The organism is Aquidulcibacter sp. (genome assembly GCF_044346625.1).
GTDB lineage: Bacteria > Pseudomonadota > Alphaproteobacteria > Caulobacterales > Aquidulcibacteraceae > Aquidulcibacter.
This window is the reverse complement of record NZ_JBIIYV010000009.1, coordinates 1-55,044: the sequence shown is the minus strand read 5'-3', so window position 1 is coordinate 55,044 and position 55,044 is coordinate 1. Positions and strand designations below refer to the sequence as shown.

Sequence of the window (55,044 nt, the reverse complement as noted above, 5' to 3'; positions counted from 1 at the left end):
ACCCCCGCATTGTCTGCAAGGATGGTCAATTTGATGGAGCTCTCACGATGAAAGAAGCTGTGCCGGTGGCCCCTGATTGGGGTGGTCGCTACCAATTGCCAGGCGGAGTCTATGCAGACTGGCGCCATGATCCAAAAGCCCAGCTCGCCTATGGCGCTTTTCCGACTCGGCTTGAGGTGACGTTGGTCTGGGTGGCAGCCCTCGCACTTTTCGCATGGACGGCCACAGCGGGTGCTAGCCACAGTTGGAGTTGGTGGCAATGGGCGATTGCCGCATTTCTCGCGATGGACATTGGCGGTGGAGCAGTCGCCAATTGTTTGAACTCCGCTAAGCGTTTTTACCACGCGCCTCCGGCGCTGACAGACGACACCCTTTCAAAATTGGCGCGTCGTCCGTTGGTGTTTGCTGCGATCCATATTCACCCCGTCATTGCAGCCCTTGCCTTTTCCCCCGCTATGCTTGCTGCCAGTATCGGTTGGTTCGTCGCCTTGTTTATCGGTTCAGCGCTTGTGAGGGCGGTGCCCCTTTTCCTCGCGCGACCGGTCGCGGCTTTGGTAGTTACCGGCGCGATTGTTGTATCGTCGCGAACAGGTTTTATTGTTGGCTTGGAGTGGCTGCCCGGCGTTTTATTTCTCAAGATTGTTCTTGGCCATATGGTTCGTGAAGAGCCCTATGGAAGTTGAATCCGTTCATATCCTGTGGCTGCAGGGTGACCTGTGACATGGTGCAGCTAAGGTTTTCCTTGACGATTCCGTATTCCATGGTTGGTATGAGGACCATTGGGCCCGCTGTCTCGCTCGTGTCCAAATTAGTTTTAGGGCAAGGAGCTCAACATGAACTCAAAACACTTGCTGGTTGCAATCGCATGGTGTTTTTGGTTAGGAGCCGGGCCCGCACAGGCTGGTGAGGCCTATGCCATTATCGACATGCATTTTCACGCAGATCGCCCCGATGCCGAAGGACCCCCGGGTGGTAAAATCTGTGCGCCTTATGGGGAGTGGGCACCTCGCGATCCGGGCAAGCCGATTGACGTATATCTCGATTGGTTTACTGGGAATCCTCCCTGCAAAACCGTGCTGACGGCTCCGATGGAGCCAGACGAGCTGCGCGATCGGGGAATTGCGATTCTAAAGCGCTATAAGATTCTCGCGCTTGCGGGTGGAACGCCTGAGACGGTCGAAGATTATCGCAGCCACGCGCCCGATAATATTTGGTCATCGGTCGGGTTTGGCGACCCAGACAAATTCCCCAGTATTGAGTCGCTGAGAAAGCTCCATGCCGAGGGTAAGCTTCAGGCGATTGGTGAGATTACGGCGCAATATGCAGGCATTGCGCCGAACGATCCCCGGCTTGAGCCTTATTTTGCTCTTGCTGAAGAACTCGATATCCCAGTCGGAATTCATCTGGGGCCTGGTCCGCCAGGCACAGCCTATTTTGCCACGCCGGGCTATCGGGCACGTGCGGGCGATCCATTTTTGCTGGAAGAGGTTTTGGTTCGCCATCCACGTTTGCGCGTCTATGCGATGCATGCAGGCTGGCCCATGGGCGAGGCGATGATCGCCATGCTCTATGCGCACCCGCAACTTTATGTCGACATTGGGATTTTGGATTATGCCTATCCCGAAAGCGACTTTTACTCTTACCTCAAGCGCTTTATCGACGCGGGCCTAGAAAAGCGCATCATGTTTGGCTCTGACAATATGGTTTGGCCAGATGCCATACCCATTGCGATAGAGCGAATCCATAAGGCACCATTTTTGACGGCACGGCAAAAGAAACTGATCTTGCACGATAATGCCGCCCGCTTCTTGCGCATTGAGGGATAAAGAACACAGTCGCAATAAGCTGCGCTTTGCCTACCCGCCACATTTGACTAAGTTGAACTGGATTTCATTTTTCAAATCGAAACCTTTATGTGTGCATACTCTCTTTGAAATGTCGTGTGCCATACTTGCGAATTGGCTTGTGTGCACACTTTGGGATTTGAAGGTGATTGCGTGCGCGACATTGACCGAGCGCCAACCAGTGGCGTCACCTCACCCAAATCCATGGCGCATCGCGCGTTAAATCGCCTGCTGGATAAGGCTGAACAAAGTAGCACGCCTAGTTTGCATGCGGTTTTGCTGTTCATCATTGTCCTCAGCAGTTGCATTGTCTCGATGGCGCTCGGGTTTTTATTCATCGGGTTTTTTGATGTTACGCATCAAATTGGGATCATCGCGCTGATTGGGTTGGTGGGCACTGCCGTCCCGCTATTGGTTGGCTTTCCATCGATCTTGTTTGCCTCAGCTATGATCAACAAGACGCGTGGCATGCGCTCGGCCCTAAATGATGCCAAAATTGCTGCAGAGCTTGCTAACCAAGCGAAATCAGAATTTCTCGCAAATATCAGTCATGAAATCCGTACCCCGCTCAATGGTGTGGTTGGCATTGCAAAAGCCATGTCCATGCTCCCCATGCCTGATAAACAACTTGAAATGACGAACCTCATTCAGGCTTCCGGCGAGACCCTTCAAAGGTTGCTCGATGATTTGCTGGATGTCTCCAAGATCGAGGCCGGAAAACTCGACGTACAACATTTGGCCTTCGATCTTGCGAGTGAAGTTGAAGCAGCGGCCTTTTTGATGCGGGAACGCGCCGATGAGAAAGGCCTCCGCTTTGATGTGACAATTGAAGACGATGCGCGGGGCATCTATGTTGGGGATGCGATGCGTCTTCGTCAGATCGTCTCAAATCTTTGCTCCAACGCCGTGAAGTTCACCCATACAGGCAAAGTCTCCGTCAAGGTCATGTCGATTGCGGCATCAGGAAAACTGCCGAATATTCGCATCGAAGTGACGGACACAGGGATCGGGTTCGATCAACTTGCTCATGGACGATTATTTGCCCGATTTGAGCAGGTGGATGGTTCGATCACCCGTCAGTTTGGCGGCACCGGTCTTGGCTTAGCCATTTGTAAGGCGCTGACACACATGATGGGCGGCAGCATTGAGGCTCGCTCCGAGCCCGGGTGCGGCAGCACCTTCACGGTGGACCTCGCGATACCGCGCAGCGATCAGGCCGCTGGCGCGTCGGTTATCATGGGCCCAGCTGCAAGCTCGACACCCAGTCTCAGCCACCTCATTGGCGCATCCATTCTTGTCGCCGAAGATCATCCCGTTAATCGTCGCGTTGTGGCCATGCTGCTTGAACCGCTTCAAGCCCAGATCACCTTTGCCGAAAACGGGCTCGAAGCTGTTCGCGCGTTTGAGGCCCAAGCCTTTGACGCCATTCTGATGGATGTTCATATGCCCGAAATGGACGGGCTTAGCGCGATACAAGCGATCCGCGCGCTGGAACAAAAAACCAGGCTCGAAGAACGCCGATTGCAGTGCTCAGCGCAAATGCCATGGCGCGAGATCTGCAGGCCTCCCTCGAAGCAGGGGCCGACCACCATATTGCAAAGCCCGTGACGCCAGACACATTATTTAACGGCCTGTCCCGAATTCTCGCCCCGCAGGATCAGCCAGAAGCCGAGAGACTTGCAAACTAGGCTAGGCCGCAAGCGGATTTGACGATCTCTTCGCTTGCTTCTCTTTCTCGCTCAACAAAACCAATACATAGCCATTTGAAGTTCTGCTTGACCAAAATGCATTCGAAGGATGGAATGCGCCGCAGAGTTTAATCATCTAAGGCAGACATCATGAGGCTTCTGGCAGGATTTATCGCGCTACTCTTGTTGGTGGCAGCGGGTCTTGCGGCTATGGAATTGGGCTATGGTCGCGACCCTTATATGGCTGGCAAGTTACCAAAGAAGCATCCTGAATTATCTTTTTCTCGCTACGCTATCGGTGACACGCTTGGCAAACCAAGCCGCTGGTCAATCCTGTTTTGGTCGGTGCCAAAGCCAATATCAAAGGCGGCCTGCCAAAAGCTAATCTACGAGTCTTGGGATGACGATTACGACTGCCCTTATACCGATGTGAGCGGGCTTCAGTACCTTGTCTATGAAGACAAGATTACCGGTGTGATTTTGGAACCCAAGGATGGGCGTTGGACGTATGTGCTACCATTTGGCCTGACCTATGATCGTCCATTACCTTTTGATTTGAAATATAAAAATGGTTTGGAATCGATGCGCAAACACTTTCAAACAGCGCAAGTAAAGGTGGAAGATGGTCCCTTTGAAAGACATATGGGGTATGGGCTGTTCTGGGAAGTCGATCCAACGAAAAATCTGTTGGATTCCGATTACGCCCAAGTGGTTCTGGGAAAAGCGGGGGAAGTCTCGCTGATTAAAGTGGGTTATTGGGACATCAACTAAGGCCTTCATATCACCACCCCGCATGCCGCCTCTGTGTTTCACCAAACGGCATAGCACATTGCTAACTTGGCCTTTCTGCCTTTATGAATGACACGAGTGGTTCGCCACAGTGTTCGACGCAAAGGACGTGATGACATGACCAAGCTAAACATCCTCAAAGGTCGGCCAGAGCCGTCGGTTCAAACGGTGTTTGCGGCGGATGTGATTGCGCCGCCTGCGGTTATGCTAAAGGAAAGCCCACCTGAGGGGCTGAGCACGGACGATATTTCGATTGAGCGCTACTTCTCAAAAGATTGGCACAACCAAGAGATTGAGAAAGTTTGGCGCAAGACGTGGCAATTGGCCTGCCGCGTTGAAGAACTGCCCAATGTTGGCGATCATCTCGTCTATGAAATCGTGCATTATAGCTTGATTGTGGTGCGCACAGCGGCAAACGAAATCCGCGCCTATATCAATGCCTGTTTACATCGCGGCACCTTGTTGCGCACCACAGGTGGTTGTGTTCAGCAGTTTCGCTGTCCGTTCCATGGCTTTACGTGGGACTTGCAAGGCAAGCTGACCCACATCCCGCAAGATTGGGATTTCGAGCATGTTGACCGGTCAAAAATGACCCTACCTGAAGCCAAGGTCGGGCTGTGGGGCGGCTTTGTGTTTGTGAATTTTGATCCTGAGTGCGTGCCGCTGGAAACCTATCTCGAGATTCTACCGGAGCATTTTAAAGCCTTCGCACTTGAGGATCGCTATAAGGCGACCCACGTCGCCAAAGTGCTGCCCTGCAATTGGAAGCTTGGCATGGAGGCTTTTATCGAGAGCTACCACGTACCCTTCGCCCATCCTCAAGTTACCGCTTATTACGGCGATTCCAATACCCAATATGACATCTGGCCTGGTGTTCGCCATGTAAGCCGAATGTTGGCGGTACAAGGCGTTCCAAGCCCGGATGCCCAAAACATAACGCCGCAAAAGACGGTCGATCACATTCGCCGCGATGTCCCCTTCTATGGCGGGAAGCCGATTGAGCTGGAAGAAGGCGAGCCCGCTCGCCCCAAGCTAGCGCAACGCGCGCGGGAGAAGATTGGACGTGCAGCCGGTCGCGATATGACAAATCTATCGGATTCTGAAGCGCTGGATTTGATCGAATATCTTCTCTTCCCCAACATGGTGCCTTGGGGCGGGCAGGCCCTGCCGATCTGCTATCGCTTTAGGCCTTATGGCGACGATCCAGAGCGCTGCGTCATGGAGATTATGCTTCTGTTTTCCAAAGCAGAAGACGGCAGCCATCCCCCGCCAGCGCAAATTCAGTGGCTTAGGGAAGACCAAAAATGGGCCGACGCCGAAGGACTGGGTTCAGCGGCTATGGTGGCCGATCAGGATACTAACAATCTGATGCGCATCCAAAAGGGCCTTCGCACAACCCGTAAGCCAGGCATTACCCTCGCCCGCTATCAGGAAAGCCGCATCCGCCACTTTCATAACACCCTTGATGACTACATGGCGAAGTAAACGGGCCCCAAGCAGCCTTTACTGAAGGCTGTTGATGCGCACAGGCATAAGTAGGGGCCTGGCAAAAGCCCCCGCTTTTGCGCGGAGTATGAGGGCGGTATCAAAGGCTAAAACGTTACGACGACGGCAGCATAGCCAAAGAGGGTTCGCCCTTGCTTGGGAGCGTTGGGGGCGGCCTTGGCAAAGCGACCGGGAAATAAGGCTGATGCTCCAGTTTCAGCTCTCACGGTGCCCGGCACCACCCAATAGCGCATCCGACTGTCCCAAGAATGGCCAATAAAGCGGCCTGACAAACCCGATGGGTCTTGCAGTCGCGCATCGCTCCACAGGTCAGTTGCACGCGCCAGATACGCAGCTTTATAGGATAGTCTGAAGTCTAATTTTTGTGATGGTGCAAACTCCACCCGTGCACCTGGCGCATTGAGATTGGCTGGCGTCAGAGGTCCATGAATGCCAGTGTTGCCAAGGTCTGTCCGCCGACCACCAAACAAACGCTCAAATCGGTCAAAGCGCCCATCCGTTGGGCTTTTATCACCGCTGGCAAAGTCGTAATCGAGAGCGGCGCGCCAGTTCCAGTCACTTTTGAAATTCCAAGCCCAATGGGCATGGAGTGTCCAAGCATTGACATCAAGGTCACGAACATCTGTCGTCGCATTTGTGGCACGTCGCGATCCTGTGCGCCACGATGCCTCGACTTCAAAGTCGGATCGCCCTTCCTTCGGTGCACGAAACACACGAAACCCCGGCTGGACGTAATCACGATTGGGCGTTGCAAAGTCCTTGGTGTCGCGCTCTTTGAGGCGGTAGATGAATCCCTCAATCCAAGTGTCGGGAACCAGTGCTTCTAGGGCTTTTGGATGGCGATAATGTGCGCCCCAAAATACGCGCCCCCATTCTTCTTTATCGGCAACGACTTCATTGCTGGCCAATTCGGGGAAGGTCGATGGCAGACGGCCAACAGGCGACACATAGACCACATGCCATTCACGCCCGCGCGCTGAGACGCTGCGCCAATAGGCCCCCGTATAGGAAAAAATGACATTCGCCATCTCCACGCGTTCGAGGACGCGACGGCTGCCGATATCTAACGTTTGCCGTCCTAAAGTCAGGCTTACATCCTTTTGGCCGAGTCTGCCATCAAGATCAAAGCGCACATAGGCCTGCAAGACGTCTAGTGCATTGACATTGCTGGTGGACAAGGGCGTTCCTGCATCATCCAGCTCAACCCGAGAGTCTTGAATTTCCACGCCCAATGCGACGTGCGGCAGCTCCAATCCTGCAAGACTGGCCTCGGCCAATACCAAGGTTCGAAACGCTAAGACCTGATCGCCACCTTTTCCGCCAGCACGAAACTGACCGTCCAATGTCTCATAACGTGCCCTTGCTTCCCCGCGCAACGTTACCCAATCTGGGAGTTCTAATGCTTGATCGAGCTTAAAGTGGGCTGGAGGCATAACTTGCGATGCTGCCAGATCGGGTGCCATTAAAGGCAAACTGAACAACAGCCAGAGCAGGGGTCTATAAGGCATAAAGCGCGGCCTTCTTGACTAAATCCGATAATTCTGGAATTCTAGTAGCATGAAAGATCAAGAAGCCATAGAGGCTTTATCCGCGCTTGCACATCCCACACGTTTGCAGGTGTTCAAGCTATTGGTTCAGGCTGGCGCGCTAGGCGTGCCGGCTGGGGATATTGCGCGCCAAGTGGGCGTTCCTGTCACGACGATGTCCACCCATCTGGGCATTCTAAGCCGCGCTGGTGTGATCCGCCCAAGCCGCGAAAGCCGCACAATCTACTACGCTTTAGATGTTGACGGCACACGCGACCTGTTCGCCTTTCTGATGGCGGATTGTTGTGGTGGACGGCCTGACTTGTGCCAGCCAGTATTTGCGGCCGCCGACCTTGTGTGCTGTGCACCAAACCCAACTGAAGTGGCCGAACATGAACCTGTTTGAGCGCTATCTTACGCTCTGGGTTGGTCTTGCCATCCTTTTGGGGATTGGCTTGGGGCAGGCGTTTCCTGCCGCATTTAGTTCGATTGCATCATTAGAAGTGGCTAAAGTGAACTTGCCAGTCGCCGTATTGGTTTGGGCGATGATCATCCCGATGCTATTGCGGATCGATTTTCGTGCGCTCGGTGGCGTTGCCACCCATTGGCGGGGGATCGGGATTACGCTTTTCATCAATTGGGCGGTGAAGCCGTTTTCGATGGCGGCGCTTGGCGCGATTTTTATTGGCTGGCTGTTTCGCCCGCTTTTGCCGCCCGAGCAAATTGAGAGCTATATCGCAGGCCTTATTTTGTTGGCTGCCGCGCCCTGCACCGCCATGGTATTTGTGTGGAGTAACCTAACCAAGGGCGAACCCCATTTCACGCTCAGCCAAGTGGCGCTGAATGATGCGATTATGATTGTCGCGTTTGCGCCTATCGTGGCGCTATTGCTGGGCTTATCGGCCATCACGGTGCCTTGGGAGACACTTGTTCTTTCCGTAGGCTTATACATCATTGTGCCCGTCGCGGTGGCACAAGTTGTTCGTTGGTTTCTGCTGCAATCTGGAGATCCCTCGCGCTTGGAAGGCGCGCTAAAAGCGCTCGGCCCGGTTTCGATGACAGCCTTGCTCGCGACCCTCGTTTTGCTGTTTGGCTTTCAAGGCGAGCAAATCCTGGCCCAGCCCTTGGTGATCGCGCTTTTGGCGGTACCAATCTTAATCCAAGTCTTCTTTACCTCTGGTTTGGCTTACTATCTCAACCGGGCCAGTGGCGAGGCCCATTGTGTGGCCGGCCCATCTGCCTTGATTGGGGCCAGCAATTTTTTTGAGCTTGCGGTTGCTGCTGCCATCTCGATTTTTGGCGTTAAGAGTGGGGCGGCCTTAGCGACAGTCGTCGGGGTCTTGATTGAGGTTCCGGTCATGCTAGCCGTCGTCGCGATCGTGAACCGAAGCCGCGATTGGTATGAGCGTGGCAAGGCCGTGCAAGCAAGGCTGAAGGCAAACGCGCCATGAGTGATTTCTTTCCCATTGTTATCTTCCACAACCAGGATTGCGGAACTTCGCGTAATGTTCTAGCGATCCTCCAAGCCGCGGGTTATGCGCCGGAAGTCGTTGCCTATCTGCAAGCAGGTTGGACGCGCGGGGGGCTCCTGAGCCTTTTTGCTGCAGCAAACCTTACGCCAAGGGCAGCTTTACGCGAAACAAAATCGCCGGCTCAGGACTTGGGGCTTTTAGAGGATGGTGTAACCGACGAAGCCATCGTCGCCGCCATGCTGGATCACCCGATCCTCGTCAATCGCCCATTGGTTGCCACCCCTAAAGGGACCCGCTTATGTCGGCCAAGTGAGGCGGTTTTAGATCTTTTGGAGCGCCTGCCGAAAGGGCCATTCTACAAAGAAGATGGCGCGGTCTTGATAGATGAGAACGGCCTTCGCGTCGGTTGAGTGGCTGGATCAGGAAACTGCGCCGTTTGTGACCTAACACCAGCGTGAACGCCCCTTAAGCAAAGAAAAATGGTTACTAGCACTTGGGGCGACCTAGCGACCGACCCCGCATGCCTCTATGCCCGCTTGGCTGCTACTACGGCACTCAAACCTTCCAATAGGCTTTGGCTGATGGCTTCTTGGCTTGGCTCTAGCGATGCCAGCAATTGTATGGTCTTGCCATGCACGCCGATGGCCTCCCAATCCCATTTACCGGCACTCATGATTTCATGTACTTCACACAGCGATTGTGCGGCGCGAGAGACCCAATCTGCTTTTACGAAGCTCGCGCTTGAGATGATTTGGGACGACATCTCATAGATTGTGCGAATGGATGCTGGGTCTTTGGCTCGCACGATATCGGTGAGCTCTTCGATCTGGTTGTGCATCACCACTTCGAACTCTTCCTGCATCAAGTCGATATTCAACTGGCTGCGGCCTGCCAGTTCTTCAACTGGCAGTTTCCCGACTTTCGCAAGTTTGCGTTTCAAAGAATTATGATTTGGTTTGGTCGTCATAAAAGGTTTACCCGAACTGGTTTCAGCATATCGTCTATCTTACTTTGATCGAGATTCAGCCCAGCAATCTCACTTACGTTTGCATCCAGATCCGTGGAACGGCGTCCTTGTGTGATCCCGATGGGTAGGCCGCTGGCCCGTACCCGGCGGTCAGGTCCGCGGAACGTTGGCGTATTGACCAAGTCGCGCATATCCTGAGCGAGCCATAAGATCCGCTGTAGCAAAATCCCGGGCGCCACAGGCTTGGCCACCACAAAACTCGCACCAGCATCGCGGTACTGGGCGATTTGAAGCTGGCTGGCATGGCCGGCAACGGCGAGGATTGGCGACTCGGATTTTTCACCCTCAAATTCCATGCGGAACCTGCGGGTGATTTCGATGCCGTTCATTTCGGCGGTTGAGCAGTCGAGTATAATCAGGTCGATGGAATTGACCTTGTGAAAGTCAAAAGCTTCTTCGATCGTGCGCGCCTTTAAGCGCTTGGTCATGCCAAAGCCAGAGGTCACGGCCGAAAGCATATCCATGGTGTGGGGGCCATCGGTCAGTAAAATGGCCGTTAAGCCCGTTTGGGTTGGGGTCGCGGATTTGCAACTCACGCCATCACGCCCCCCTTAGCCTATCTTTGGGTTTGCTAGCTTGACTGTCCGGTGGGCGAAGGCCTCCGGATTGTTCGGCAGCCTGTCGGTAAACCGATCAACCATTTGGGCTAAGGGCAGTTCTGCAACCGCGCGCTCAAACGGTATCTCTTGCGACAGCCCGGTCCTCGGCGTCGTCAAGCCACCGAGAACTGTAGCGCCTTCATCCATCAAGAACTTTTTTGCAAAGGCGGCAATGGTGGCACCCACATCGCAGAGGCCTTGGAACATCTTGCCACTGCCAAACACTTTGGCTTCCAGCCGCGACTTAATCGCGCCTAACGACATCTTATCATTGATCAAAAGCTCTGCCAAATAGGCACCATAGCGGCCATGCGAATCCTGAACGGAATCCGGCTTCTCGGGCAAAAAGAAACGGTTCATCCCGCCCATTTTTGCGGTGGGATCATAGCGACAAATAGATAGGCAACTGCCCAGAATTGCGGTCAGGAACACCTCAGTGTCAACACTGGCGTAGTGTTCGCCCTTGTTCACATGGACGCGCTTTGCAAATCTTAAGACGTCTGCTTTCAAGCTCATGTTAGCTTTCCAAAAACACTTTCAAGCTTGGCTTTGAGCTGAGCAGTGGTGAAGGGCTTTACCAAAAAGTTGTTGACGCCGAATTGCACTGCGCGCTGAACCAGCTCCGCATCCGCACGACCGGTCAGCATTATAAAGGCCGTATTGGCGACAGGTGGGTGGGCCCGGATCGCGCGCAAGAAGGCCAACCCATCAATCTTAGGCATGTTGTAGTCAGAGATCACAAGATGGGCAGGTTTACCAACTAACTCACGTAAGCCCGCCTCTCCATCGGCAGCTTCGCGAATCTCCTTGACCCCAATTTGGTCTAGGCACGTCTTGACTAAGAGCCGCATGGTGCGGCTATCATCGACAACCAAAACGTTCAATGCGCTGGCGGCTGGCATGGTCGGGTTCCCTAGTTAAGATCTTTTTCGATGGAACAGGTTGATAGAATAGCTTCTGCGATCCTGCGCAGTTGTGCTTGCCGCTCCTATAAAAAGTGGTGTCGCTGAGCCCAAAATGCTTTTTCAAGGTCCCAAGTTAGCATCACATTGACGTTGTCTAGATAATAGGGCTTGCCGTCTGCTGCACCTTTATGGGCGGCGACCATCTCGCCGATATATTCAGCTTCAATCAACAGGCTGGTGCCGCGCAGATTATCCAAAGGCTTCTTACCTTCAGCGAGAACGGGTGTGGCGGCCTGAACCAAGGTCAAAAGACCTGCAATGGTCAAGGTTTTTATCTGGCGCTTCATAACCTGCCTCCCCCGCTTTCAAGCGATCGACGCGTCTTCGAGAGGTTCCGCACCTTATTATTTTGTTAGTGGTGGGTCCCAGTGGCCGAAGATCAAAAGTTTGATCGAAGCCACCACGATCACGCGAATTTTTGCTTCCGAAAGTCCCACGATTGCTCAGGATTGAGCCATTGAAATCATGGTGGAAGCTAACTCTAGAATGCTTAATAAATGGATATAACTGGATGGTGTTTGAAATATTGGCGTGGTTGTATTGATTTTTTCAATACATGAGCATCATAAAATCTATCCAATTCAACGTGATAAATGCCAATATCGCTAGGCTGTTTGACTTGTGGTTACCTCATGAAATTACATCCTTGCCAAGCGACCTGATTCGTTTGCGCGACCAGCGGCACACTTGCGGCCTGTTTATTTATAGTTTGAATTTATTGAATTTATTCCTTCAGTAAGTTTGTCTTTACGCGAGCCCGCCCTACATCAAGCTCGTGCTGTTCCATCTGTCGAACAGTCACGGAGAAGAAAATAAAATGTTAACTGTTGGTGATACCCTCCCTGAATTCACCGTAACCGCGTAAGGCCTGGTTTCAAAGCCCATGAAGAAAACGGCGAAAGCGCTTTCTTCGATATCACCCAGAACAGCTTCGAAGGTAAGTGGAAGCTGATCTATTTTTACCCAAAAGACTTCACCTTTGTTTGCCCAACCGAAATCGTTGGCTTTGACAAATTGGTGGGTGAGTTTGGTGACCGCGATTGCGTCGTGCTTGGCGGCTCAACCGACAACGAATTCTGCAAGCTGGCGTGGCGCCGCGAGCACCCAGATTTGGCGAACCTGAAGCAATATGCCTTCGCAGATACCAAGGGTGACTTGGTCGATGGCTTAGGCGTTCGTGAAAAGGATGCAGGCGTTGCTTTGCGCGCAACCTTTTTGGTCGACCCAAACAACATGATCCAGCACGCTTCGGTCAACAATCTGAACGTGGGCCGCAACCCGGACGAAATTCTGCGTTTGCTCGACGGTTTCCAAACCGACGAATTGTGCCCGTGCAACCGCCCAGCTGGCGGCGCTGTGCTCTAAACGAGATGCGTCGGATGGCCGGCGAGCCTGTCGATCCGACGCCCTTTCTTGATCTACCTACCCAAGGATTTCCCCATGACGCTCGAACAATTGCGCGAACTCATTCCCGACTATGCGAAAGACATCCGCTTAAACCTCGGCTCGTTAGCCAATGAGACGACCTTGACCGACCAGCAAAAGTGGGGTGCTTTCTTGGCCTCTGCCATTGCGATTGGTCAGCCCCAAGTCATCAAAGCTTTTGATCAAGAAGCTGCAACGCGCTTAACACCACAAGCTATTGAAGCTGTGCGCGCCGCTGCTGCCATTATGGCAATGAATAATGTCTATTACCGCTCGCTACACTTGTTGAGCAATCATGAGTACCAGACCCTACGTGCGGGCTTGCGCATGAATGTGCTGGCCAATCCGGGCGTTGAGAAAGTCGACTTCGAATTGTGGAGTTTGGCGGGCTCGGCGATCAATGGCTGTGGCATGTGCCTCGATAGCCATGAAGTTGAGCTGAAGAAGCATGGGGTTCCAGCCCTCAACATCCAAGCGGCCTTGCGCATTGCGTCGGTCGTTGCTGCGGCCAGTGCGGTTCTTCGCTCGATCCAGTAACTGATGCTGTATCATCTACCCGTTTAAGGGGTGCACTGGTTTTTGGCTGGTGCGCGCTTTTTTTAAAAGTCGAAGCTGATCTGATCGGTGGACTTCTTGGCGCTCTTTCGCGCTTGTGCCTTGGCCTGTGTTACCTGCTTGATCCCAGACTTGCGACTGCCATGCTGTTCTTGAATGACATGAGCCAGCGCCCTGTGCCCATCGGCCTTGCGGACGCGATGGATTTCTGCGCGCGCGAACGCCCCCGCCGCCACATGGTCGACTAAAGGGGCGGGGTAGGACTGCGGCACATCGTCTGCCAAAGCTTTCCACGGCTCATGGATAAGGGCGGTGGGCAAATGAGCCAGTTCTGGCACCCACAGTCTGGTGAAGGACCCTTCCGGGTCTTGATCAATGGATTGTTTGACCGGATTATAGATGCGCGGAGTGTTGATCCCTGTCGTGCCCGATTGCATCTGCGCTTGGCTATAATGAATGCCGGGCTCAAAGTCGGTGAAACGACAGGCAAGCAGGGTAGCGGGTAAGCGCCAGTCTAGCCAAAGATGATAGCTCGCAAAGCTCATCACCATCGCGCGCATCCGGAAGTTCAGCCAGCCCGTTGCCGCTAGCGACCGCATGCAAGCGTCAACAAAGGGAAAGCCAGTGCGACCTTCGATCCAAGCTTCTGCTAGCGCTCTATCTTCCGGTCGCTGTGGCCGAAGACCTTCATAAGCAGGGTGCATGTTTTTGATCTGAATCTCTGGCTCATCTTCCAATTTCTGGATGAAGTGGCAGTGCCAGTGCAGGCGCGCCAAGAAGGACGCGATGGAAGCAGCATAGACTTTGTCACCTGCCGCTAAGTGGCGCGCTTGGGCGCGGCTGGCAGTCTGATAAGCCTCGCGCATGGAAACGGTGCCAAAGGCCAAATGAGGTGACAGGCGAGAGCACGCCTCGGCGCCTTCAGCGGGATTAGACATGGCCTTCCGGTATTGCCGCCCTCGCACTAACAAGAAGCTTTTCAAAAGCAAAACAGCTTCACGCCTGCCGCCCGTCTGTCGATTTGGGCAAAAATCATTGGCGATGTTGAGGCTTTCGGCGTTGGGCAAAGTGGTGCTTGGCACCGCAGCGAAGCGGATCGCCTCTGGGGCTTCGACAGGCGCAGTCGCCATCATCATGTCCCAGCGTTTCGCCCAACCATTGCGTGTGCTTGGGCCGCGCCAGACACCGTGCTGGCGCGTTTCCAACACGGCCACACCAGACCGCTTGGCCCATGCTCGCACCTCTTTGTCGCGCCGATAGGTCCAGAGAAGGCCCGTTTCCTCATATGCATGAATGGCGCGGATGCCATAGCGAGCATGCAAACGGGCAAAGACTTCACACGCCTCGCCCATTTCCACCACTAAACCTGCCCCCCGCGCCTGCAGAGCCCCATCTAAGTCGGCCAAACATTCCGTAAGAAAGTCAAAATGGCGCCCGGAAAGTTCAGGTTGAACCCACAGATCGGGCTCAAAAAGATAAAGTGGCAGGACCGGATTGCCGCTCTGTTGTGCCGCCAGCAAGGGGGCGTGGTCGTGCACACGCAGATCGCGCTTAAACCAGACGATCTCGATCATAGGTGCCCCAGGTCGCGCACCAAATTGGGCAATTTCTCTTTCAGTTTGAAGAACCCCCGGGTTGCCAAGGGCCACGTCCGGCTATCCCAAGGTCGGCGCAGACGCACTAGCCGGATGCCATGTTCGGCCAAGGCGCGTTTTAAATCTGCCAAATGCCAAGCGATTGGCCCGACTGGCGCATAAGGTGTTGCGATCTCGCGCACGCCCAAACCCTGCGCCCAGTTCAGCGCCTCGTCTAGTGAGGTCATCTGTCGAGCATCTACATTGAATGCGTGTTCGAGGCGGATGCAGGCGTCTTGTTCCGCCCGGCGCAGAAACTTGTTCTTGGCCCCATCTGCAGGGCCAATCTCAGGCACCTGCAACAGGCCAGCGCCCATCACTTTCGCGGCCAACGGCAGCGACTCTGGATGTAGATCGTCACCATGCAGCAAGAGCCCAACGCGTTCTTCAAACAAAATCTCACCGTTGGGCAGGGTACCGGGGCCGGTTTCCAAAAATGGTTCGCCTATGGGCAGCGCGTTTTCGGCCAGTTGGCCAACAGGGTTAAAGCGCGCCGAGGTGTGGGTCTCAATATTGCTGGCGCGTGCGACGTAGTGCTTGCCCTTGGTATGTAGCCCTGCCACCCAGCGCCACGACAGGGTATTGGACGCCACATCGGCGTCGAGAAGATGCTTAAAGAAGAAATCCGCCCCCAATTGCCAGGGCAATTCCAGCGTGAATATCCAGATACTGGCAAACCACATCCGCGCATGATTGTGCAGCCAGCCCAAAGTGGTGAGTTCTCGAACCCACGTATCAAAGCAAGCTATACCGGTCTCGCCCCTCTTGGCGCGCGTAAGTCTTTGCGCGAGTTCATGATTTTCTGAGACCACTTGATTGAGGGCGAGGCGGTCTTGATTAAAGCGCGTCAGCACTTGCGGCCGCATCTCCAGCCAGCCCTTCCAATAACTGCGCCAATAGACTTCTTGGATGAATTTCTCTGCCTTCACATGGCCATGGCACGCCATCACTCGGCTGACGACTTCTTCTTCGGTGATCAATCTGCGCGCGAGCCAAGGTGAAAGGGCGGACACGTTTGATCGGTCATCTGGCCCCAGGTCGCTATTGCGCGCCCGGGCGTAGGCCGTGCCGGCTGCCGGCAAAAACGCCTCTAAGCGCCCTAGGCCAGCCGCTCGCGTCCCCGTCCAATCAACGCGGCTTAAGGGCTGTGGGGTGGGGTCAAACGGAAAAGGCGACATGGGGTTAGATACGCAGTGGGCGAAGCATTGGTTCAAGGATTGGTGTGAAAAGGGGGTGGGCCAGTTCTCCCGTCATTCCCTGCAATGTGGACCGGTTTAAGGGTGCTTTTGGTTCAAGCTATGGCTATGCTCTCCCACGCCAAAGAACGGACCTGACTATGAAAGACTTTATCCTGCTGATGCATGCCGACACCACCAGCCCAGAGCGCGATGAAGACTGGGAACCCTATATCGGTCGGCTGATCGAGATGGAGAGCTTTCAAGGTGGCAGCTCTATCGGGCAGGGGCAGGCGTTTCGCAAACATGGCGATGCGGCCGCTCTGACCCGCCAGCTAACGGGTTATATCAAAATCCAGGCTGAGAGCCTCGAACAAGCTAGTGAAGTCTTGAAGGGCAACCCGACCTATGAAGCAGGTGGTACGGTGGAAATAAGGGAATTGGTTGTTTCTTGAAGTAACCATTTTCCGCCCGTTTACCTGCTCGTATTCAGCTTAAAGTGATCGCTGTTGAAAATATTTGACGGCATCTGACCTTATGGTAGTGCGGAATTATGATGAATTTCACTAAACTTGTCCCCATACTCTCGATTTTCTTGAGCCTTTTGATCCCCGCAATGCCGCTTGCTGCAGAGCCCGCTGCGCAAGCCACTGCACCGGTCGAAAGTCCGGCCGCTGCGCCTGCCGCCAGCATCGCTTCCATCCCGGCTGGCACGCCGATGGATATCGAGATCACCGAACTGCTTTCAACCAAGACCAGCAAGGTCGGTGACAGGTTCGCATTGAAGCTCGCCCAACCCCTCAAAATTGGCGATAAAATTGTTGTCCCTGCTGGCATACTGGGGACAGGTGAAGTGATCGATGTCGGTAAGCCGGGCATTGGTGGTAAGCCAGGTAAGCTTGTTATTGCAGGGCGTTTCTTGACGCTAAACGGAACCACAATCGGCATTCGCGGCCTACAATTGCGGCCCATAGGCGGCGAAGACAGAAGCAATGTTGTCATGGCTACCAGCTTTGTCCCCTATCTGGGCATGGCGAGCTTTCTGATCCAGGGTGGGCATGTTGAAATTCCAGCTGGGGCTTGGGCGACTGCGAAGCTTACGGCCCCATTTGTTCCAGCAGCCGCTGCCACGGCACCGTGATTGATTGACCGCTAGGCCCAGTCAGCTTCGCACTTCCTTTTCCTCATCATAGCTTTTGGAGATTCGCGCTATGAAAACTGCAACGACGAACAAGCCTCAATTTGATATTCGGGGGCTTGTCGCCACCGTCAGTTTAATGGCTTTTTCCATGGCCGGTTCAACCGCCTTTGCTCAAGCGGCAACGGCGACACCGCCTGCTGATCCTGCGCCCGCAGCAGCCCCACCGGCAGCGGAAGCGCCACCAGCACCACCCGCGGCTGAACCCGCTCCGCCGCCCGCCGAAGCCACTCCAGCAGCTGCGCCAGAAGCGCCACCAGCTCCGCCTGCGCCCGCGACAGTCGCCTTCCCCGGTCCTAACCCAATCATGGCTCCCCCCGAAGGCAAGGGCCAAGTGGTCTTCTTCCGCCAATCAAAATTGACTGGTGCTGCCCTTAGTTTCTCCATCCGCGAAGGCGACACGGGCATCGGCAAGCTGCAAAATGGCAGCTACTTCGTATACGTGGTTGACCCTGGCCCACGCGAATTCAACATTCAATCGGAAGTGACCGATACACTTCGGTTGGAAATCGAACCCGGCGAAACCTATTTCGTAGTCCAGTCCATCACGATGGGTATCATGATTGGCCGTCCGATTTTGACGCCATCAGATGCTTTGACTTTCCAAAACAAGAAGATGAAGGTCACGACTGCGGTTGCGACAGATCGCAAGCCAAAGAAATAAGTCCAACGCTCAATTGATTCTTGGCCGAACAGATATGGGGGTGCATTCCGAATAGTGGATGCGCCCCTTGTGGGTTCTGTAGGTGGCACATGGCTTCATTCAATTTCGTAGGTTGAGTTGCATGTGTTTGCGTTTCTCCCTTTTTACACCCCGCCCAAACCCCCATGCCACAAGGGCTGTCGCCTGACCGACGGGCGGTGGTAGGGCGGGCTTCATAAAATTGTCGCTTGCATTCTCGGGCGACATCGTGTCTTTGCGCCGTGGGCCACCCGCTCCCACCGGCGGGCGCTCATCTGAAAGGATGGGAGTAACATGAACGCGAATACCCCTAAGCCGCACATGCGGCCCGCTGACCCTCGGTTTTCTTCGGGTCCCACCAAAAAACGCCCAAATTGGAGCCTCGACGCTTTGTCGGGTGCCGTCCTTGGTCGTTCCCACCGTTCCAAACCCGGTAAAGCCCGCCTGAAACTCGCGATCGATCTGACGCGCGAAGTACTACAGGTGCCAGACGGCTATCGCATCGGCATTGTTGCAGGCTCGGACACGGGTGCTGTTGAAATGGCCATGTGGTCCATGCTGGGGCCAAAGCCTGTGGCGACCTTGGCTTGGGAAAGCTTTGGCGAGGATTGGGTGACCGATGCCGTCAAGCAATTGAAATTGGACCCTGTGGTGATCAAGGCCGACTATGGCCAATTGCCAGACCTCGCCGCCGTGCCTGCCAAAACTCATGATGTGATCTTCACGTGGAATGGCACTACCTCTGGCACCCGCGTACCAAACGCGGACTGGATCCCGGCTGACCGCGAAGGCATCACCATTTGTGACGCCACGTCCGCAGCCTTTGCCCAAGCTCTGGATTGGGACAAGCTCGATGTCGTCACCTTCTCTTGGCAGAAAGTGCTGGGGAGTGAAGGTGCGCACGGCATGCTGATCCTCGGCCCCCGCGCTGTGGAGCGGCTTGAAAGCTACACACCTGCTTGGCCTATGCCAAAATTGTTCCGCATGACCAAAGGCGGAAAATTGGTCGAAGGCATTTTCGAGGGTGAGACGATCAATACCCCTTCGATGCTGGCCACAGAAGACTATATTGACGCGCTCACTTGGGCGAAAAGCGTCGGCGGTCTGGCTGGCTTGCATGGCCGTGCGGATGCCAATTTAGGCGCGATTGCCGAATGGGTTGAGAAAACCGCTTGGGTCGACTTTTTGGCTGCAACGCCTGAAAGCCGCTCCAACACGTCGGTCTGCTTGAAAGTCGTCGATCCCCGCGTGACGCGCCTTACGGAAGAAGGCCAAGCCGATTTTGCCAAAAAGCTCGCAGGCCTCTTGGACAAAGAAGGTGTTGCCTTGGATGCTGCAGCCTATCGTGCGGCCCCTCCGGGTCTGCGCCTCTGGTGTGGGGCGACCATCGATACAGACGATGTGATCGCCTTGACGCCTTGGCTCGACTGGGCGTTTGGGACGCTGGTGGCCGAGCTTTAAGCTTAATCGCTATGTCCATCATATTGCGTGAAGCGACCAAAGCTGACCTCGCGTTGTTGAAGCGCTGGGATAGCTATGAGCATACGCCTCCTGATCCGGAAGAAGGTTGGAATTGGGAGGAAGAACTCGGTGCGCCTTCGCCAGGAAGAAGACAAATCATTGCGGAGCTATACGGACGTCCATTGGGCTTCATCCAGTTACTTGACCTCAGGCTCGATGGGTCAGGATACTGGGGACATTTGGAACGTCCTGCTGGCCATGCATCAATCGATATTTGGATCGGCGAAGTGGAAGACCTCAATAAAGGCTTTGGGCGCGAGATGATGCGTCAGGCCATTGCGGACTTATTTGCCGATCCCGCCATCCACACAATCCTAATTGACCCGCAAATCGATAACGAAGGCGCAATTCGTTTCTACCGTCGACTTGGATTTCAATTCATTGAGGAACGCGAGATTTGGGACGAGGACGTTCTAATTCATGCGCTCACCCGCCAAACTTACGAAAAAGGACCAAACCCATGACCGAACCTCGCGTTTTGATCTCTGATAAGATCAGCCAAGCCGCCATTGATATCTTCAAGAACCGCAATGTCGCTGTCGATTATAAGCCCGGCATGACCAAGGATGAGTTGATTGCCTGCATTGGCGATTATGATGGTTTGGCCATCCGCTCGGCCACCAAAGTCGATGCTGACGTTTTGGCGGCGGCCACCAAGTTGAAAGTGATTGGCCGGGCTGGCATCGGGGTCGACAATGTTGACATTCCAGCCGCGACCGCCCGCGGCGTCATCGTCATGAACACGCCTTTCGGCAATGCGATCACCACGGCAGAACATGCGATTGCCATGTTGTTTGCAGCCTCCCGTCAGATTGGTGCAGCCGATGCTTCCACTCAAGCCGGTAAATGGGAGAAGAACCGCTTCAATGGGGTAGAGCTCTATGCCAAGACCTTGGGCGTGATTGGCTGTGGTAATATCGGCTCCATCGTGGCCGACCGCGCCTTGGGCCTTAAGATGAAAGTCGTCGCCTATGACCCATTCCTCAGCCACGAGCGTGCTGTCGAAATCGGTGTGGAAAAGGTAGAGCTGGACGAACTTCTGGCCCGCGCCGACGCCATCACCATGCACGTGCCTTTGACGCCAACGACCCGCAATGTCTTATCGGCTGAAAACCTCGCCAAAACCAAAAAGGGCGTCATCATCGTCAATTGTGCCCGCGGTGGCTTGGTCGATGAAGCAGCCTTGGCTGAGCATTTGAAGACCGGCCGCGTCGGTGCAGCAGCCTTTGACGTGTTCGCTGAAGAACCTGCGACCAGCAACGTTTTGTTTGGCTGCCCAAACTTTACCGCTACCCCGCACTTGGGTGCCTCGACCACCGAAGCGCAGGAAAATGTTGCCTTGCAAGTTGCCGAGCAGATTGCGGATTATGTGCTGACCGGGGCAGTCACGAACGCCCTCAACACCGCCTCGGTCACCGCCGAAGAAGCGCCAAAGCTCAAGCCCTTCATCACCTTGTGCGAAAAGCTCGGCGCCTTTGCCGGTCAGATTGTTGACGATGGTCTTGAAGCAATCGAAGTCGAATATGAGGGCGAGGTCACAGGCCTGAACATCAAGCCATTGACCGCTTCATTGTTAGCCGGAATCTTGAAGCCGCTGCTAGCCGACATCAATATGGTCAGTGCACCGACGATCCTGAAAGATCGTGGCACGCCGTTCAGCGAATCTAAGCGCGACCTCTCGCCCACCTATGACAGCCTGATCCGTGTGAAGGTACAAACCGGCGGTAAATGGCGCACGGTTGCAGGCGCGGTAATCGGCGGTCAGCCCCGCATCACGGAAGTTAAAGGCATGGCTTTTGAAGCCGCGTTCCACACCCGTATGCTGTTTATCAATAACTCTGACACGCCAGGCTTTATCGGTGCTTTGGGCACGATGCTCGGCACTGCTGGCATTAATATTGCGACCTTTAATTTGGGCCGCGTCGCCGAAGGTGAAGACGCGATTGCGCTTGTGGGTATCGACCAGTCGGTGCCAGCCGCCCTGCAGGCAGAGCTGAAAGCCCTGCCACAAGTGCGCTATGTGAAAGTGCTAGAGTTCGTCTAATCGATTTGGATATGGACGCTGCCGGAGCCCCGTTGGCGTCCAGTCCGTTAACAGATTATGAATCAAAAGCTTAGTTTAGGGCATTTTGGGCCCAATTAACCTGAAATCGTCGCGTGATCGTCATGGTACGGACACGGGACTGTCGCCAAATCGCTTTATCGCCCCGGAGCATCGCAACCGGGGTGTTGGCAAATGAGCGAAGCAAGTGCATGGAAGCGGTCACTGGAGGTTACCATGGCCCTTACCCGTCGAGCTGCCCTAACATCAGGCGCATTTGTCGCCGCTGCCTGCACCGCGTCTGCGGCCGCAGCTGAACAAGCGCTCTTCGCCCATGGTGTCGCCAGCGGCGACCCGCTAACCACCCAAGTGATTATCTGGACGCGCGTCAGCCCGCGTATTGCCGGCAGTGACGTCACCGTTACATGGAAAGTGGCGACGGACTCTGCGCTCACACAAGTCATCAAGCGCGGCAGCCTGAAGACCGGTCCCAGCCGCGACCATACGGTGAAAGTGGACGTCACAGGCCTAAAGCCTGGCACCATTTATTATTATGGCTTCTCGGTTGGTACCGAGACTTCCACCATTGGCCGTACTCAGACAGCACCTGCGACCGGTGGTGAGCGGTTGAATATCGCCCTGGTTTCCTGCTCCAACTTCCCAGCGGGTTGGTTCAATGCTTATCAAGCCATTGCCCGTCGCGGCGATGTTGACTTGGTTCTCCACGTTGGCGATTATATCTATGAGTATGGCCCCGGCGAATATGCGACTGAATGGGGCAAGACCGTTGGTCGCGTCCCGGAGCCGCCTAAAGAAATCATTACGCTGTCGGACTATCGCTTGCGGTACGCCCAGTATCGAACGGATCCTGATCTTCAGGCCGCGCATGCGTGTGCGCCTTGGATGGTGACATGGGACGATCATGAGACGTCTAATGACGCCTATAAGGATGGCGCCGAGAATAATAATCCGTCGACAGAAGGCCCATGGAACCTGCGTAAAGCGGCGGCCCTTCAGGCCTATTATGAGTGGATGCCGTTGCGCAATCCAGCCCCAGGCAAGTCGTTTGAGGCAATCAACCGCACATTTGAGTGGGGCGATTTGGCGACGATCGTCATGCTTGAAACCCGCGTTTTGGCCCGCACCTTCCAGCTGGATTATGCAACCGACCTTGAACCCGCCCTGTTTGATGTAACTTCTGGCAAGCCGGTGAAAATTACGGATCCTGCGCGCCTTGCAGGGCTCGACCCCCGCAATTTGCCCCAAGGCGTAATAGCTCTGCCAGATATTGCAGGCTTTAAAGAGAAAAAGCTGAATGACCCAAGCCGCGAGATGTTGGGTGAAAGCCAGCAGGCTTGGTTGGCAGAGGCGCTAATCAAGTCTGTGAAGTCCGGCAAGAAGTGGCAAGTGCTGGGCAATCAAGTCATTATGGGCCGCGTTACCTCGCCCAACTTTAATGCAGGCCTGCCGCCCAGCGTGCTTGAGGCGATTGCCAAAGCCCGCCCTCAAACCAAGGCCTTTTTTGAGCTTTCGCAATTCAATGTCCCGTTCAATTTGGACGCCTGGGACGGTTATCCAGCAGCACGCGAACGCCTCTATGCATCTGCCAAAGCAGCTGGTGCACGCCTCATCGTCTGCACGGGTGATACACATGCGGCATGGGCAAATACGCTGAAGGATGCCGAAGGCGAAGTACGCGGCGTTGAGTTTGGCGGCACGTCGGTGACCAGCCCTAGCATCGCCGATACGTTCGCGAATTTTGGTTTGGAAGGGGCAGCTCTCAACGAGCTCATCACCCGCGCCAATCCAGAAGTGGAATGGCATGAAGAGACCAAGCGCGGCTATACTTTGGTGACCATCACGCCAGAGAGCGTGCGGGGAGACTTCATGGAATTGGACACCGTAAAGTCCAAGACCTTCCTTGTCACGAAGGCCACCAGCTGGGAAACCACTTATGGGCCAAAGCCGCAGGGATTGGTGGCGGTCTAAACCGCCGTTATGTTAACTTGAAGCAACCACTTGTCAGCGGCTTCAAACCGGGCCTAGATTAGGCCATGAGCTTAGATACATCTGCCCAGTCATTACCGCGTCGCGCGCCAAAAATTTGGTTCGAGCGGCGCGAGTTTGATGTGATCTTAAACCTCTATGGGCGCGGGCAAATGGCGGGCGAATGGCGCGACTATGCCATTGATGATGGTCCCGATGCCGTCACCTTTTCTATTTTCCGCCGCGCCAGCGAAAATCCGCTTTATCGCATTGAGAAACGCCCTGCCTTGGCATCCAAACAAGGCCAGTGGAGCGTGATAGGCTCCGCAGGCCAAGTATTAAAGCGCGGCCATGAACTGGCCGCGACTTTGGATGTGCTCGAGCGTAAATTGCTGAAAGTCGTGCGGTAGTCGCGCTTTTCCTCAACGCTTCCGGCGCGCCGTCCAAGCCATGAGGAAGTTTCGGCCGTCGGACAGGGTTTGGCCTTGGATAACCGAATTGGCGCGCATCCGTGCAGAGTGCCAGTAGGCGCCCGAAAGATCGGCAGTACGGCCCGCAAACACGATCTCATTACCCTTAATCGTATAGCGGCCATTTAGGATCTCGCTGCCGTAGAAGGTGCCTTTGAAGGTGCCTGCGGTAACTTCGGTGACAACAAATTCGGTCTTGCTGGGCTCGGCATTTGGGTCGCTATAGAGGGAGACATCCCAAGTGCCGATTAGAGCCGATGGCATGGGGGCCACGTCCACCTTTTCGTCGGCTTCATTGACATTAATGCTCACACAGCCGCCCAAAGCGCTCGCCAGCGCCAGCGCTGCTGCCGCACCCAATTTGAAGTTCATGATGATTTCCCCAGATGAAAGTCGTCCCGCGCCTGTCCTGCCAGAACCTATTATGACGAGCCAGTTAAATGCTTGTAAGGTTCCGGGTGGGCTAAACCCGCTTCCAGAAGATGGTCGTGGCGGCCAGCACGCCGTCTGGCGTCAGCGCATAATCCGGCAAAGGTGGCAGCGGGCTATAGCCGGCTTTCCGGTAAAGGTGTTCGGCGGCAGAACCGGTCTGGGTGTCGAGCACCAAGAGCGATTTCCCGGCTAGCTGGGCCCGGTCTTCCGCCGCGCCTAGAAGCCGCATTCCAAGGCCCAATTGGCGGACTTTGGTGTGAACAATCATCTTGGAGATTTCGCCGCGGTGGGGTTGGTTCTGTGGCATATCCAGAACGACTTGGACGGTGCCTAAGATCGCCCCTTCGATCTCAGCCACCAATAAGGCCTTGTCACCGGCCTGAACGGACTGCGACACGTTTTGCCAATAGGCCCGCGCGCGCTCTAGCTCCATCGGTTTGAGAAAGCCCAAGGAGGCACCACCCTCAACCGCATCGATTAGAAGCGCACACAAATCTTCCAATTGGCGCAGGTCTAGGGCCTCTGTTAGCGCTCTGATCTGCATTAGGAAAACCCTGTCCCGCCCGTCGCAAGCCCACGGGCTGCAACATCGGCCAAGGTTTGGTCCCAACAATGTTCGCGGTAGTGACCCGCAATCTCAACGGCGGTGGTAAACCACACCTCATCCTTATGCGAGGTGATATAGCTCAACGCCCGCTCAAACGCTTTGATCCGATGGCTTTGGCTGACCAGATAGGCATGGAGCGGGATACACATAACAGTGCCACTCTCGCCACCTTCTTCCAGCAATTGGTCAAAATGGCGCATCAATACGTCTGCATAGCGCTCTGCACTCATCGCCAGCGCGCCATAGGTGATGACGTCATTGACCTCTAGCGAATAAGGCATGCTCATCAGCTTGCCCGCTTTGGTCTTGATCGGCTGGGGCTGATCATCTTGGAAGAGATCGCACGTGTACCAGAAGTCATATTCAGCGATGAGGTCGAGCGTGCGTTCCGTATGGGTCAGGGCAGGGGCCAGATAGCCGCGAATGCGCTGGCCAGTAGCGGCTTGAACCGTCGCGATGGAATCTTCCAACACGGCGCGCTCTTGGGCTTCGTCCATTTCATAGGAATAACGCGTGTTATAAATGCCGTGGGAGAAAAACTCCCACTTTCGTTCCGCGCAAGCTTCGATGATCTCCGGGCAATGCTGGCACATAGCGACATTGAGCGAGATGGAGCCGCGTAACTCATGCCGATCCAGCATCTCCATCAGTCGTTGATGGCCGACCCGATTGCCCCAGTCGCGCTGGGAATAGCCGACAACATCGGGTGAAGGCTTGGGCCAACCCGGCCGTTTTGGGTTCACCGGTGGCATGAACTCATAATATTCAATATTGGGCGCAATCCAGAAGGCCAGCTTCTTATTGCCGGGCCAGATGATTTTCGGCCGGTTCAGATAGGGCCAGTCGTCGTAGAGATTGGGTTCAGCACGCATGGGTAAAGTTTGCGCGAGCTATTGGGTGAAGGCAAGGGGGGCTTTGATTAACGTGCTCAGCCATGAGGTCGACTAAACTTGCAAACCGAGGGAAATTAAGTATTGTGGTTACATGTGACTACTTTTTGTGAGCCGGTGATGCAGACGATCAATCTTAAAGATGCCAAGGCAGGTTTTTCGAGTTTAGTCGACGATGCCATGAAAGGCGACTTCGTGACCATTACCCGCCACGGCAAGCCTGTTGCCACGCTAGTCTCCATTGAGGCAGGCGAAATCGCTCGTAAGGCATTGGAACGTAAGCGTTCTGGCTTGATTGCCTATCTGCAGGCAATGCCGGCCGATCTTCCTGACAGAAACCCCAGCCCATCGCGAGATGTGGTCCTTTGAGCGGTTATCTGCTTGATACAAATATCATTTCGATGCTTTCACCGTCGCGGCGGAATGCATCGCCTCAGGTCTTGGCTTGGCTCGACCAAATGGACGCCGATGGCAAGCTCTTTCTGTCCGTGGTGACGATCCACGAGATCGAGAAAGGAATAGCGCTCCTTGAACATAAGGGAGCAGACGTAAAGGCCGCCGAACTCAGACGCTGGCTCATGGGCCTTGTGGCCAATTATGAAGACCGGATTCTCACGATCGATGTGGCGGCAGCAGCTATTGGCGGGCAACTTGAGGCAAGGGCCTCAGCGTCTGGGCATAATTCGGGCATGGCGGATGCAGCGATTGCAGGTATCGCCAAAGTCCATGATCTGACGATTATCACCCAAAATACCAAGCACTTTGTTCCCTTCGGGGTGGCTGTGCGCGCCCCAGATGATGCGCGTTAGGCTACTTGCACGCATTCTTGTGGGGATGACAGCCGACCTAACGGCCCTATAGTGCTTATCGAATAGCAAGCTGGGAGACTAAAGCATGCCCCAATCAAGTCAGAACTCGCGCCGCACAGTTTTAGGGGCTTTGGGGGCGAGTGCGGCGGTGCCGTTCCTGCCCAGTGTTTTATGGGCGAAGGGACAAACGGGCCCGGATGCCAGTTTTGCAAAGATAGCGGCAGACTGGCTTGACCAATCGATGCGCTTAAGCCCGGTTTCGGCAACTTGGACCGGGGATCACCGGTTCGACCATTTGTTGAATGATTATACGCCTGCAGGCCGCACCGCCTCGCTGAACTTTGCCAAGTCCATCCTAACGCGTCTGAATGCACTTGCACCCAGCACCCTTTCGCGCGCCAATCAGGTCGATCGGGCGATGCTGGTCAACGCACTTGAGGCGCAAATCTGGACAACCGAAGCGCTAGAAGATTGGGCGTGGAACCCCTTGCTCTGGCAAGATGCGGCAGGTAGCGCCCTCTACACTTTAATGGCCCGCGATTTTGCGCCTTTGCCCCAGCGGTTGAACAATGTGACCGCCCGTCTCAAGCTTCTGCCGGTCTTTCTCGCCACCGCGCGCGCAAACCTTGCGCCCGCGCGCGTGCCGACCCCGCATGCCGTGACCTATGCGGCGCAAAATCCGGGCCTGAAGTCTATCATTACCGACATGATTGAGCCTGCGAAGGGTGCGCTTGAAGGTGCGGAGCTCGAAGCGCTAAATGCCGCGATTGCCGGGTTCTTGCGTGCCGTTGATACGCACCAAAACTGGATCGATCAGACTTTGGTGCCCGCTGCCAAGGCAGACTTCCGGGCTGGCGCTACCCGGTTCGATAAGCAACTGACTTACACCCTCCTGTCGCCCCTTTCACGGCAAGAGATTCGCCGCCGGGCAGAACAAGCGGTGCGCGACGTGCGGGCTGACATGTATGCGGTTTCCGTCAAGGCCTTGTCTGGCCGCACCGATGCCCCGCCATTACCAGCAACGCCAACGCCAGCCGAACAGCAAAAGGCCATTCGTACTGCCCTTGATCTGGCGGCAGCGGATCGGCCCGCACGGGATAAATTGGTGGAAGTGTCGACAGAGGCGACCGAAATCGCCCGCAAATTTGTCGTGCAAAAGGATTTAATCACCCTACCGAACGGCCCCGTCCGCATCATCCTGATGCCGGAATTCCAACGCGGCTTCTCAGTTGCCTATTGCGACAGCCCAGGGCCGCTTGAGAAGCACTTGGACACCTTCTATGCCGTCTCGCCCATTCCGGATGATTGGACCGAAGAACAGGCGATCTCCTTCACCCGCGAATATAATCGCCGCGGCATTCAAGACATTGCCGTGCATGAAGCCATGCCCGGCCATTATGTCCAGATTTTTCACGCTAGTTCCTATCCATCCATCCTGCGGGCCGTTTTAAGCTCGGGCAGCTTTGTGGAGGGTTGGGCGGTCTATGCTGAGACGGTGATGGTGGAAGAAGGCTTTATGGCCGATGATCCGCTCTATCGCTTGACCCAATTGAAGGTCCTTCTTCGCACCATCACCAATGCCATCATCGACCAGGGCATTCATGTCGACGGGTGGAGTGAAGCCCAAGTCATGACCTTCTTGACCGAAACCGCCTTCCAAGAAGAACGAGAAGCCGCCGGCAAATGGCGTCGCGCGCAATTATCCGTCACCCAACTTTCCACCTATTTCGTCGGCTTCTCCGAACATATGGAAGCGCGCGCCGCGGCCAAAGCCAAACAAGGCTCGGCCTTCAAGCTGAAGGCCTATCACGATGGGATTTTAGGCTTTGGCTCACCGCCCGTGCGTTATGCGCGTGCGTTATTGTTGGATGAGGCGATTGGGTGAGGGGGTGATCAGGCAGGATAGGTCCATGGACCGCGCAGCACGAGCGCGCCTGTCTTCGCGTACTGATGCGCAGCTCGTGCTGCGCAGTCCTCTTAGCGCGCGCGCCCAGCAAACCAGGCATCAATCTCGGCCACGCCCACCACATCGGCATATTTCAACAGAAGGTCCGTTAAATTGGCGAAGTGATAGCTTTCGTGCTTATCGGCGACGCATTCTTCTGGCACGATGGTGCGATAGCCGTGGCTGAGGCTGTCGACGGCTGTGGCGCGGACGCAGCCTGATGTCGAGCCACCGGTGATGACGAGCGTATCGACCTTGTGCCAGACCAGGTAGCTGGCAAGCTGGGTCTCAAACAAGGCCGATGGCATGCGCTTGGTGTAGGTAAGGTCAACGCCATGATCGATCTCGCAGCGAGGGTCGAACTGGTGGCGATCGCTGTCATATTTGATGTTCTGCAAACTGTCGGGCGTGTTGGTGCGCGTGCCCCAAACGCCTGCATCGCCCGCGTCAGGCTTATAGGCCACACGGGTCCAGATAACGGGCATGCCAGCGGCCCGCGCCAAACCGCTGATGCGATTGGTGTGTTCAATCTGGCGAGGATCGGTTACGTAAGATGTGTTGGGGAACAGGTCCGGCCGGGTATAGGCCTGTTGAAAGTCGATATTGACGATGGCGAGCTTGTTGCCAATGCCAAACCTGGCGCGGTTGGGATTGGCTTTAACGCGGGCATAGATTTGCCGCGCCGTTAGATCCTCGCACACCATGGTCGGTTCGAAGGAAGGCGGGGGCTGGGCCATTGAATGCTCCTCTCGTTCAGGTCAGACGTTTTTGACCGCGCGCGCGACTGAAGGCTGCGGGAAGCCAGCATCGCCAAAGGTCGCGGCAATGACTTTGTGGGTATCATACACGACCTGCCAATAATGATCATTATGGCAGAAGGGGCGAACCAAAAGCTTGGGGCCAGATTCAGTAAACTCAATGATCTCAATGACAGGGGCCGGGTCGGCAATGACATTGGGGATGGCTGATACGGCCTTGAGCAGCATCGCCCTGGCGTCATCCGGGCTGACGCTGGCGGCCAATTGCACGCGCAGATCCACCGCCCGATAGGGATTGGCGGAATAATTCTGAATAATGGCCGTGGAGACCGCATTATTACCAATGATGGTGCGAACATTCTCCAGCGTGTTGATCGCGGTCGCAAACATGCCGATCTCGGTGACGGTGCCAGTCACCCCTGCGGCTGTGATGAAGTCGCCGACTTTGAACGGCTTGAACAGGATCAAGAACACACCGGCGGCGAAATTGGACAATAGGCCCGACCAAGCCGCGCCAACCGCCAGGCCAGCGGCTGCCACCAGTGCCGCCAAGCTGGTCGTCTCAATACCAAAGACATTGAGGATGGTGATGACCAGAAAGATGTTCAGGCCGATGGTGACGATGGAGCCGATCCACGTCTTGATCGTGCGGTCCATCGTATTGTGGAGCAGGGCGCGCGTGATGGCACGAGCGATCAAGCTGATCACCCAGCGCCCGATAAACCACAGAGCGATCGCGCCCAGCGCCTTTAAACCGAGATTAACGGCGGTTTCCATGCCAGTTGCGATGAGAGTCGGCAAAATGTCGGTTTCAAACTGGGTCATGAGGGCAGGGTCCTAGCCATTTCGCCGATCTAGTGAAAGTCCTAGACCAATTTCGGGGTTTTGGCTGGAGGGTCAAGCAGGCGCAACAGAGACCTGTCGCGCCCACCTGTGTAGACTATTTCTTCGACCCGAACAGGCCACCCAAAGCATTCTTGGCCATATCGGTCAGGTCGTTGACAGGATTGCCATCGCCGTCCTTGTCAAGGCTGGCGACCATGCCCGACAGCGGGGTGTCTTTCAGCTTGCCCAGCATGTCGCCGACGAAGGTTTGAGCTGCACCGGTCAGTTCAGCGGCTTTTTCGCCCAAGCTGGTTGAAAGGCCAGCGGCGACGCCTTGCACTTGCTCGAGCGGCAGGCCGGTCTTTTCTGCGATGATCTGGGCCGAACCCATGATGTCGCCACCGCTTTCTTTGGCATGGGCCAAGAGGTCAGCAGCCAAGGTTTGCGCGCGCTCAGCTTCAAGGCCGACTTTGTCGCCGAGGGTTTTGAGGAAGTCGGCACCGCCGACTTTGGTGAGTAATTCTTGGACATTAAACGACATCTGGCTTCTCCTCAAAGTGAAAGCCCCATTAGTTTACGGGCAAAACCGCCTTAAGGCCATGGCACGACGGGTTGATGACACAGGCAGAACTTTGCGCAAATGCCCCCTTACTTGTGGGCATCCACATAAGCTTTGAGGACTTGCTGCATTTTCTTGATATGTCCCTTGCCACCACTTTGCGTGACGAAGAAGTCGTAGACCTCCGCTCGCAAGCGCAAATGGACCGATTTGCGGCTTTGAGGTTCTACGGGGACGGCATCTGCCCAGAAGCCAGGACCCAAGGTAGAGCCAATTGGGGCATCTTTGCGCGTACGGGTCTCGCCGCGATCACGCTTGGCTCGCGCTTCTTCGAGAGACATACCCACGATAGAGTTCACGCTCATCTGTTCCACCTTTGCAAGCGATGATTATGCGCACCGAGCTCCCTCTTTGGGTATGGACGACAACAAAACAATCACTGTCAACGATGCCAATCGAGCGAACGCGTCGCTCACCATAATCGTGTCTGCGATCCCCCGCTGACAGGACAAAAGTATCGAAGATCAGCATGGCGTCTACGAAATCCACGCCGTGCTTCAGGATATTCGCCTTATTCTTCTCATCATCCCACTCAAATTCCATAGGCGTAACCGTGAAAGCCAGTCTCTTCGCCAAGATAGCGAAGAGACCTTAGTGTGTCCGCACAATGGGCTACGCTGGCCCATAGACTTGGCCATTGCCTGACGGGTTACAGAATTTGTGTATCGAGATACTTGCGTACACGTTTTGTGTACACATACCAGCCCGGGCCTTACCCCGCGCCGCCCACCGTCAGGCCGCCAATGCGCAAGGTGGGTTGGCCGACGCCAACGGGGACGGATTGGCCGGCTTTGCCGCAGGTGCCAACGCCTTTGTCGAGTTCCGCATCATTGCCAATCATTGAGATTTTGGTGAGCGAGGTTGGCCCATCGCCAATCAGGCTGGCACCTTTGACGGGGGCGATAATCTTGCCATTCTCAACCAAATAGGCCTCGGTGCATTGGAACACGAATTTGCCAGACGTGATATCGACCGAGCCGCCGCCGAAATTGGTGGCGTAAATGCCGCGCTTTAGGCTGGCGACAATTTCAGCCGGATCCATCGAGCCTGATTCCATCGTCGTATTGGTCATGCGGGGCATGGGGCTATGGGCATAGCTTTCGCGCCGGCCATTGCCGGTTGGGGCAACGCCCATGAGGCGCGCATTCATCCGGTCTTGTAGATAGCCGACCAGAATGCCGTCCTCGATCAGAACGGTGCGCTGGGTCGGTGTGCCTTCATCATCAATCGTCAAAGAACCGCGGCGATCGGCCATAGTACCATCATCGATAACGGTAACGCCGGGCGAGGCCACACGCTGTCCGATCATCCCAGCAAAGGCCGAGGTGCCTTTCCGGTTGAAGTCACCCTCAAGGCCATGACCGACGGCTTCATGCAATAAAATGCCGGGCCAGCCGGGCCCCAAAACCACATCCATTTCGCCCGCAGGGGCGGGTATGGCGTCTAGATTGACCAAAGCAACGCGCAGCGCTTCATCGGCGAGGGCCTTAAGATGACCTTCTTCGATCCACTGCGCATAGTCGGCCCGGCCACCCGCGCCCGCGGAGCCACTTTCACGGCGACCATCTTTTTCGGCCGTTACCGAGACATTGACCCGCACCAGAGGCCGCGTGTCCGTGCGCACATCGCCATCAAGGCGCACAATCGCGATTTCTTTGCGCGATGCCGCCAGCGACACGGAAACTTGAACAACCCGTGAGTCCTTCGCCCGGACATAGGCGTCAATCTCGCCAAGGGTTGCAATCTTGGCTTCAAAACTTGGTGCGGAAAGAGGGTCGCTGTCGCTATAAAGCTTCGCATTGGTGCGGGCAGGGGCTTCTGCCAGTGTGCCCGAATGGCCACGCTTGGCGATGCTGGCCGCAGCGGAGGCGCGCTTGAGGGAGGCTTGTGACAACTCATTGGCATGGGCATAGCCTGCGGCTTCCCCAGCAACCACGCGCAGACCAAAACCCTCATCAGAATCATAAGATGCTGACTTCAAACGCCCATCATCCCAGACAAAGCTTTCGCCACGGGCACGTTCTAAGAATAATTCCCCATCATCGGCATGATAAAGAGCCTCTTTGAGTACCGCTTCAGAGCCTGCCGCCAGGGCCAATTCCGAGAGGGGGGCGAGGGTTTGTTCGGTCATCTGCTCAGTCATGGGTATTCCTTCCAACACAGATGCAGACTTAAGCAGTGTTGGCGGCAATGCAAATGAGGGATACAGCCAGCCGTAATGGCAGGCGTGGCATTGATTTTTAGCGAAATCCTATGCCTTCGGCCCAATTTGCCGAATTTCCGGGATGGTACCGGTCAGGTGAACCTAAGGGAAAGGCGTGTGAGCGGGCAGCGGCTCGTCCGGGATTACTGAAAAGCGTGGTGTTTCCAATGTGTCGCCCCACTTTCCCCGCGCCGCCTAGGCGTGTTATGGCCTTGTTTGATTAGGGCGACTCTTTGTTGCCCTGCGACAATTTGTACACATCGACGCACGTGACAAATGGTCTCAGAGAGCTATTTCGGTTCGATGAGGCCACGTCATGGGTTTGACGTGGTTAAGGGGAGCATCATATGCGTCGTTGGCAATCGGCAGGATTGGCTGGATTGATCACTGCGGCATCGGCCGCTGGATTTGCTTGGGCAGATCAGCCCGTTGATAAGGGCTATGCACTTCAGGCTCCAGTGACGGAAGTCGCGCGGGACATCACCTTCTTTCATGATGTGATCCTGTTGCCGATCATCGTCGTGATCTCGCTGTTTGTGGCAGGTTTGTTGGCTTATTGTGTAATCCGCTTCAACAAGCAGGCCAATCCAGTGCCTGCGAAATTCACCCATAACACCACAATCGAAATTGTGTGGACCTTGATCCCCGTTTTGATCTTGGTCGGTATTTCGGCCTTCTCGTTCCCACTTTTGTACAAAGAAGACCAAACACCAGCCAAATACGACATGACGCTGAAGGTTACCGGGCACCAATGGTATTGGAGCTATGAGTATGCCGATGCAGAAGGCGTAGGCTTTGATGCCAACATGTTGCCGCAGGACGAGGCGAAAGCCGCTGGCAAACCTTATCTTTTGGGTACTGACAATGCTGTCGTCGTTCCCGTTGGCAAAGTAGTTCGCGTGCAGATCACGGCCTCTGACGTGATCCACTCTTGGGCCATGCCATCCTTCGGTGTGAAGATGGACGCTGTGCCAGGTCGTTTGAACGAAGCTTGGTTCCGGGTTGACAAGCCAGGCCTATACTATGGCCAGTGCTCGGAAATCTGCGGCGTGAAACATGCGTACATGCCGATCGAAATCAAAGCGGTGCCACAAGCTGAGTTTGATGCTTGGATTGCCTCGCAGAAGTCGGCTGACGCTGGCTCGACCAATCCCGCAGCGGCCCAATTTGCTGCTACCCAAACCTCCACGGCCGCTCCGGCCCAAGCCAATTAAATCTCAGGGACATACTGAACATGGCAAGCACTGCTGCTCATCTTGAAGCCCCCGCGATGGCGGATTTGAGCGACCGCCCATCGGTCTTCAATCCCATGCGTTGGCTGTTGTCGACCAACCACAAAGACATTGGCACCATGTATCTGGTCTTCGCGATTTTCGCGGGGATTTTTGGTGGCGCGCTGTCCGGCATGATCCGGATGGAATTGATGGAACCTGGCCTGCAATATTTTGGTGTCAATGGCGACCCAACTGCGCAAGGCCCTTGGGGCAATGCCCATAATTACAACGTGGTTGTCACCATGCACGGCCTGATCATGATATTCTTCATGGTTATGCCGGCGATGATTGGTGGTTTTGGCAACTGGTTCGTGCCTTTGCAAATTGGCGCGCCAGACATGGCCTTCCCACGCATGAACAACATCTCCTTCTGGCTGTTGCCATTCTCCTTTGCTCTGGGTGCACTTTCCATGGTTGTCCCCGGTCAAGGTGCAGATCCTGGCTTTGGCGGTGGTTGGGTGCTGTATCCACCGTTGTCGACCTCGGGCCATAATGGTCCGTCGATGGACTTGTTGATCCTGTCGCTTCACATTGCGGGTATCAGCTCGATCTTGGGCGCGATCAACTTCATCACCACCATCTTCAACATGCGCGCTCCTGGCATGACTTTGCACAAGATGCCGCTGTTTGTTTGGTCGGTTCTGGTGACCGTTTGGTTGTTGTTGTTGTCCTTGCCAGTCCTCGCAGGTGCCATCACCATGTTGTTGACCGACCGTAACTTTGGCACGGGCTTCTTTGATCCTGCCCAAGGCGGGGACCCAATCATGTACCAGCACTTATTCTGGTTCTTCGGTCACCCAGAAGTGTACATCCTGATTTTGCCAGGATTTGGCATCATCAGCCACGTCGTCTCCACCTTCTCAAACAAGCCTGTCTTCGGCTATCTCGCAATGGCTTACGCCATGGTGGCTATCGGTTTCATTGGCTTTATCGTGTGGGCGCACCACATGTATACGGTCGGTATGGACGTTGATTTGAAAGCCTATTTCGTGGCCGCAACCATGATTATCGCGGTGCCAACTGGTATCAAGATCTTCTCCTGGATTGCCACCATGTGGGGCGGCTCGATCGACTTCAAGACCCCGATGCTTTGGGCGATTGGCTTCATCTTCTTGTTCACCGTCGGTGGTGTGACTGGGGTTGTTCTGGCCAACGCAGGCGTAGATACCGTCCTGCACGACACCTATTATGTGGTGGCACACTTCCACTACGTGTTGTCCTTGGGTGCGGTGTTTGCGATCTTTGCAGGCTTCTACTACTGGATCCCGAAGATGAGCGGTCTCAAATATTCCGAAGTGCTAGGTAATTTGCACTTCTGGGTGATGTTTATTGGCGTAAACCTAATCTTCTTCCCGCAGCACTTCTTGGGTCTGCAAGGGATGCCACGCCGCTATGTGGACTATCCAGAAGCGTTTGCTTACTTCAACTTAATCTCGTCCTACGGCTATTTCATCACAATTGCCGCTATGGGGATCTTCTTCATCATGCTGTTGGACATGTTCGTCCTGCGTCGTCGTCCTGCGGGTGCAAACCCTTGGGGTCCTGCGGCCACCACATTGGAGTGGACCTTGTCGTCGCCTCCTCCGTTCCACCAATTCTCGGAACTTCCAAAGATTGAGGCCAAGGATCACCACTGATCTGAACCTCGGTACTTAACCGGACTTTACACGCTCCCGAAGGTCCACTTCGGGGGCGTGTTTCGTAGAAAGCCATCATGACCGAAATCCCCGCTCAAAATCTGCCCGGCGAAACTGCTGGTGACGCTCAGCCCAAGCGGCGTATTGCCGATTGGAAGGATTATCTCGACTTGATGAAGCCGCGCGTGATGTCCTTGGTGATTTTCACGGCGGTTGTGGGCTATTTGTGCGCGCCCAGTGACCATAACCCAATCTTGGGCGCTCTTGCGATTTTCGCTATTGCCATGGGGGCCGGGGCGGCAGGCGCGCTCAACATGTGGTACGATGCCGATATTGACGGCCTGATGAAGCGCACGCGCATGCGCCCTGTTCCGGCGGGGCTAGTCCATAAGGAAGAAGCCTTGGCGATGGGCATTGTGATGAGCATTTTGTCGGTCTTGTTGCTGGCATTGACCGCGAAAGACTATCTGGCAGCAAGCCTCTTGGCCTTCACCATCTTCTTCTATGCCGTGGTTTATTCCATGTGGCTCAAACGCTCGACCCCACAGAATATTGTGATTGGCGGGCTTGCTGGCGCTTTGCCGCCGCTGGTGGCTTGGGCGGCTGCAACTGGGGATATGCCTTTGGATGCTTGGCTCTTGGTTGGCATCATCTTCTTATGGACCCCACCACATTCTTGGGCTTTGGCTTTGTACAAAGCGGGCGATTATGCGTCGGCCAATGTGCCAATGATGCCCGTTGCAAAGGGCCCAGCGTCAACCCGCTTACAGATTTTCCTCTATTCAATCGCCTTGGTGATCGTTGGTGTTTTGCCGGTTTGGACAGGGCTAGGCGGACAAATCTATGCGTGGGTATCGGTATCGACCGGCCTTGTTTTCTTGTTGTTGGCTTGGCGTGTCTTCCGCTCTCGCGCTGGCGATGCGGACGGCCGTGAAGAAGGCCGCGCGCTTTACTCCGATAAGCAGATCGACAATCGCCCTGCGCGCGACCTGTTCGCCTTTTCGTTACTTTACTTGACTGCGCTGTTTGCCGCATTGCTAGTTGAACATGGGTTCGGCCTGCATACGCCCCTTTTCGGCTAGGGCTTTGGCCTTAGATTAAGAAAGAGCGGGTTCTGAGACTGAGACAATTTTACACGTTTGCAAGGCGAAGATAATGACCGATAAAGCGCCCCTCGACCCGATCGCTGCCCGCAATCGTCGCAGTTTGGCTATTGCCCTTTGCCTCTTCGGCTTTGTCGCGATTGTGTTTTTGGTGACCATGGTCCGTCTACAGGGCCATGCCCTGAACAAGCCGTTTTAGGAGCAGCCGATGGCAATGACCAAGACATCACGTTTCGGCTTGATCGCAGGCTTGGTGCCTTTGACCATGCTGGGTGCATCTTATGCCGCCGTGCCGCTCTATCAGCTGTTTTGCCAAATCACGGGCTATGGCGGCACCACGCAAGTCGCCACAGAGGCCGCCAGCCAAGTTCTGAGCCGCACCATTCAAGTCCGCTTTGATGCCAATGTTGCCCCCGGCGTCCCTTGGTCGTTTAAGCCCGAGAAGCCAGTGGTTTCGTTAAAGCTCGGCGAAAATGGCTTGGCCTTCTATACCGTCAAAAATGAGTCCAACCGACCCGTTACAGCCGTGGCGACCTACAATGTCACGCCACACAAGGTCGGTCCTTATTTTCAGAAGCTAGAGTGCTTCTGCTTCCAAGATCGCACGCTGCAACCGGGCGAAAGCATGGAATTGCCGGTGATCTTTTATGTCGATCCATCGCTGGCTACCGACCGCAATGTCGATGAAGTCACAGAAGTGACCCTGTCTTACACGTTTTTTGAAGCAGGCGATAAGGCGATTGCGCAAGCGCAAGCCAGTGGGGCCGAGCCCACGGTGTCAACACAGTGAAGGAAGCTGAAGTAAAACGGCTTTCGGTGGTTGCCTCGTTCGACAAGAACGCGCTAAACGACTAGTAGAACTTGGGGATTCCAACGTCTACAGCGTTGGGACATAGTACAGGGCCAAAACATGGGTCACGCCGCCGTAAAACATGACTACCACCTCGTCGATCCCAGCCCTTGGCCGGTTGTATCGTCACTGGCACTTTTCATTCTGGCCATTGGTGCCGTTATCTTCATGAAGGGCTTTGTTGATGATCCTTTGTCGGTCATCCAAGGCTATTTCGCCAATGAAGAGGCAGCTAAAGCCGCTTTGGCTGGCGGCTGGAAAGCCGTTGAAGCAGGTCTTCAGGCCAATGCTGGCTTCCAAGGCCTCGATCCTGCATTGCAGGCCAAAACAATCGCAGACTTCAAGACGTCCCAGCAATGGTATTGGCTCTTGGGCAAAGGCGACCCAATTGTTTTGGTCGGTGGCTTCTTGTTCACCCTTTATTGCATGGCCTCTTGGTGGGGCGATGTGATTAAGGAAAGCCATAAGGGCGATCACACCCCTGTCGTCGGCATTGGCCTGCGTTATGGCATGATCTTGTTCATCGCTTCGGAAGTCATGTTCTTCGTGGCTTGGTTCTGGATGTTCTTTGAAGTCGGCTTGTATGCGGATGAGCGTACGCTCTCCACTATTCCAGAAGTCGCTTCGGCTTGGGCAACTTGGCCGCCAGAAGGGGTTGAAACCCTTGATGCGTTCCACCTGCCACTCATGAACACGCTTGTTCTTTTGCTGTCGGGCACCACGGTCACCTGGGCGCACCATGCGTTACAAGAAGGCAACCGCAAAGGCGCGCAATTGGGCTTGATCATTACGGTTCTGTTGGGCTTGGGCTTCACGGGACTGCAGGTTCTGGAATATGAGCATGCACTGCACGAAAAATATTTCGGCTTTGGTGGTGAAACTGTTGGCGTTTATGGCTCGTCCTTCTTTATGGCGACAGGCTTCCACGGCGCACACGTCATCATCGGCACCATCTTCTTGGCGGTCTGCTTATTCCGCCTGATGGCTGGCCACTTCACCGAAAAGAAGCACTTTGGCTTTGAAGCGGCTGCTTGGTACTGGCACTTCGTGGACGTGGTGTGGCTGTTCTTGTTTGCCTTCATCTACGTAGCCTTCTCGTAAGGTAGCGCTACATCACAGACTGAGTGGGCGGGAGGCAACTCCCGCCCCTTGTCGTTTCAAGCCCTTGTTTCTGCAAAACCTGTCCGCGCGCTGCATCGTTTGTGCTAATGGGAGCGCTCGAACTCTAAAATGGCAGACCAGATCGATTGGACAAACAGCCGATGGCGGTAAATGTGTGGAAAGCAGGGTTGCTCAGCTTGTGCCCTAATTGCGGGCAAGCACCCTTGTTTGACGGCTTGTTGACGATCAAGCCCAGCTGCCAATCCTGCAAAGCCGACTTTTCCATCGAAGATGCCGGTGACGGCCCTGCCGTTTTTGTCATTCTGGTAGCAGGTGCCATTTGCGTGCCCTTTATCCTGATCGCTGAATTAGCCTTTCGCCCGCCGATTTGGCTCCTCATTCTGATCGCTTTGCCGTTCACCGCAGCGGTATGCATCGGCTTGTTGCGCCCCTTCAAGGCCATGATGTTTGCCATGCAATGGCGGTATCGGGCAGGCGAAGGTCAGCAGGCTCGAAAGAATTCCCATGACTAAGCCGCCTCTAGTCGAAACCCCTGAAGGCTGGGTCCCCTCGGGCCTAAAAGTGCGCGGCAAAGCTGGCGCGAAGCCAACGCCTTCCCCTGTCGTGGCCCAACCCGCCGTAAGGCCAACCGCCACACCTAGCATGCCTGTACCGATGCCCGTAGAGTCCGCCGCCGAAGTAACTGAAGCCAAGGCTGCCACAGACTCTCAAGCCAGCTTTCGCCCAATGCCGGTGCTGACCATCCTGTCGATCATCTGCTTAGGCATTTTGTACATGCTGGGTGATTGGCAATGGGCCAAGTATGTTGAGAAGTCGCGCGCGCCCGCAATTAGTGCCGCTACCGCACCCGTTTCCGTTGCAGCGGCCTTACAATCATCCCAGCCTGAATATCGCCCGGTTGAGCTGACTGGCTTGGTTGACCCGCGTAGCGTCAAATTGCGCGCCCTACGCGACGGCATCAGCGGCTATCGCATCTTCACTCCAGTTGTCTTGGAAGATGGTTGGATTTTTGTTGATCGCGGCTTTGTCGCCGAAGCCGATGCTAACAAAGTGCCGGCCTTGTCGGGGCAGGTTAGTTATCGTGGCGTGCTGCGCAAGGGGGCCAAAGCCAATAGCTTTACGCCAGATAATGATCCCATCCTGAAGGATTGGTTCTGGCCAGACTTACCTGCCATGGGGGCCAGTTTGAAACTAACAGGTGGCTCGCCTGCTTATTATGTTGCCCTCAACCTAGTCGACCCGTTGGCGACCGGTCAGACGCAAATCAACCCGTGGGCCGATAGCAAGGGCGCTAATCAAATCCCCCCCGAAAGACACTTAGGCTATGCCTTAACATGGTGGGGGTTTGGCTTCGCGCTCATCGGGGTCTATACGGGCCTGCATATCCGTACCGGCCGACTGCGATTTGGACGCTCCCCCTCCTAAACTTCAACACGATAAAGCAAAATCATGCGCTATATTTCGACCCGTGGCGGGTCCCCTTCGGTTTCCTTCCTTGACGCTCTCTTGACTGGCCTCGCGCCAGATGGCGGCCTCTATGTGCCTGAGAGCTGGCCGCGCTTGAGTGCGGAGCAAATCCGCGCGGCCGCGACCGCACCCTATGCGGACACTGCTGCGGCGGTCCTGTCCTTGTTTGCTGGCAAAGACCTCAGCATGCAGGAAGCCATCGGCCTGACCGAAGAAGCCTATGGCGGCCAGTGGGCCAATCCGGGCATCACGCCGGTGCAGCAAGTTGGGCCGGGGGACTATATTTTGGAATTGTTCCATGGGCCTTCTTTGGCCTTCAAGGACATTGCGATGCAATTGTTGGCCGGGCTTTACAGCCTTGCACTGGAACGCCGCGATGCGCGCTTGGCCATTGTTTGCGCCACCTCGGGTGATACTGGCGGGGCAGCGGTAGAAGCGTTGAAAGAAACGGATCGCGTGGACCTGTTTGTCCTGATGCCCAAGGGCCGGGTTTCAGATGTGCAGCGCCGCTTTATGACTGCTTCGGGCGGCGACAACGTGCACGCACTTAATATCGAGGGTGACTTCGATACGGCGCAAGCCCTTGTGAAAGCAATGTTTGCTGACAAGAATTTTGCCCAAGAAGTCGCGCTTTCGCCGGTTAATTCGATCAACTGGGCCCGCATCATGGCGCAGTCGGTCTATTTTGTTGCGGCTTCTACCGCATTGTCGGCCGCGGGCCCTGTGAACTTCACCGTGCCATCAGGCAATTTCGGCGATGCTTTGGCAGGCTATGTCGCCAAGATGATCGGGGCACCGATTGGCCGCGTCATGATTGCGACCAATGCCAATGACGGGATCGCCCAAGCCTTTGAAACCGGCACCTATGCCAAGTCCCAAGCAAGCCTTGCGACCTTAAGCCCGGCGATGGACATTAGTGTCGCCAGCAATTTTGAGCGCATCATTTTTGAGGCCGTTGGCCGCGATGCTGCCGTTCTGAAAAAGCTCTATGACCAGTTTGGTCAAGGCGGTTCGTTTGATATTCCAGCACCCGCTCTCGCTATGTTGAAGCAGCATTTTGACGCGTTTGGCGTCGACGACCAAGAAACACGTTGGGCCTTGGCCGACTGCTTTGAACAGACCGGCGAAGTTTTGTGCCCCCACACGGCTGTGGGCTGGCGCGCCCGCTTTGGTGAGGATGAGATTAAGGGCGCGCGTGTCCTATTGGCGACCGCCCATCCGGCAAAATTCCCAGAAACGGTTGAGGCCATCTTGGGCCAAGCACCGGGCCTGCCGCGCCATTGCGCCGATCTTCTCGACCGCAAAGAAGTCATGGTGGACATGCCGGCCGATGTCGCTGCCGTCAAAGCCTATATCCGCGCCCATATCGGCACCACAGCATGAGCGCTGCGAGCTTAAAGACCCTCTCCAATGGTGTCCGTCTCTTGATGGACCCGATCCCGGGCCTCGCCAGCACCTGCGTTGGTGTCTGGATCAAGGCAGGCACGCGGTCTGAGATGATGCGTGAAAATGGTATCGCCCATCTTTTAGAGCATTTGGTGTTCAAGGGTGCTGGTGGGCGCGATGCGCGCACCTTGGCGGAAGAAGCCGAAGGCCGTGGGATCTATCTCAATGCTGCAACGGGTTATGAGCGCACAGGCTTTTTCGCCCGCTGCCTTGCCGATGATGCGTCATTTGCGCTCGGTTTGACGACAGACCTCGTGCTGAAGCCCCATCTGCGGGCCGAAGATCTGGCGCTTGAAAAAGGGGTGGTGCTGCAGGAGATCGGTGAAGCCTTTGACGATCCAGAAGATCGCTGTGGGGTGCTCCACCAGTTCGCAGCCTTCCCAGATCATGCTTTGGGTCGCCCCATTTTGGGGGATGAGGCCAGCCTTGCAGGGATTGATCAAGCGGCAATCCATGCTTTCCGTGGCCGCGCCTATGCCCCGTCGACCATGCTGGTCGCCGTGTCAGGGGCCTTGAATGAGGTAGAGATCGAAGATCAAGTTGAACGCGCCTTTGGTGACTTAGCCCCATTTGATCCCGCCGCGACTGAGCCCGCCAAAGTCGGTGGTCGGGCTTTGAGCGAGGTGCGCGATGCAGAACAAGTCCATCTGACCTTCTCCTTACCCGGACCGCGTATGGGCGGCGAAGAGGCGATTGCAGCGCGGGTCATGTGTGAGATTTTGGGCGGTGGCATGGCGTCGCGTTTGTTCCAAGACCTGCGCGAGACCCGGGGCCTCGTCTATTCGGTTGAGGCCTTCTGCGACCTCTATGAGGATTCTGGCCGTATTTGCGTCTCCGTCGGCTGTGGTCCTTCGGACGCTGGCGATGTCGCACGCCGCACGGCAGATCATTTGGTGCAAATGGCCGAGCATGGCCCAACACCCTTAGAACTTAAACGCGCTGTGCGCATTCTCGAAGCCAGCATGATGATGGCCGCTGAAAGCCCCGCCGCCCGCTGTGAAGCTGCCGTCAGCCAGACCCTGCTCTATGGTCGGCCCTTGCCGCTTAAAGACGTTTCAGCAAGGATCAGGCGCGTTGAGGCACAAGCCGTGCAACAGGCGGCCCGTGCGGCTGTTGCTGCTGCTGAACAGGGATTAGCTGCCGCAGCAGCGATTGGACCCGCCTCAGGGCTTGCCGCGGCAGCCCTTTTCAAGGCAAGCTTCGCCTAAACCGCAAAAAAGGACCCAAACGGGGTGTTTCTCAATCTGGTCAACCCAAGCGAAAGCAAATTGCGCCTCGAGGGTGAGGGTGTCTATTTGCGCGAAGCGACCAAGGGCGACTATCAGGCTTGGGCAGATTTGCGGGCGGCGAGCGAGACTTGGCTGGTGCCGTGGGAGCCTGAATGGCGTTTCGATGAATTGTCACGCGCTTGCTATCTGTGGCGTCTGCAAGGCTGGCGGCATGACGTTAAATTGGGCTTGGCTTCGCCGTTCCTTGTGTTTCGGATCAGCGATGATGCGCTGGTCGGGGGTGTGAACATCTCCAACATCCGCCGCGGCGTAGCCCAAGATTGCACGATTGGCTATTGGGTCGGTCAGCCGTTTGCGCGGCAGGGCTTTACCCGTGCTGCCGTCCGCGCCGTAGTCTCCTACGCATTTGGACCGCTCGGTCTACACCGCGTCCAAGCGGCCTGCGTGCCAACAAACTTCCGCTCCCGCGGGCTACTGGAAAGCATCGGCTTTCAAGAAGAGGGACTGGCCAGACAGTATCTAAAGATCAATGGCGAATGGAAGGACCACGTCCTTTATGCCATTTTGGTCAATGAGTTTCATGAAGGCCTGTTGAAGGTTTAGGGCGCTTTGCGCGCCAAAACTCGAGCACGACCTTTGCCAAAACAGAGCCCTTGCACTTGCAAAAAGTAGGAAACTTGCCTACCGTGGTGCCTCCATCGTGGAGCATACGACCGTGTCAAATGTCGAGAAAATCAGCGTTGCGGTAACGGCCGAAATGGCCATCATGCTAAAAGAAGCTGTTAGTTCTGGTGCTTATGCATCGTCGAGTGAATTGATGCGCGAAGCATTGCGCGAATGGCGTGAGCGCAGAGAGTATCGTGCCAAGGCCAGCGAACGGTTGGGTCAACTCTGGGACGTGGGCATTGCGAGCGGCGAGGCCGTGGACGGCCCGGACGCTATGGCCCAAATCCAAGCCAAATTAGCCAAAACGACGGCTAGCAAGACCGCCGCGTGACCTATCGTCTGCTGCCGCAAGCGATAAGCGATATCGACAGCATCGTCCTAACAATAGCCGCTGATAATCCCGTCGCCGCGCAACATTGGTTTGATCGTCTCCACAAGACATTTGCGACCTTAGGGACCATGCCAGAAATGGGGTCGCCACGTTTTGATGTACGACCGGACATGCGCCTGCTACCGATTGGCAGTTACTTGATCTTGTACCGCGCAACGGACTTTGTCGCCGAGATTGTGCGCGTTGTGCATGGCGCACGAGAATGGGAGGATTTGGTTTAGTAACACGCTTCGCGTGGTAGGGTGCGTTCCGCAGGGAATGCACGAGGGTCAAGCAAATCCAGAGATCACTTTAGTCGGATGTCAGTCAAAGCACTTGGAATGGCTCAATGCGTCGCTCCGCTTGCCTTGACGCCGCCCGACAATTCTTATTGCGCAAGTTGTGGAGTCAAGAGGTGAAATCGACTTCGCCGACACGCGAAGCGCGCCTCTTGACGCCATATCTTGCGCGCTCAAACTCGAGAACGGCCTTTGCCTAGGCAGAGCCTGCGGCAAAGGCTGTCTGAGTGGACAAGCACCAAAACGATGTCATCCCGGACGGGGCAGCCGATCCGGGACCTCCTGCCACAAAGTCCCACAAGGTCCCCGCTCTTCGCTTGCGCTCCGGCGGGGATGACATTGTGGGGCAAAACACCCAAACAATGCGCTGCATTCCTAGCGGAATGGCACCCTACGCCCGTCCAGCATTCTGCGAAATCTGCCACGGTTCCAGCCCAAAGCGGCTGATGGCGTCTTCCCATTTGTCGTCCAGATTGGCGGTGGCAAAGACTGCGTCAATATCGCCTTCGGTGACGAGCCAGGCATTGTCCATGATTTCGGCTTCGAGCTGCCCTGCATCCCAGCCCGAATAGCCCAAAGCCAAGGTGGCGCGGCTGGGTTTTACGCCTTGGGCGATGGCTTGCAAGACATCGCGCGTGGCCGTCATGCGCAAGCCACCCATGATGGGGCTGGTGGTCTCGTCACTTGACCAATCATCAGTGTGGAGCACAAAGCCCCGGTCGCGCTGACAGGGCCCGCCATCCAATACCGGGATCGCTGGGACCCTTATGGCACAATCGATACCCAATTGGTCGAGCAAGTCTGGCAGCATCAGGCGCGGCATTGCCCGATTGATCACAATGCCCATGGCGTGGGTTTCATCATGGTCGCACACCAATATCACCGAGCGTTTAAAACGACGGTCTGCCATCGAAGGGGTGGCAATCAGGAAGCGTCCGACCAGCGAGTTTCTCATGAACGTGATCGTGTTGCTAAAATCTCTCGATGTCTAGTCTGAATTTTTAGTTTTGCGTTGTTCGGATGAGCTAAATTGTCGCAACCTGCAGATGGAGCAGGCAAAAGCTGGAAAGTTTGGGTGGATAAATTACGCCCAGATTTGAGCATGGTCATATCTTTGAATCACGAAGGGGATAGCTTATCTAGAATGTATGCGGCTAGCCCTGACGCCCTTTGGCAGAAGGATGGTTTAGCCGCCATGATGGAGAACGACAGATGACAATCAAAGTAGGCGACAGCCTTCCCGAAGCAACCTTCATGGTCCCTACGGCTGATGGTCCAGCGCCACGCACCACGGCAGACATTTTCGGCGGCAAAAAGGTCGCTTTGTTCGCCGTCCCCGGAGCTTATACGCCAACCTGCTCGGCCAAGCATTTGCCTTCCTATAAGGAAAAGGCCGCTGAATTGGCCGCTAAGGGTGTTGACGCGATTGCTTGTTTGTCGGTGAACGATGTGTTCGTCATGGGCGCTTGGGCAAAGGATCAAGGCGTCAGCGACGAAATCACCATGCTGGCCGATGGCAGCGGCAGTTTCGCGAAGGCGATCGGCCTTGAGATGGATGCGTCGAAGTTTGGCATGGGCGTGCGCTCACAGCGCTTCTCGCTGGTCGCCGACAATGGCGTCGTGACACATTTGTTCGTGGAAGCGCCTGCAGAATATAAGGTTTCTGGCGCTGAATATATGCTGGAGCATATGTAAGCTTCGCCCTGATCGCTGCGGCGATTAGGACCAGTGAATTGGCCCCGCCTTCGTAGAGCACGAAGGCGGGGTTTTTCGTTTTAGGAGGCAGGCGTCCAAGTTTGGCCAACACAGATCGGGCCAACGCAGCCTTTGACTTCTAGTTTGCCATCGCGCTTTCGGCGAAATTCGCTGCGATAAACCTTGCCCTCGGTCGGATCATAAATCTGCCCGCCCGTGAACTTCCCATCGGGCTGAGCGGTGAACCCGGTCAAAATCGCCATGCCGACAATCGAGCGCGTCCGCAACTTTGGGTCAGGATTTTTAGCGTCGGTGGTGGCGGCGTTTTTGTCAGCCTTTGGGCCAGGGCCAACAATGCGGCCGCACGTCTGTTTGCCACAAGCTTCAATGCGGATGATCCCGCTGCCATTGGCGGTCAACCAGCGGGTGCCATGTAACTCGCTGGCGAAGCTGGGGGTGGCGACCATGAAGGCCAGTAGGGCGGGAGCAATCAGCTGGGTCGAAAACTTCATGAGTCTAAGCCTATCATAGCGGGAGGATCGTGGCAGATAATCTGCCTCTAGCTGTCCTCAAAAAGCAGTTCAAGCCCAATTGAGACAGGTTGGCGAAATTCGCCTTTCCCGCGATGGGCTGCGGGCTTGATGATTCGGGTTTGAAGCCCCATTGTCGCATTCAATGTCCCGCTTTGACCGCCCCTTTATAGACGAAGTGCTGACGCGCGCCTCCATATTGGATGTGGTCGGTCGCAAAGTGACGTGGGATAAGCGCAAGTCTAATCTCGCACGCGGCGATATGTGGGCCTGCTGTCCCTTCCATAATGAGGCGACGCCCAGCTTTCATGCCTTAGATTCCAAAGGCACCTATCATTGCTTTGGCTGTGGCCAGCACGGCAATGCGCTCGACTTTATTATGGCGACAGAAAATGTGCCGTTCCCCGAGGCGGTGGAACGTTTGGCGCGGGATCTGGGCATCCCGCTGCCTGCGCGTGATCCAGAAGCCGTCACCAAGGATGACCAAGCCAAGCGCTTAACGACGGCACTTGATGCTGCGCGCGCAGCTTTTGCCCAAGCTCTGCGCAGCCCGGAAGGGACCAAAGCGCGGGCCTATCTGACCAAGCGTGGCTTGAATGAAGCCGACTGGGACCGCTTTGGCCTAGGCTTCAGCCCAAATAGCCGGACGTGGTTAAAGGATCGGTTGACCCAAGGTGGGCATCAATTGGCCGATCTGGTGGAAGCGGGCCTATTGAAACTGCCTGATGATGGTGGTGCGCCGTTTGATTTTTACCGGGGTCGGGTGATGTTCACCATCGCCGATACGCGCGACCGCACCGTCTCCTTCGGCGCACGCACGCTCGACCCGGATGGCCAGCCCAAATACCTCAATGGTCCCGATAGCCCGGTCTTTAACAAAAGCGGAAACCTCTACCGCTATGCGCAGGCGCGGGCGGCAGCCAAGGATAAGCCTATTCTGGTGGCTGAAGGCTATATGGATGTCATCGCGTTAGAGCGCGCTGGCTTTGCCGCTGTGGCCCCCTTGGGGACAGCCCTTACGGAAGATCAATTGGGCCTGATCTGGAAAGCGTCGAAGCGGCCTATTATGTGCTTTGATGGCGATAAGGCGGGCCTGAAAGCAGCCGAACGCGCCTTAGATCGCGCTTTGCCACTGGTATCGGCTGACAAAACCCTCGCCTTCGGCTTTTTGCCCGAAGGCCAAGACCCAGATGATATGATCAAGGCCAAAGGCGCGGCTGGCATTGAGGGGGTTCTGGAGAGCGCTTTGGCGCTCGGCAGCTTCTTATTCCAGCGCGAACAAGAGCGTGAACCCTTGGTGACGGCAGAAGCCCGCGCGGGCCTGCGCAAGCGCCTGCGCCAGCTGACAGGCCAGGTCACAGACCCTGATTTACAGCGCGAACTCAACGAGGACATGCGTCGCAGTCTCGACACCTTGTTTGCCCCCGCTGCCCGGCCAGCCTTTGTGCCCAAGGCCCGCGGTAAGGGCGGCGACGCCGGCCCTATTGGCAGCGCGACGGCGGAATTACGCTTAAAAATCAAAGCAGGAACGGTTCGGCCGAAGCGGACTTTGGTAGACCTCGTCACCGCCCCCTTGCTGCGTTCTGAACTTCTAGAGGGCCACGAGGAGGCGTTTGCAGGCCTTGTGCTGGATCATCAAGGCCTGAATTTACTGCGTCACGGCCTTTTAGACCTGCATCATGCGGGAACGACTATTGATTTTGACAGCGTTCGTCTCCATCTGAACCAATTAGGTCAAAGCGAAGCCGTACGCGTTCTCGATGAAGCGCGGCGGTCGCCGGTCAACCCTCATGCGCGGCCCGAGCTGAGTGTGGAGGAGGCCAAGCGCGCTTGGCTGATCGCGCTTCAACGTTTGGAGACCCACCGGGCTCTGGCGTCGGACGCGGCCGAGGCCGTATCTGCGGCAGGCAGTGGCGATGAAGCAGCGTTTGAGCGGCTGAAGCGTCTGGTTGGCGAGCGCCGTGCGCTGCGGGCCGACGAGACCAGCTCTGCTGGGGCATCCATCGTCGGGGGAGAGGGTTTCTCTCTACCGGCAGAAGATTAGAAAGTCGGCGCGTGCTTCAATCAGCACGGGCGGGCTGTGCCGTTGTTTCTAGCGGCAGACAGGACAGGCACCACTAGCTGACCTTTTAAAAAAGTTCAGCTATAGGGGCAGAGAATTCGGGTCCGTGGCAGATTGTCTTACCAAGACAGTTTGGCAGGGATTTATCCTAGCAATCCGGTGCGCTGTGTGACGACATGGCGGAACCAAGAGGCGGCACATTCATGGTAGAAAAAGTTGAAGAAGCGCAATCCGCAGAGACGCCTGATGCGCCACTTCTGGACTTGAACAATGCCTCGGTGAAGAAATTCATCAAGGCAGGGAAAGTACGCGGCTGGGTCACGGTCGACGAACTCAACAAAATTCTACCGTCGGAAGATTTCACGTCTGAGCAAATTGAAGACGTCATGGCTCAATTGAGCGAAATGGGCGTCAATCTGATTGAAGCTGAAGAAGATGGACAAGAAGAAGGTGGCGAAGTCGCTACCGTCTCGTCGTCGAGCTCTGCGGTCGTCATCCAAACCGGCAATACCAAAGAAGGCCAAGACCGCACCGACGATCCCGTCCGCATGTATTTGCGTGAGATGGGCGCGGTAGAGCTTTTGTCGCGCGAAGGCGAAATCGCGATTGCAAAGCGCATTGAGGCGGGTCGCGACGCAATGATCCGCGGTTTGTGCGAAAGCCCGCTGACGTTTGAAGCCATCATGGTTTGGCGCGACGAATTGCAGACTGGCCGCGTCCTCTTGCGCGAAATCATCGACCTTGAAGCGACTTATGGGGCAGAAAATGCACCTCCCGTGGTCGAAGAAGAGGAAGAGGAGGAAGAAGAAGTCCTCGCCAGCAACGATGATGAAGATGATGAAGAAGGGGCTCGCGCTGCGCGTGCGGCCCGCGCCGAAGCGGAAGAAGATGAGGGTGCAGCTCTTTCCATGTCAGCCATGGAAGGCGAGCTTCGCGACGGTATCATGGGCATCCTTGATACGGTGGCTGCCCATTTTGACGCCTTCCGCACCCTAAAGGATCGCTCGCTCGACGCCCGTATTCGCGGTGTGTCGATCACTGATGATGATATGGCCGCGATGGATGCGCTGCAAAACAGCATCATCGACGAGCTGAAGAGCCTGAAGCTGAATAATGCTCGGATCGAGGCTCTCGTTGAACAGCTCTATACCATCAACAAGCGCTCCATCGGGTTGGAAGGCAAGTTGATGCGTCTGGCCGAAACCTGTGGCATTGGCCGTCCTGATTTCGCCAAGGCCTATCAAGGCCACGAAATGGACCCAAACTGGCTCGACACCGTCAAGGATAAGACCAAGTCTTGGACCCGCTTTGCTGGTGACCAACGCGACCGTGCTGACGAAATCCGTCAGGAAATTTTCACCCTCGCTCAAGAAACCGGCGTGCCGATCGACGAGTTCCGTCGCATCGTGCAAACCGTGCAAAAGGGTGAGCGCGAAGCCCGACAAGCCAAGAAAGAAATGGTGGAGGCCAACCTTCGCTTGGTGATCTCGATTGCGAAGAAATACACCAATCGCGGCCTGCAATTCCTCGACCTCATTCAAGAGGGCAATATTGGCCTGATGAAGGCAGTCGATAAGTTTGAATATCGTCGCGGCTATAAGTTCTCCACCTATGCAACTTGGTGGATCCGTCAGGCGATTACGCGCTCCATCGCCGACCAAGCGCGCACCATTCGTATTCCGGTCCACATGATCGAGACGATCAACAAGTTGGTGCGCACCTCGCGCCAGATGCTGCACGAGATCGGTCGCGAACCAACGCCAGAGGAATTGGCCGAAAAGCTCGGCCTGCCGTTGGAAAAAGTCCGCAAAGTCATGAAGATCGCCAAAGAGCCGATCAGTCTTGAAACCCCAATCGGGGACGAGGAAGACAGCCATCTGGGCGATTTCATCGAAGACAAGAATGCGATCCTGCCAGTTGAAGCCGCCATTCAGTCGAACCTGCGCGAAACCACCACGCGGGTTCTGGCCAGTCTGACGCCACGCGAAGAACGCGTCTTGCGCATGCGCTTTGGCATCGGCATGAACACCGACCACACGCTGGAAGAAGTCGGCCAGCAGTTCAGCGTGACCCGCGAACGCATCCGCCAAATCGAAGCCAAAGCCCTCCGCAAGCTGAAGCACCCATCTCGGTCGCGTAAGTTGCGCAGCTTCTTGGATAATTAAAGCCAAGGAAATTGTCATCCCGGACGGCGTCAGCCAATCGGGGATCTCGTGCCGCAAAGTCCAATGAGGTCCCCGCTCTGCGCTTCGCTTCGGCGGGAATGTTGGAGCGCGCAGCACGAGCTGCGCATCTGGACGCGCTGCCATGCGCACCTAGTGGTGCGCGGTCCTTTGGGGCACAGATAAAAACTTATCCCCCTCCCACCAAACCCCGCATAACCTAAGCCCATCTCCGACGAGAGGGCGTTGTTGCTGCAGCGGCGACACCGGTTGGGGATGGGTAAGCGGGGTTAATCGGGGCAGACGTGGCTGCCTCGTGTTTTCATGAGGATTAGCTCGTCCTCATGCCCGGTGTGCTCAAGACCGACTGCCGTGTGAAGCCGGAGGTCAAGTCTTTCAATAGGCTTGAATCAAAACTCGCGGGATCTCCTTGAATGAGTTCCAAACCCACTCTTTAAAAGGTCTTCATGTACAGGCGGGGGAAATGTCACCACCGAGGAGGGCTCATGATCCTCCCTTGGGCACACAGCCTTATTTCAGCCGGGGCGCATGGTTTGCGTCGTATTCCGGGCCAGTCCGTTAATCTGGCCCACCTCATCTGGCGCAACCCACGCGCCCCGGCCCCTCTACAGGTGCACCCCCGGTGGTTTTCCGCGCGGGGCTATGGGTGCGGGCGGGGAAGCCCCATCACAGTCACGTCAACGTAATCCTAGGATTTGCATGATAGCGGTCTCGTCAAATTCAGCACGCGTTCTTTTTTGAAAGACTGAGTCTCCCGTGAAAGTCACCACGATCTCTGCTGACGCCCTGACCGAAGGTCAGATTGACCGTTGGGCTGCGCTGCAGCGCGCGACGCCAGAGTTTGGTTCGCCCTTGGTTGGGCCTTATTTTGCGCAATTGGTTCAGCGCCATCGCGGCGATGTGCATGTGGTAATTGCCACCGAGGCAGGGCATGACGTGGCATTCTTTGCGTTTCATAAGGCCAGCCACGGCCATGCACGCCCTGTTGGTGCACCGTTCTCGGACTATCAAGCCATCGTAAGTGAACCTGGTCTCAAGTGCGACGGCACAGCGTTTTTGGCCGAAGCTGGTATTGAGCGTATGGCTGTCTCGGGCCTAATAGATCCGTATGGCTGGTTTCAAAGCGTCCAGTTAGAGCCGACCTTGGGCTATCGTCTCAGTGTGAAAGATGGTGGGGCGGTCAAGTTGGAGAGTCTGCGGCAGGCCAATCCAAAATGGGCGAAAAATTTACGGCGTTTGACCAATAAGATGGACCGGGAATTGGGCCCAATCCGCTTTATAACCGGCGATCAAAACCCTTCGGCACTAGAGGTCGTTCTGCAGCTTAAAATAGATCAGTATCATGAGTCCGGTCTAACCGATGTCCTGCGCCCCTACTGGGTGAAAGCGATGATGCAGGATTTGTTTAGCCGCACCAACCCAGAGTTTGGTGGCTGTTTGATTACGCTGTACGCTGGCGATTACCTGGTTTCCGGGCAATTTGGCGTGCGTCAAGGCGGGTGGTTTCATCCTTGGATCGCCTCTACCTGCCCAAAGGCACACCCCTTTTCGCCGGGGATTGTCTTCTTAGCCCAGATGGTCCGCCATGCCGAAGATATTGGCATTGAAACCATTGATTTGGCGCAAGGGCACAGCCATTATAAATCGCAGTTTGCACGCAATCCAGTAACTGTTCAGGCTGGCCAAGTCGGGCGACTGGCGACCGCTGTCTCAACGGCCCAGACAGGTCCAATCGGCTTGATCCAAAAACGACTAGACTTGATTGCAAGCGTGGAGCCTGACTTGGCAGGGCGTTTGCATGCGGGTTGGGCTGCAGTAACCTCTGCACCGCGTCGCCTCATCGCGCGCGGTAAAGCGCAAACAGTTGATAGAGTGTCTTCCCATGACTAAACCAGCTTCGATCGTTTCTTGGCCAGCTGATGTGTCTCAGCGCTTTGGTCGTGAGACCATTGTGGCACAGCATGACTTGCACACACGGCCGATGTTTTCAGACGCAGGCCTAGCGGCACTCTTGGACTCTTATCCGCGCCACAAGTTGGGCGTCTTTACCATGGGCCATGATCCGGTGGATTGGCAGTCCTGGCGCATCGGCAAGGCCGGGGATATGAGCGGTGCTGAGCTGATGCAGGCCGTTGAAGACGGTCGGATTTGGCTGAACTTGCGCGCCGCCAATGCCCATCTGCCTGAGTATGCTGCGTTGTGCGACGACATTTTCCGCGACAAGGAAGCCAATGTTTCCGGCCTAAAGACGATGAAGCGCGACCTCGGTGTGCTGATTTCATCGCCGAATGCACAGGTCTTTTATCATCTGGATTCGCCTTTGGTTTCGCTCTGGCAAGTTCGCGGCACCAAGCATGTGCGCGTCTATCCCGCCAAGGCCCCGTTTGCACGCCCTGAACAGATTGAAGCCGTCGTGTTGCGCGAAACAGATGAGCAAATTCCGTTTGAACTCGCTTGGGACCAAGAGGCACAAGATGTGACGCTGGAACCTGGCATGATGGTGACGTGGGCGCAAAATGCCCCCCATCGCATCGTCAATGGGCCGATGGTCAATGTCTCGCTGTCGGTTGAGTTCATGACGCCAGCGGCTCTTCTGCGGGCTAACGTCATTTACGCCAATGGCGTGCTGCGCCGCCGTCTCAACATGGCACCAGAGATCCAAGCAGGTCTTGACCCGCGTGCACTAGGCAAGCTTGCACTGGCGCGGGCTTTTAAGGCCATCCAGATCCAAAAAGCGCATGAGCATGAACTCACGCCCAGCTTTGACCTTCGCGAAGCAATTCCCGGTGTCCGTGAAAAAATTGACGCTTAAAGTCCGTCAGGTGGTCAGGAAGCGGTAGGCCCCCTCAAACTCGCTTGCCCAAAAGGCTTCAGTGTGGGTCCCATCATCGACAATGCGCGAGCGAACGTCCCGTTCAGGCTTATAGCCGACTCCAATGAGCGCCTCGACCATAGCGGGCTGATCCTTGGCGAAAATGCCTTTGGGTTCGTTGCCTACCCGCTCGTCCCGGCCACTGACCAGAAAGACACGGGCACCGCGCCGATAGGGTCTTCTTGTGCGCGCGAGTTGGTCCAAACGGGGATTAAGCCAGAGGGGCGTGGAGAAGGCACCGACGCGTCCGAAGATATCTGGCCGCATGATACCGGCATAGAGCGCAAGAGTAGCACCCGAACTTGCGCCCATAATGAGTGTCTGGACGCGATCACTTTTGGTCCGAAAGCGGCGATCAATTAGGGGCTTAAGGGTATCGGTTAGAAAGCGTACATAGGCATTGGCTTGGCCGGGTGTTCCAGACCACGGCAACACAGGATGATATTCTGCCGTGCGGCTTTCACCACCATTGTCGATCCCCACCACAATCGCGCCGGGATCCCCTGCCGCAGCGAGCCGATCAAGCGTCTCATCGACTTGCCATTCTCCGGCATAGGAAGTCGCGCGATCAAACAGGTTCTGGCCATCCTGCATATAGATCACCGGATAGCGTCGGCGTGAGCTTTGATAATCCGGCGGCAAATAAAGCCAGATCCGCCGGGTGCGCCCCAAGCTGGGCATGGCCATAGCCTCATCTAAGATTGTTACCGTGGCGCCGCGAGAGCTATTTTTAGCTTGCCCAAGTGCAATCGATGGCATGGCGACTAAGGCTGTAAGACCACCTCCGATAAACTTCCGTCTACGAAGCTTATCAACGTAAGTTGATCCACACGTTCTGTGTTTCATTTGTTAGATCGCCATTCCTGTGCTAGTTACTCGCCTGATCGACGAAACTGGTACTGCCGTCGCATGGTCTTTTTTGCCCGCTTTTGCAAGATAGACCCTGCCAGCTTCCATTCTTCTAAGACGCCGAATGCTGTGCCGGATATCGCACGGTTACTGTGGCTGTAAGCATGCGAAGCGGCCAAACTATGAGAAAGGGTCCCAC

At 55.6% G+C, this 55,044-nt stretch carries 58 protein-coding genes and 1 pseudogene; 39 read left to right on the top strand and 20 right to left on the bottom strand.

From position 1 onward, the window contains the following. The first annotated feature begins 47 nt into the window (after positions 1–47). From ACIQ20_RS04485 to ACIQ20_RS04465, 5 genes are all read left to right on the top strand, one after another. Positions 48–683, top strand: coding sequence for a hypothetical protein (locus ACIQ20_RS04485; protein WP_346382495.1), 636 nt, complete (start codon positions 48–50; stop codon positions 681–683). Positions 684–833: 150 nt separating this feature from the next. After that, on the top strand, positions 834–1,826 hold the full coding sequence (locus ACIQ20_RS04480) for an amidohydrolase family protein (RefSeq protein WP_290806127.1): 993 nt from the start codon (positions 834–836) through the stop codon (positions 1,824–1,826). Between the two features lie 171 nt (positions 1,827–1,997). Then, on the top strand, positions 1,998–3,452 hold the full coding sequence (locus ACIQ20_RS04475) for an ATP-binding protein (RefSeq protein ID WP_395777767.1): 1,455 nt from the start codon (positions 1,998–2,000) through the stop codon (positions 3,450–3,452). Between the two features lie 290 nt (positions 3,453–3,742). Further along, positions 3,743–4,303 (top strand): hypothetical protein, encoded by a 561-nt coding sequence (locus ACIQ20_RS04470; protein WP_395777765.1) that lies wholly within the window; start codon positions 3,743–3,745, stop codon positions 4,301–4,303. A 135-nt stretch (positions 4,304–4,438) separates the two neighbouring features. Then, positions 4,439–5,806 (top strand): SRPBCC family protein, encoded by a 1,368-nt coding sequence (locus ACIQ20_RS04465; RefSeq protein WP_395777763.1) that lies wholly within the window; start codon positions 4,439–4,441, stop codon positions 5,804–5,806. Positions 5,807–5,913: 107 nt separating this feature from the next. On the opposite strand, the gene ACIQ20_RS04460 is transcribed toward ACIQ20_RS04465, so the two are convergent. Further along, complete coding sequence (locus tag ACIQ20_RS04460) at positions 5,914–7,335, bottom strand: alginate export family protein (RefSeq protein WP_395777761.1); 1,422 nt, start codon at positions 7,333–7,335, stop codon at positions 5,914–5,916. A 49-nt stretch (positions 7,336–7,384) separates the two neighbouring features. Between ACIQ20_RS04460 and ACIQ20_RS04455 the strand changes: the two genes are divergently transcribed. Genes ACIQ20_RS04455 through ACIQ20_RS04445 form a run of 3 tightly spaced genes read left to right on the top strand, consistent with a single transcriptional unit; the run spans position 7,385 to position 9,235 of the window. Beyond that, on the top strand, positions 7,385–7,759 hold the full coding sequence (locus tag ACIQ20_RS04455; RefSeq protein WP_395777759.1) for an ArsR/SmtB family transcription factor: 375 nt from the start codon (positions 7,385–7,387) through the stop codon (positions 7,757–7,759). Continuing rightward, a complete protein-coding gene (gene arsB, locus ACIQ20_RS04450; RefSeq protein ID WP_395777757.1) occupies positions 7,746–8,804 on the top strand; it encodes an ACR3 family arsenite efflux transporter in 1,059 nt (352 codons plus the stop codon). Before ACIQ20_RS04455 ends, arsB begins: the two co-directional genes overlap by 14 nt. Then, positions 8,801–9,235, top strand: coding sequence for an arsenate reductase family protein (locus ACIQ20_RS04445; protein ID WP_395777755.1), 435 nt, complete (start codon positions 8,801–8,803; stop codon positions 9,233–9,235). Before arsB ends, ACIQ20_RS04445 begins: the two co-directional genes overlap by 4 nt. A gap of 116 nt (positions 9,236–9,351) precedes the next feature. On the opposite strand, the gene ACIQ20_RS04440 is transcribed toward ACIQ20_RS04445, so the two are convergent. The 5 genes from ACIQ20_RS04440 to ACIQ20_RS04420 all read right to left on the bottom strand — a co-directional run bounded on the left by ACIQ20_RS04440 (position 9,352) and on the right by ACIQ20_RS04420 (position 11,703). Next, positions 9,352–9,792, bottom strand: a complete 441-nt coding sequence (locus tag ACIQ20_RS04440; protein WP_395777753.1) for a hypothetical protein — start codon at positions 9,790–9,792, stop codon at positions 9,352–9,354. Next, positions 9,789–10,388 (bottom strand): response regulator, encoded by a 600-nt coding sequence (locus tag ACIQ20_RS04435; RefSeq protein WP_395777751.1) that lies wholly within the window; start codon positions 10,386–10,388, stop codon positions 9,789–9,791. Before ACIQ20_RS04435 ends, ACIQ20_RS04440 begins: the two co-directional genes overlap by 4 nt. 15 nt (positions 10,389–10,403) lie before the next feature. Beyond that, a complete protein-coding gene (locus ACIQ20_RS04430; protein ID WP_395777749.1) occupies positions 10,404–10,967 on the bottom strand; it encodes a chemotaxis protein CheD in 564 nt (187 codons plus the stop codon). Next, on the bottom strand, positions 10,964–11,353 hold the full coding sequence (locus ACIQ20_RS04425) for a response regulator (RefSeq protein ID WP_395777747.1): 390 nt from the start codon (positions 11,351–11,353) through the stop codon (positions 10,964–10,966). Before ACIQ20_RS04425 ends, ACIQ20_RS04430 begins: the two co-directional genes overlap by 4 nt. Positions 11,354–11,439: 86 nt before the next feature. After that, positions 11,440–11,703 carry a hypothetical protein gene (locus ACIQ20_RS04420; protein WP_395777744.1) on the bottom strand — a complete coding sequence of 88 codons (264 nt, stop codon included), beginning with the start codon at positions 11,701–11,703 and terminating at the stop codon, positions 11,440–11,442. A 530-nt stretch (positions 11,704–12,233) separates the two neighbouring features. Between ACIQ20_RS04420 and ACIQ20_RS04415 the strand changes: the two are divergent. Together ACIQ20_RS04415 and ACIQ20_RS04410 are read left to right on the top strand one after the other, a co-directional pair. Continuing rightward, a pseudogene (locus ACIQ20_RS04415) lies at positions 12,234–12,781 on the top strand (peroxiredoxin). Between the two features lie 75 nt (positions 12,782–12,856). After that, positions 12,857–13,378, top strand: a complete 522-nt coding sequence (locus tag ACIQ20_RS04410) for a carboxymuconolactone decarboxylase family protein (protein WP_395777742.1) — start codon at positions 12,857–12,859, stop codon at positions 13,376–13,378. A gap of 62 nt (positions 13,379–13,440) precedes the next feature. Here the strand turns inward: ACIQ20_RS04410 and ACIQ20_RS04405 are convergent, their stop codons facing one another. Next, a complete protein-coding gene (locus tag ACIQ20_RS04405; protein WP_395777740.1) occupies positions 13,441–14,970 on the bottom strand; it encodes an FAD-binding domain-containing protein in 1,530 nt (509 codons plus the stop codon). Further along, positions 14,967–16,208 carry an FAD-binding domain-containing protein gene (locus tag ACIQ20_RS04400; RefSeq protein WP_395777738.1) on the bottom strand — a complete coding sequence of 414 codons (1,242 nt, stop codon included), beginning with the start codon at positions 16,206–16,208 and terminating at the stop codon, positions 14,967–14,969. The genes ACIQ20_RS04405 and ACIQ20_RS04400 overlap by 4 nt, the downstream gene beginning before the upstream one ends. Before the next feature lie 158 nt (positions 16,209–16,366). Here ACIQ20_RS04400 and ACIQ20_RS04395 point away from each other — a divergent pair, with 158 nt between their 5' ends. The 8 genes from ACIQ20_RS04395 to ACIQ20_RS04360 all read left to right on the top strand — a co-directional run bounded on the left by ACIQ20_RS04395 (position 16,367) and on the right by ACIQ20_RS04360 (position 24,043). Beyond that, positions 16,367–16,660, top strand: a complete 294-nt coding sequence (locus tag ACIQ20_RS04395) for a hypothetical protein (protein ID WP_395777736.1) — start codon at positions 16,367–16,369, stop codon at positions 16,658–16,660. Positions 16,661–16,758: 98 nt separating this feature from the next. After that, on the top strand, positions 16,759–17,346 hold the full coding sequence (locus ACIQ20_RS04390) for a hypothetical protein (protein ID WP_395777734.1): 588 nt from the start codon (positions 16,759–16,761) through the stop codon (positions 17,344–17,346). 70 nt (positions 17,347–17,416) lie between these two features. After that, on the top strand, positions 17,417–18,067 hold the full coding sequence (locus tag ACIQ20_RS04385) for a DUF2846 domain-containing protein (RefSeq protein WP_395777732.1): 651 nt from the start codon (positions 17,417–17,419) through the stop codon (positions 18,065–18,067). A 312-nt stretch (positions 18,068–18,379) separates the two neighbouring features. Then, positions 18,380–19,546 (top strand): phosphoserine transaminase, encoded by a 1,167-nt coding sequence (locus ACIQ20_RS04380; RefSeq protein WP_395777730.1) that lies wholly within the window; start codon positions 18,380–18,382, stop codon positions 19,544–19,546. Between the two features lie 11 nt (positions 19,547–19,557). Further along, on the top strand, positions 19,558–20,070 hold the full coding sequence (locus ACIQ20_RS04375) for a GNAT family N-acetyltransferase (protein WP_395777728.1): 513 nt from the start codon (positions 19,558–19,560) through the stop codon (positions 20,068–20,070). Beyond that, on the top strand, positions 20,067–21,650 hold the full coding sequence (gene serA / locus ACIQ20_RS04370) for a phosphoglycerate dehydrogenase (RefSeq protein WP_395777726.1): 1,584 nt from the start codon (positions 20,067–20,069) through the stop codon (positions 21,648–21,650). Before ACIQ20_RS04375 ends, serA begins: the two co-directional genes overlap by 4 nt. Positions 21,651–21,884: 234 nt before the next feature. Further along, positions 21,885–23,636 carry an alkaline phosphatase D family protein gene (locus ACIQ20_RS04365; protein WP_395777724.1) on the top strand — a complete coding sequence of 584 codons (1,752 nt, stop codon included), beginning with the start codon at positions 21,885–21,887 and terminating at the stop codon, positions 23,634–23,636. Between the two features lie 65 nt (positions 23,637–23,701). Continuing rightward, on the top strand, positions 23,702–24,043 hold the full coding sequence (locus ACIQ20_RS04360) for a DUF2794 domain-containing protein (protein WP_395777722.1): 342 nt from the start codon (positions 23,702–23,704) through the stop codon (positions 24,041–24,043). A 12-nt stretch (positions 24,044–24,055) separates the two neighbouring features. On the opposite strand, the gene ACIQ20_RS04355 is transcribed toward ACIQ20_RS04360, so the two are convergent. The 3 genes from ACIQ20_RS04355 to ACIQ20_RS04345 form a co-directional block, all read right to left on the bottom strand. Continuing rightward, on the bottom strand, positions 24,056–24,475 hold the full coding sequence (locus tag ACIQ20_RS04355) for a hypothetical protein (protein ID WP_395777720.1): 420 nt from the start codon (positions 24,473–24,475) through the stop codon (positions 24,056–24,058). Between the two features lie 91 nt (positions 24,476–24,566). Then, positions 24,567–25,079: a GNAT family N-acetyltransferase gene (locus ACIQ20_RS04350; protein WP_395777718.1), complete on the bottom strand. Its 513-nt coding sequence runs from the start codon at positions 25,077–25,079 to the stop codon at positions 24,567–24,569. Continuing rightward, a complete protein-coding gene (locus ACIQ20_RS04345) occupies positions 25,079–26,014 on the bottom strand; it encodes a polysaccharide deacetylase family protein (RefSeq protein WP_395777716.1) in 936 nt (311 codons plus the stop codon). Before ACIQ20_RS04345 ends, ACIQ20_RS04350 begins: the two co-directional genes overlap by 1 nt. 138 nt (positions 26,015–26,152) lie before the next feature. Between ACIQ20_RS04345 and ACIQ20_RS04340 the strand changes: the two genes are divergently transcribed. From ACIQ20_RS04340 to ACIQ20_RS04330, 3 genes are all read left to right on the top strand, one after another. Then, on the top strand, positions 26,153–26,401 hold the full coding sequence (locus tag ACIQ20_RS04340; RefSeq protein WP_298229644.1) for a type II toxin-antitoxin system Phd/YefM family antitoxin: 249 nt from the start codon (positions 26,153–26,155) through the stop codon (positions 26,399–26,401). Then, entirely contained in the window at positions 26,398–26,841 is a 444-nt protein-coding gene (locus ACIQ20_RS04335) for a type II toxin-antitoxin system VapC family toxin (RefSeq protein WP_395777714.1), read from the top strand. Before ACIQ20_RS04340 ends, ACIQ20_RS04335 begins: the two co-directional genes overlap by 4 nt. A gap of 85 nt (positions 26,842–26,926) precedes the next feature. Further along, positions 26,927–28,726, top strand: a complete 1,800-nt coding sequence (locus ACIQ20_RS04330; protein WP_395777712.1) for a DUF885 domain-containing protein — start codon at positions 26,927–26,929, stop codon at positions 28,724–28,726. A gap of 92 nt (positions 28,727–28,818) precedes the next feature. Here the strand turns inward: ACIQ20_RS04330 and ACIQ20_RS04325 are convergent, their stop codons facing one another. From ACIQ20_RS04325 to tldD, 6 genes are all read right to left on the bottom strand, one after another. Beyond that, positions 28,819–29,523: an isochorismatase family protein gene (locus tag ACIQ20_RS04325; RefSeq protein ID WP_395777710.1), complete on the bottom strand. Its 705-nt coding sequence runs from the start codon at positions 29,521–29,523 to the stop codon at positions 28,819–28,821. Between the two features lie 21 nt (positions 29,524–29,544). Continuing rightward, complete coding sequence (locus ACIQ20_RS04320) at positions 29,545–30,369, bottom strand: mechanosensitive ion channel family protein (RefSeq protein ID WP_395777708.1); 825 nt, start codon at positions 30,367–30,369, stop codon at positions 29,545–29,547. A 115-nt stretch (positions 30,370–30,484) separates the two neighbouring features. After that, positions 30,485–30,910, bottom strand: coding sequence for a hypothetical protein (locus ACIQ20_RS04315; RefSeq protein ID WP_395777706.1), 426 nt, complete (start codon positions 30,908–30,910; stop codon positions 30,485–30,487). 107 nt (positions 30,911–31,017) lie between these two features. Beyond that, the gene (locus ACIQ20_RS04310) at positions 31,018–31,293 is read right to left on the bottom strand and encodes a hypothetical protein (RefSeq protein WP_395777703.1); all 276 of its coding nucleotides are present in this window, start codon (positions 31,291–31,293) and stop codon (positions 31,018–31,020) included. Beyond that, positions 31,238–31,531, bottom strand: coding sequence for a BrnT family toxin (locus ACIQ20_RS04305; protein ID WP_395777701.1), 294 nt, complete (start codon positions 31,529–31,531; stop codon positions 31,238–31,240). The genes ACIQ20_RS04310 and ACIQ20_RS04305 overlap by 56 nt, the downstream gene beginning before the upstream one ends. Before the next feature lie 169 nt (positions 31,532–31,700). Then, positions 31,701–33,119 (bottom strand): metalloprotease TldD, encoded by a 1,419-nt coding sequence (gene tldD / locus ACIQ20_RS04300; protein ID WP_395777780.1) that lies wholly within the window; start codon positions 33,117–33,119, stop codon positions 31,701–31,703. 419 nt (positions 33,120–33,538) lie between these two features. Here tldD and coxB point away from each other — a divergent pair, with 419 nt between their 5' ends. The 13 genes from coxB (at position 33,539) to ACIQ20_RS04235 (ending at position 44,597) form a co-directional block, all read left to right on the top strand. Then, positions 33,539–34,405: a cytochrome c oxidase subunit II gene (coxB, locus tag ACIQ20_RS04295; protein ID WP_395777699.1), complete on the top strand. Its 867-nt coding sequence runs from the start codon at positions 33,539–33,541 to the stop codon at positions 34,403–34,405. Between the two features lie 56 nt (positions 34,406–34,461). Next, positions 34,462–36,102, top strand: coding sequence for a cytochrome c oxidase subunit I (gene ctaD, locus ACIQ20_RS04290; protein WP_395777778.1), 1,641 nt, complete (start codon positions 34,462–34,464; stop codon positions 36,100–36,102). A 77-nt stretch (positions 36,103–36,179) separates the two neighbouring features. Further along, positions 36,180–37,184, top strand: coding sequence for a heme o synthase (locus ACIQ20_RS04285; RefSeq protein ID WP_395777697.1), 1,005 nt, complete (start codon positions 36,180–36,182; stop codon positions 37,182–37,184). A 73-nt stretch (positions 37,185–37,257) separates the two neighbouring features. Next, entirely contained in the window at positions 37,258–37,404 is a 147-nt protein-coding gene (locus ACIQ20_RS04280) for a hypothetical protein (RefSeq protein ID WP_298231123.1), read from the top strand. Positions 37,405–37,413: 9 nt separating this feature from the next. Then, complete coding sequence (locus ACIQ20_RS04275) at positions 37,414–37,995, top strand: cytochrome c oxidase assembly protein (RefSeq protein ID WP_395777695.1); 582 nt, start codon at positions 37,414–37,416, stop codon at positions 37,993–37,995. 120 nt (positions 37,996–38,115) lie between these two features. Further along, positions 38,116–39,156: a cytochrome c oxidase subunit 3 gene (locus tag ACIQ20_RS04270; RefSeq protein WP_395777693.1), complete on the top strand. Its 1,041-nt coding sequence runs from the start codon at positions 38,116–38,118 to the stop codon at positions 39,154–39,156. Positions 39,157–39,317: 161 nt separating this feature from the next. Then, complete coding sequence (locus tag ACIQ20_RS04265; RefSeq protein ID WP_395777691.1) at positions 39,318–39,689, top strand: DUF983 domain-containing protein; 372 nt, start codon at positions 39,318–39,320, stop codon at positions 39,687–39,689. Beyond that, positions 39,682–40,602, top strand: coding sequence for an SURF1 family cytochrome oxidase biogenesis protein (locus ACIQ20_RS04260; protein WP_395777689.1), 921 nt, complete (start codon positions 39,682–39,684; stop codon positions 40,600–40,602). Before ACIQ20_RS04265 ends, ACIQ20_RS04260 begins: the two co-directional genes overlap by 8 nt. 24 nt (positions 40,603–40,626) lie before the next feature. Beyond that, entirely contained in the window at positions 40,627–42,027 is a 1,401-nt protein-coding gene (gene thrC / locus ACIQ20_RS04255) for a threonine synthase (RefSeq protein WP_395777687.1), read from the top strand. Next, a complete protein-coding gene (locus ACIQ20_RS04250) occupies positions 42,024–43,298 on the top strand; it encodes a M16 family metallopeptidase (protein ID WP_395777685.1) in 1,275 nt (424 codons plus the stop codon). Before thrC ends, ACIQ20_RS04250 begins: the two co-directional genes overlap by 4 nt. 24 nt (positions 43,299–43,322) lie before the next feature. After that, positions 43,323–43,922 carry a GNAT family N-acetyltransferase gene (locus tag ACIQ20_RS04245; RefSeq protein ID WP_395777683.1) on the top strand — a complete coding sequence of 200 codons (600 nt, stop codon included), beginning with the start codon at positions 43,323–43,325 and terminating at the stop codon, positions 43,920–43,922. 112 nt (positions 43,923–44,034) lie between these two features. Continuing rightward, the gene (locus ACIQ20_RS04240) at positions 44,035–44,316 is read left to right on the top strand and encodes a type II toxin-antitoxin system ParD family antitoxin (RefSeq protein WP_395777681.1); all 282 of its coding nucleotides are present in this window, start codon (positions 44,035–44,037) and stop codon (positions 44,314–44,316) included. Next, positions 44,313–44,597, top strand: coding sequence for a type II toxin-antitoxin system RelE/ParE family toxin (locus ACIQ20_RS04235; protein WP_395777679.1), 285 nt, complete (start codon positions 44,313–44,315; stop codon positions 44,595–44,597). The genes ACIQ20_RS04240 and ACIQ20_RS04235 overlap by 4 nt, the downstream gene beginning before the upstream one ends. A 448-nt stretch (positions 44,598–45,045) precedes the next feature. On the opposite strand, the gene ACIQ20_RS04230 is transcribed toward ACIQ20_RS04235, so the two are convergent. Then, positions 45,046–45,609 carry a YqgE/AlgH family protein gene (locus tag ACIQ20_RS04230; RefSeq protein ID WP_395777677.1) on the bottom strand — a complete coding sequence of 188 codons (564 nt, stop codon included), beginning with the start codon at positions 45,607–45,609 and terminating at the stop codon, positions 45,046–45,048. 257 nt (positions 45,610–45,866) lie between these two features. Between ACIQ20_RS04230 and ACIQ20_RS04225 the strand changes: the two genes are divergently transcribed. Continuing rightward, on the top strand, positions 45,867–46,349 hold the full coding sequence (locus tag ACIQ20_RS04225) for a peroxiredoxin (RefSeq protein ID WP_395777675.1): 483 nt from the start codon (positions 45,867–45,869) through the stop codon (positions 46,347–46,349). Between the two features lie 80 nt (positions 46,350–46,429). Here ACIQ20_RS04225 and ACIQ20_RS04220 read toward each other — a convergent pair whose 3' ends face one another. Then, entirely contained in the window at positions 46,430–46,861 is a 432-nt protein-coding gene (locus ACIQ20_RS04220; protein ID WP_395777673.1) for a DUF2147 domain-containing protein, read from the bottom strand. 163 nt (positions 46,862–47,024) lie between these two features. Between ACIQ20_RS04220 and dnaG the strand changes: the two genes are divergently transcribed. From dnaG to ACIQ20_RS04200, 4 genes are all read left to right on the top strand, one after another. Then, positions 47,025–48,923, top strand: coding sequence for a DNA primase (dnaG, locus tag ACIQ20_RS04215; protein ID WP_395777671.1), 1,899 nt, complete (start codon positions 47,025–47,027; stop codon positions 48,921–48,923). Between the two features lie 221 nt (positions 48,924–49,144). After that, positions 49,145–51,106: an RNA polymerase sigma factor RpoD gene (gene rpoD, locus ACIQ20_RS04210; protein ID WP_395777669.1), complete on the top strand. Its 1,962-nt coding sequence runs from the start codon at positions 49,145–49,147 to the stop codon at positions 51,104–51,106. A 774-nt stretch (positions 51,107–51,880) separates the two neighbouring features. Continuing rightward, positions 51,881–53,014 carry a GNAT family N-acetyltransferase gene (locus tag ACIQ20_RS04205; RefSeq protein WP_395777667.1) on the top strand — a complete coding sequence of 378 codons (1,134 nt, stop codon included), beginning with the start codon at positions 51,881–51,883 and terminating at the stop codon, positions 53,012–53,014. Further along, positions 53,007–53,936: a hypothetical protein gene (locus tag ACIQ20_RS04200; protein ID WP_395777665.1), complete on the top strand. Its 930-nt coding sequence runs from the start codon at positions 53,007–53,009 to the stop codon at positions 53,934–53,936. The genes ACIQ20_RS04205 and ACIQ20_RS04200 overlap by 8 nt, the downstream gene beginning before the upstream one ends. A 6-nt stretch (positions 53,937–53,942) precedes the next feature. On the opposite strand, the gene ACIQ20_RS04195 is transcribed toward ACIQ20_RS04200, so the two are convergent. Next, a complete protein-coding gene (locus ACIQ20_RS04195; RefSeq protein ID WP_395777663.1) occupies positions 53,943–54,683 on the bottom strand; it encodes an alpha/beta hydrolase in 741 nt (246 codons plus the stop codon). Positions 54,684–55,044 lie beyond the last annotated feature (361 nt).

Excerpts from the sequence above, each read along its gene's own strand:
- ACIQ20_RS04430 (WP_395777749.1), bottom strand. The coding sequence starts at position 10,967 with ATGAGCTTGAAAGCAGACGTCTTAAGATTTGCAAAGCGCGTCCATGTG.
- ACIQ20_RS04480 (WP_290806127.1), top strand. The coding sequence starts at position 834 with ATGAACTCAAAACACTTGCTGGTTGCAATCGCATGGTGTTTTTGGTTA.
- ACIQ20_RS04195 (WP_395777663.1), bottom strand. The coding sequence starts at position 54,683 with ATGGCCATGCCCAGCTTGGGGCGCACCCGGCGGATCTGGCTTTATTTG.
- ACIQ20_RS04460 (WP_395777761.1), bottom strand. The coding sequence starts at position 7,335 with ATGCCTTATAGACCCCTGCTCTGGCTGTTGTTCAGTTTGCCTTTAATG.
- ACIQ20_RS04305 (WP_395777701.1), bottom strand. The coding sequence starts at position 31,531 with ATGGAATTTGAGTGGGATGATGAGAAGAATAAGGCGAATATCCTGAAG.
- ACIQ20_RS04200 (WP_395777665.1), top strand. The coding sequence starts at position 53,007 with ATGACTAAACCAGCTTCGATCGTTTCTTGGCCAGCTGATGTGTCTCAG.
- ACIQ20_RS04270 (WP_395777693.1), top strand. The coding sequence starts at position 38,116 with ATGGGTCACGCCGCCGTAAAACATGACTACCACCTCGTCGATCCCAGC.
- ACIQ20_RS04485 (WP_346382495.1), top strand. The coding sequence starts at position 48 with ATGAAAGAAGCTGTGCCGGTGGCCCCTGATTGGGGTGGTCGCTACCAA.
- ACIQ20_RS04410 (WP_395777742.1), top strand. The coding sequence starts at position 12,857 with ATGACGCTCGAACAATTGCGCGAACTCATTCCCGACTATGCGAAAGAC.
- serA (WP_395777726.1), top strand. The coding sequence starts at position 20,067 with ATGACCGAACCTCGCGTTTTGATCTCTGATAAGATCAGCCAAGCCGCC.
- ACIQ20_RS04440 (WP_395777753.1), bottom strand. The coding sequence starts at position 9,792 with ATGACGACCAAACCAAATCATAATTCTTTGAAACGCAAACTTGCGAAA.
- ACIQ20_RS04405 (WP_395777740.1), bottom strand. The coding sequence starts at position 14,970 with ATGATCGAGATCGTCTGGTTTAAGCGCGATCTGCGTGTGCACGACCAC.
- ACIQ20_RS04260 (WP_395777689.1), top strand. The coding sequence starts at position 39,682 with ATGACTAAGCCGCCTCTAGTCGAAACCCCTGAAGGCTGGGTCCCCTCG.
- ACIQ20_RS04285 (WP_395777697.1), top strand. The coding sequence starts at position 36,180 with ATGACCGAAATCCCCGCTCAAAATCTGCCCGGCGAAACTGCTGGTGAC.
- dnaG (WP_395777671.1), top strand. The coding sequence starts at position 47,025 with ATGTCCCGCTTTGACCGCCCCTTTATAGACGAAGTGCTGACGCGCGCC.
- ACIQ20_RS04320 (WP_395777708.1), bottom strand. The coding sequence starts at position 30,369 with ATGACCCAGTTTGAAACCGACATTTTGCCGACTCTCATCGCAACTGGC.
- coxB (WP_395777699.1), top strand. The coding sequence starts at position 33,539 with ATGCGTCGTTGGCAATCGGCAGGATTGGCTGGATTGATCACTGCGGCA.
- ACIQ20_RS04425 (WP_395777747.1), bottom strand. The coding sequence starts at position 11,353 with ATGCCAGCCGCCAGCGCATTGAACGTTTTGGTTGTCGATGATAGCCGC.
- tldD (WP_395777780.1), bottom strand. The coding sequence starts at position 33,119 with ATGACCGAACAAACCCTCGCCCCCCTCTCGGAATTGGCCCTGGCGGCA.
- ACIQ20_RS04280 (WP_298231123.1), top strand. The coding sequence starts at position 37,258 with ATGACCGATAAAGCGCCCCTCGACCCGATCGCTGCCCGCAATCGTCGC.
- ACIQ20_RS04385 (WP_395777732.1), top strand. The coding sequence starts at position 17,417 with ATGAAAACTGCAACGACGAACAAGCCTCAATTTGATATTCGGGGGCTT.
- rpoD (WP_395777669.1), top strand. The coding sequence starts at position 49,145 with ATGGTAGAAAAAGTTGAAGAAGCGCAATCCGCAGAGACGCCTGATGCG.
- arsB (WP_395777757.1), top strand. The coding sequence starts at position 7,746 with ATGAACCTGTTTGAGCGCTATCTTACGCTCTGGGTTGGTCTTGCCATC.
- ACIQ20_RS04330 (WP_395777712.1), top strand. The coding sequence starts at position 26,927 with ATGCCCCAATCAAGTCAGAACTCGCGCCGCACAGTTTTAGGGGCTTTG.
- ACIQ20_RS04390 (WP_395777734.1), top strand. The coding sequence starts at position 16,759 with ATGATGAATTTCACTAAACTTGTCCCCATACTCTCGATTTTCTTGAGC.
- ACIQ20_RS04400 (WP_395777738.1), bottom strand. The coding sequence starts at position 16,208 with ATGTCGCCTTTTCCGTTTGACCCCACCCCACAGCCCTTAAGCCGCGTT.
- ACIQ20_RS04250 (WP_395777685.1), top strand. The coding sequence starts at position 42,024 with ATGAGCGCTGCGAGCTTAAAGACCCTCTCCAATGGTGTCCGTCTCTTG.
- ACIQ20_RS04395 (WP_395777736.1), top strand. The coding sequence starts at position 16,367 with ATGAAAGACTTTATCCTGCTGATGCATGCCGACACCACCAGCCCAGAG.
- ACIQ20_RS04345 (WP_395777716.1), bottom strand. The coding sequence starts at position 26,014 with ATGCGTGCTGAACCCAATCTCTACGACGACTGGCCCTATCTGAACCGG.
- ACIQ20_RS04360 (WP_395777722.1), top strand. The coding sequence starts at position 23,702 with ATGAGCTTAGATACATCTGCCCAGTCATTACCGCGTCGCGCGCCAAAA.
- ACIQ20_RS04375 (WP_395777728.1), top strand. The coding sequence starts at position 19,558 with ATGTCCATCATATTGCGTGAAGCGACCAAAGCTGACCTCGCGTTGTTG.
- ACIQ20_RS04465 (WP_395777763.1), top strand. The coding sequence starts at position 4,439 with ATGACCAAGCTAAACATCCTCAAAGGTCGGCCAGAGCCGTCGGTTCAA.
- ACIQ20_RS04310 (WP_395777703.1), bottom strand. The coding sequence starts at position 31,293 with ATGAGCGTGAACTCTATCGTGGGTATGTCTCTCGAAGAAGCGCGAGCC.
- ACIQ20_RS04225 (WP_395777675.1), top strand. The coding sequence starts at position 45,867 with ATGACAATCAAAGTAGGCGACAGCCTTCCCGAAGCAACCTTCATGGTC.
- ACIQ20_RS04445 (WP_395777755.1), top strand. The coding sequence starts at position 8,801 with ATGAGTGATTTCTTTCCCATTGTTATCTTCCACAACCAGGATTGCGGA.
- ACIQ20_RS04275 (WP_395777695.1), top strand. The coding sequence starts at position 37,414 with ATGGCAATGACCAAGACATCACGTTTCGGCTTGATCGCAGGCTTGGTG.
- ACIQ20_RS04365 (WP_395777724.1), top strand. The coding sequence starts at position 21,885 with ATGGCCCTTACCCGTCGAGCTGCCCTAACATCAGGCGCATTTGTCGCC.
- ACIQ20_RS04220 (WP_395777673.1), bottom strand. The coding sequence starts at position 46,861 with ATGAAGTTTTCGACCCAGCTGATTGCTCCCGCCCTACTGGCCTTCATG.
- thrC (WP_395777687.1), top strand. The coding sequence starts at position 40,627 with ATGCGCTATATTTCGACCCGTGGCGGGTCCCCTTCGGTTTCCTTCCTT.
- ACIQ20_RS04325 (WP_395777710.1), bottom strand. The coding sequence starts at position 29,523 with ATGGCCCAGCCCCCGCCTTCCTTCGAACCGACCATGGTGTGCGAGGAT.
- ACIQ20_RS04420 (WP_395777744.1), bottom strand. The coding sequence starts at position 11,703 with ATGAAGCGCCAGATAAAAACCTTGACCATTGCAGGTCTTTTGACCTTG.
- ACIQ20_RS04380 (WP_395777730.1), top strand. The coding sequence starts at position 18,380 with ATGAACGCGAATACCCCTAAGCCGCACATGCGGCCCGCTGACCCTCGG.
- ctaD (WP_395777778.1), top strand. The coding sequence starts at position 34,462 with ATGGCGGATTTGAGCGACCGCCCATCGGTCTTCAATCCCATGCGTTGG.
- ACIQ20_RS04355 (WP_395777720.1), bottom strand. The coding sequence starts at position 24,475 with ATGAACTTCAAATTGGGTGCGGCAGCAGCGCTGGCGCTGGCGAGCGCT.
- ACIQ20_RS04470 (WP_395777765.1), top strand. The coding sequence starts at position 3,743 with ATGGAATTGGGCTATGGTCGCGACCCTTATATGGCTGGCAAGTTACCA.
- ACIQ20_RS04340 (WP_298229644.1), top strand. The coding sequence starts at position 26,153 with ATGCAGACGATCAATCTTAAAGATGCCAAGGCAGGTTTTTCGAGTTTA.
- ACIQ20_RS04350 (WP_395777718.1), bottom strand. The coding sequence starts at position 25,079 with ATGCAGATCAGAGCGCTAACAGAGGCCCTAGACCTGCGCCAATTGGAA.
- ACIQ20_RS04265 (WP_395777691.1), top strand. The coding sequence starts at position 39,318 with ATGGCGGTAAATGTGTGGAAAGCAGGGTTGCTCAGCTTGTGCCCTAAT.
- ACIQ20_RS04315 (WP_395777706.1), bottom strand. The coding sequence starts at position 30,910 with ATGTCGTTTAATGTCCAAGAATTACTCACCAAAGTCGGCGGTGCCGAC.
- ACIQ20_RS04230 (WP_395777677.1), bottom strand. The coding sequence starts at position 45,609 with ATGAGAAACTCGCTGGTCGGACGCTTCCTGATTGCCACCCCTTCGATG.
- ACIQ20_RS04455 (WP_395777759.1), top strand. The coding sequence starts at position 7,385 with ATGAAAGATCAAGAAGCCATAGAGGCTTTATCCGCGCTTGCACATCCC.